We start from the raw sequence: 55,529 nt of genomic DNA on the forward strand, positions 1-55,529 counted from the left end.
GCAGCAGTTTTATATAGGTTAATGATATGAATACCATTACGTTCCATATAAATGTAAGGAGCCATGTTCGGGTCCCATTTACGAGTCATGTGTCCAAAATGAACGCCAGCCTCTAGTAAGTCTTTAACTTCAACTTTGTTTGCCATTTTTGTACTAGTTTACGTTCTGTTGATTAGCAATAATGTAGTAGCGATTACTCTGGTCTTCATTATTTAGATGCTAAACTAATTTTCCGATCGCATCGGAATAATAACAACAATAACTTTTTTAATAATAATTTTGTAAATCGATTAACGTTTAGAGAATTGGAATCTCTTACGAGCTTTCTTCTGTCCAAATTTCTTACGTTCTACCATTCTTGGATCTCTTGTTAACAATCCTTCTGGTTTCAAGATAGCTCTGTTTTCAGCTTCTACCTCACACATTGCTCTTGCAATAGCCATTCTCACAGCTTCTGCTTGCCCTGTTGAACCACCTCCATGTACGTTCACTTTTACATCAAAGTTGGTTGCATTTTCTGTCATAGACATTGGTTGCATAACTTTGTACTGTAAAGTAGCAGTAGGAAAGTAGTTTTCAAATTCTCTTTTGTTTACGGTGATTTTTCCTGTTCCTTCAGAAACATAAACACGTGCCACAGCACATTTTCTTCTACCGATTTTGTGAATAACTCCCATTACTTTAGATCGTTTAAGTTAACGGTTTTTGGTTGTTGAGCAGCATGTTTGTGCTCAGTACCAACATTTACATTTAAATTTCGGAATAATTCTGCACCTAATTTGTTTTTAGGTAACATTCCTTTTACAGCCTTTTCTACTAAAGTTGCAGGGTTTTTCTGTTGCAATACTTTAGCCGTTAGGCTTCTTTGTCCACCTGGGTAACCTGTGTGACGGATGTACGTTTTGTCATCCAACTTGTTACCAGTCAGGTTGATTTTTTCTGCGTTGATAACGATTACGTTATCTCCACAATCAACGTGCGGGGTATAATTAGGCTTGTATTTACCTCTCAATAGCATAGCTACTTTTGAAGCGAAACGACCTAAGTTATGACCCTCAGCATCTACAACAACCCACTGCTTGTCTGCGGTAGCTTTGTTGGCTGAAACTGTCTTGTAGCTTAATGTGTTCACAATATTTTATTTTAATTAAACATTCCATCCCCAATAAAGGGGTTGCAAAAGTACAATTAATTATTATAAAAGCAAATAGCAATTTGAGAATATTTTTTTAAGAAATAAATTGGCATTATTTTTAAGTAAAATTTGTGGCGTTTAGGAACTTAACAAATGATTTGTTGCTTGTATTTTTTGATAAAAATTAAAAGAATCTAAAATTTTCAATTGAATTTTACCTTATAAAAAGTTTCGACAATGACGTAGTAAAAAATAAAACTGTTAAAAGCGTATCATAATTTTACTATTTTTACATCTAAATTCATTTGTATGAAGCCAAAAATCACTTTAAAATTAATTGCTAAAGATTTAGGATTGTCAGTGTCAACTGTTTCAAAAGCTCTAAGCGATAGTCATGAAATTGGAGACGTTACCAAAATAAGAGTTCAGGAATATGCCAAGTTGCAAAATTACAAGCCTAATACCATGGCTAAAAACTTGAAAAATCAAAGAACCAATACTATTGGAGTGATTATTCCAAATATTTTAAATCCTTTTTTTGCTAAGGTTTTTAGTGGTATTGAAAAAGCCGCAAATGCCAAAGGTTATAATGTGATTACCTATATTTCAAACGAATCTCATAAAAAGGAAAAACAAGCGATGGATTTGTTAAGTAACGGAACGGTTGACGGATTTATACTTTCAGTAGCTCAAGAAACTCAAACCTTACATGATGTTTCACATTTTAAAGAAACACTTCGTGAAGGATTACCTATTGTCATGTTTGATAGAATCATGGAAGAAGTAAATTGTGATAAAGTTATTGTGGATGATTTTGAATCTTCCGTTGAAGCGGTAAATCATTTGATAAAATTAGGCTGTAAAAAAATTGCATTGCTATCATGTATTGACAATTTGAGTGTTGGAAAACATAGAGCTTTAGGTTATGAGAAAGCTCTAGAAAATAATAAAATTAAACCAAATGCTGATTTAGTTTTGAAAATAGAAAACCAAGAAGCTTTCGATATTCAATTAAAACAATTGTTGGACAAGCGAGAGGTAGATGGCATTTTGGCTATTGACGAACATTCATCAACCATGGCGATGAAAATTGCGATTCAGAAAGGCATAAAAATTCCGGAAGAATTATGCATCATTGGTTTTGCAGACGGCGTTTGGTCACGACGATTAACGCCAAGTTTATCCACCATTAGTCAACATGGACCTGAAATTGGTGAAGAAGCTGCCAAACTTTTAATTGAAAAATTAGAAAGCAAACAAGAATCACCAACATATAAGACTACGGTTGTGAAAACAGAGTTGAGACAACGGGATTCCACAAGGAGGGTTTAGGATTTTATTTCATTCAAACTCTGTCAAAGTTTTAAACTTTGACAGAGTTTTTTATTTACATCTGAACACTCCCAACTCCTTACTGAATACTAAAAACTTCCCTAATGAGCCTCCAACCAATTCCTTCCCATTCCCAATTCCACATCCAACGGAACATTCAATTTAAACGCATTTTCCATTTCGTGTTTAATCATCGGTTGAATTTTTTCTAATTCAGAATTGTGGACATCAAACACTAATTCGTCATGTACCTGCAATAACATTTTGGATTGCCATTTTTCTGAAGTCAATTTTTGATGAATGTTAATCATCGCAATTTTGATAATATCGGCCGCCGAACCTTGAATGGGAGCGTTGACAGCATTTCGTTCAGCACCGCTTCGTACCATCGCATTTGCGGAATTAATATCTTTTAAATAACGTCGTCTTCCTAAAACGGTTTGCACATAACCATGTTCTCTAGCAAAATCAACTTGGTTTGCCATATAGGCTTTCAGTTTTGGATAAGTAGCATAATAGGCATCAATCAATTCGGCACTTTCTTTTCGGGATAAATTCGTTTGGTTGGAAAGTCCGAATGCCGAAACCCCATAAATAATTCCGAAGTTCACCGTTTTGGCATTGCTTCGCTGTTCTTTGGTTACTTCTTCTAACGGAACATTAAACACTTTTGCAGCGGTACTTTTGTGAATATCTTCTTTGTTTTGAAAGGCTTTAATCATATTTTCTTCGCCTGATAAAGCGGCAATAATGCGAAGTTCTATTTGCGAATAATCGGCAGAAACTAACGTATAATTTTCATCTCTGGCAATAAATGCTTTTCGGATTAATCGACCTCTCTCGGTGCGAATCGGAATGTTTTGCAAATTCGGATTGTTGGAACTCAATCGACCGGTTGCGGCAACCGTTTGCATATAATCGGTGTGAACGCGTTGCGTTTTTGGATCTACTTGATTCGGCAACGCATCAATATAAGTGCTTTGCAACTTAACCATTTGTCGCCATTCCAAAATGTCTTTCACAATCTGGTGCTCATTCACTAAATAACTCAAAACCTCTTCGCCGGTGGCATATTGTCCGGTTTTAGTTTTCTTTTGTTTGGCTCCGCCGATTTTTAATTTATCAAATAAAATATCGCCCAATTGTTTTGGAGAGGCCAAATTGAATTTTTCTCCGGCTGTTTCATAGATTTTTTGTTCAAATTCGGTGATTTCTTTTTGCATATCCACCGACATTTTTTTCAGAAAATCCACATCCAATCGAATACCTTCAGATTCCATTGCAGCTAAAACCGGAATTAAAGGAATTTCGATTTCATCAAACAATTTCTTCGTTTCGGCTTTGTCTAAAATCGGACTGAAAATTTCTTTTAGTTGAAACGTAATATCAGCATCTTCGGCAGCATATTCTTTTATGTCTTCCAAATTGACATCACGCATTGATTTCTGGTTTTTACCTTTTTTTCCAATTAACGTTTCGATGGATTTTGGCGAATATTTCAAATACGTTTCCGATAAAACATCCATATTGTGACGCATGTCAGGATTAATCAAATAATGAGCAATCATCGTGTCAAATAATTTTCCTTTGACAGAAATGCCATAATTCGCTAAAATTTTCAAATCATATTTGATATTCTGACCAATCTTTTCAATGGTTTCACTTTCAAAAAAAGGTCTGAATTTCTCCATTAATTGTTGAGCTTCCTCTTGATTTTCCGGAAATGGAACGTAAAATGCTTTTCCTTTTTCCCACGAAAGTGCCAAACCAACCAATTCTGCATTCAACGCATCAATTCCGGTGGTTTCAGTATCAAAACAAACTGAAGTTTGATTCATTAAATTCTGTAAAAGCAGTTTTAAATGTAAATCACCTTGAACCAATTCATAATGATGAGAAGTCGTTTCTAATGTGGCATAAAACGAATTTGTTCTCACTTCATTTGAATCATCATCACTAAAACCAAACAAATCAAATTGATCTTCGTTGGATTTTTTAGTTATAGGCTTTTTTTGAATTTGATTTTGGTCATTGCTATTATCATTGACCTCTCCATTTCCATTGGTGTTAATTTCATCATATTCTTTCCCGGTGCCAAACCATTTGTCGAATTGGGCTTTCATTTGACGGAATTCCAATTCTTGAAAAATAGCATCTGTTTTTTCTACGTCGGGTTTTGACAATTCAAAATCGGCAGCATCAAAGGTTACCGGACAATCGAGTAGGATAGTGGCCAGTTTTTTGGACAGCAAACCTTGCTCGGCATTGTCTTCAATTTTTTGTTTTATGGCTCCTTTTAGTTTGTCGGTATTGGCTAACAGATTTTCAATAGAACCGAACTCTTTTAATAATTTTTTAGCCGTCACATCGCCAACTCCCGGAAACCCCGGAATATTATCAACGGCATCACCTTTCATTCCTAAAAAATCAATCACTTGTAGGGGATGTTCAATTTCAAATTTTTCCAGCACTTCGGGAATTCCCCAAATTTCAATATCGTTCCCCATTCGGGCGGGTTTGTACATAAAAATATTTTCGGAAACCAATTGAGCAAAATCCTTATCAGGCGTCACCATAAAAACTTGAAATCCTTCTTTTTCGGCTTGTTTGGCTAATGTTCCAATTAAATCATCGGCTTCAAACCCTGCTTTTTCCATAATTGGAATTTGCATCGCTTTTAATAATTCCTGAATATACGGAACGGCAATTTTGATAGCCTCCGGTGTTTCGTCACGATTGGCTTTATAGGTTGGAAATAATTCATTTCTAAAATCACTACCGCCTTTGTCGAAAGCTACTGCTAAATGATCGGGTTTTTCGCGTTTTATCACATCCATAAGGGCATTCATAAATCCCATAATGGCGGACGTGTCCATTCCTTTGGAATTAATGCGGGGATTTTTGATAAAAGCATAGTACCCACGAAAAATTAAAGCGTAAGCATCAAGAAGGAAAAGGCGTTTTTGCGTTGACATAAATCTTATTTATTGAAGATTTCAAAGATACATTTTTGATTCCTAAAAAAGAAAAATGCCGAAACCAATTTCTGATTTTGACATTTTGCAACCATTGAAAAATTATTTATTTATAATAAAATGAAATTCATTAAAAGTCTTAGATAGAGATGTTTTTTTTAAGATTTACAACCGTTAAATTTTTAATAAATACAAATCAAACAAGAGCAGATGTTGTTATTTTGTATGAAAATTAATTTTGATGATTCGTTTGTTGTTTTTTATTGCGTTTGTTTTATTGATAGAAGTCTATGCTTTTCAGGCATTCAAAACACTTTCCCGAATTAAATGGGTGCAGTATTCTTATATTATTACAAGTGTTTTAATTTTTGTCTTTATCATTTATTCGTTTACTCAATTTGATCGAAGTGTTGGTCAAACGTCCAAAACGCTTTTCACTCTGGGGTTAGTTTTGATTGTTTATATTCCAAAAATGATATTAACGTTAGTCATGTTTGGGGAAGATTTTTATAGAATTATTTCCGGCACGATTTCTCATTTTTTAGGCAGTACAGACCAGAGTTCTTTCCTTCCGGAAAGGAGAAAATTTGTCAGTCAAATTGCTCTTGGAGTGGCTGCCGTTCCATTTTTATCACTTTTGTATGGCATGACGAAAGGGAAATATAATTTTAAGGTCATCAAACAAACACTTTTCTTCAAAGATTTGCCTGATAGTTTTGACGGAACAACCATCACACATATTTCCGATATTCATTCCGGTAGTTTTGATGATCCGGAAAAAATTCAGTATGCCGTTGATTTGATTAATGAACAAAATTCTGATATGGTTTTGTTTACCGGAGATATCGTAAACACACATGCCACCGAAATGGATCCATGGATTGACACATTTAAAGGAATACGCAATCCAAAGTTTGGAAAATATTCTGTTTTAGGAAATCATGATTATGGTGAATATATCAATTGGCCATCGCAAAAAGCAAAAGAGGATAATTTTGAAGCCATAAAAAAATTACACCAACAAATTGATTTCAAATTATTATTAAATGAAAATGTAAAATTGATAAACGGAGCCGATGAAATTGCCATAGTTGGCGTTGAAAATTGGGGACATAGTTTTAAGAAGGCAGGTGATTTAATCAAAGCTTCAACAGGATTACAACAAAACGATTTTAAAATCTTAATGAGCCATGATCCAAGCCATTGGGAATATGAAGTTAAAAACCACGAAAATAATTTCCATTTAACCTTATCAGGCCACACACACGGCTTGCAATTTGGTATTGAAATTCCGGGATTTATTAAATGGAGTCCGGTGCAATATGTTTACAAACAATGGGCAGGATTGTATGAGAATTTAGGGAGATATGTTTATGTAAATAGAGGTTTTGGCTTTCATGCATACCCTGGAAGAGTAGGAATTTGGCCTGAAATTACGGTAATCGAACTAAAAAAAGGAGAAAAAGTAGTGTAATTCGTTAAAAATACTACATTTGTATATTATTTATTTAAAGAATAGGTTTAATTTCAATATAAAATTTGTCAACTTATGTCAAAATTTGGTGAACTTATTAACGCTCAAGTTCCAGTTTTAATCGATTTCTACACCGAATGGAACGAGTCTTCTGTGGCCATGCATCCTGTTATCAGAGATGTGGCAGCTGCTTTGGGTGACAAAGCAAAAGTGATTAAAATTGATGTAGATAAAAATCAAGAATTAGCAGACGCTCTTAGAATCAAAGGACTTCCAACTTTAATGATTTATAAAGAAGGTCAAATGGTTTGGAGACAATCCGGAGAGTTAGATGCTAATACTATTATTGGTTTGGTTCAAGAACAGGTTTAATCAATTCTTTCACATCGATAACCGTTTTCGGATAAAAATTGTAATGTTTTTGGAAGTGCATATTCCAAATTCGGAAATGCTTTTATACTATCGTGAAATACGATAATGCTTCCGGATGCTACATTTTTCAATACATTTTTCAAGCATTTTTCTTTTGTAATAGTGGTGTTGTAATCAACACTTAAAACATCCCACATGATGATTTTATATCCTTGCTTTCGTAATTTTTGTGATTGCAATGGCTTTATTTTTCCATAAGGCGGACGAAAGAGTTTTGATTGAATATTTTTTGGTGAACTTTTTTGAATTTCTTCCTCACATTGTTCAACCTCTTTTAAATAAACTCTGTTTGCCGTATTCCATCCTTTTACATGATTGAATGTGTGATTTCCAACGGCATGACCTTCAGTAATTAATTTATTGAAAATTCCAGGATATTTTTCAATATTGTTTCCAATACAAAAAAAGGTAGCTTTGTAATTGTAAGTTTTCAATTGTTCTAAAACCCATTCTGTAATTTTAGGAGTTGGTCCGTCATCAAAAGTGAGGTAAACTTTTTTTTCATTATTTGGAATGTCCCAAACATAATTTGAAAAAATGGTTTTAATAATTTGATTGGTTTTTATCCAGAGTATATTCATAAAAAATTATTAAAATAAGAGCCAAATTAATGGCTCTTATTTTTATTCGTTTTTGCGTTTGAAGCGTTCAAATCGTTTGTTATAGTTGTTAAAGTCTATCTTGGATTTTTCAAAAAACTCCTCATCGCCTCTGTCTTTCATTGTTGTTAAGAGAGATCGGTAACGTTCTATATTTGTTACAATTTCAACAATTAAATCACTTTGTTCTTTTGATTTTAAACTGCTGTAATAATTTAAATTGTCTTGGTATTTTCCAATTAGTTTGGTAAGTAATACCCTGGCTTTTTCTTTTTCGCCAACTTCATAATAACCTCCGGCAAAGGGTTCAACCATGGTATAATATCCATATAAATCAATTGGCATTTTTTCGATAGCCAAATTAATAACATCTTTGGCTTTGTCAATTTTTTCTTCTCTGATCAATTGCTCCATTAATCGAGCAATATTGGTACGATAGGAAATGCTGTTTCTTCTTGTTTCAATATCGTGATAAATATCTGTTCTTTCACCATTGCCCCAATCCCATTTCATAATGATGTCATACATTTTATCACTATCAATCTGTCCCATATCTAATGGGCTTCCTCCTTTTTCAACAGGGGTATAAACCGGGACTAATTTGTAAACCAAGCCTTGTAGTTGAAGATAGTCTTTCATCCAAATATAATCGTCATCACTAAAACTTCCTCCTGTAAAACAGATTGGTCTTTCCCAATTATTATTATTAATAATGTCTAACATCATCAGTCTGTTTTTTAGTAAAGATCTTGATTTAATTGTCAAATCGATATAAGGTACAATTGAATCATGATATTTTTCATTCAAGACCTTGTTTTTGATAACGGCTTGCTTGTCAACCGGAATTCTTATTTTATTAGTTGGGAAAAAGTTAAGTTTTTGACCGTTTTGCATTTCAACTTTTGTGCGGTCATCATCCATGGCAATAAAATTCAAGAAATCTTTTAGTTCTAAAGCGTTTTCTGTTTTTGGGGAATACACACAATAATCAAGGTTGTCTCCAACATATTGTTTTCTAACAAATGAAATAGGTAAAGGTTCCGATTCATAAGCTTTGGCTTTCATTTGATCAATGTACCAGTCTGTCATTAATAAACTGGTGTTTACAATTCGTACATCGGTTCTAATGCCTTCAATTTCTTGAGCATACCAAAGCGGGAAAGTATCATTATCTCCAATTGTAAATAAAATGGCATTTGGATCACACGATTCTAAATAAGCTTTCGCATTTGCCAAAGCAGTATATTTATTGGAACGATCATGATCATCCCAATTTTGAGAAGCCATTAAAATAGGTGCAGCAAGAAGTGTGGTTGTCAAAACTAAAGGCACTACAAGTTTAGGTTGCAACCATTTTTTTAAATAATCAATTATAGCAAAAGCACCAAAACCAATCCAGATTGCAAAAATATAGAAAGAGCCAACTAAGGCATAATCACGTTCTCTGGGTTCAAATGGTTTTTCATTGAGGTAAATTTTTAAAATTAATCCGGTAAATAAAAACAACACCAACAAAACATAAAATAGTTTTAAATCTTTTTTAGCTAAAAAAATCAACCCAATTATGCCCAAAATGAAAGGTAAAAAATAATAGATATTTCTCCCTTTGTTGTTTTTTACATCTGCCGGAAGATTATTTTGTGAACCTAACCTAGCTGAATCAATTGCTCCAATGCCACTAATCCAATTTCCGTCCAAAATATCATATTTGCCTTGAACATCATTTTGTCTTCCAACAAAATTCCACATTAAATAACGCCAATACATATAGCCAAATTGATATTCAAACATGAAACTCAAGTTGTCCCAAGTACTTGGTTTGTCAACAATTAAATAGTTTCCATAGGATTTTAAGAAAGTATTGTAATCTTCAATATCCAGCTTACCCATTGCAAAAGCTTGTTTGAATTCTAAAACAATGGAAACTAATTCTTCTTCGTGACTGTATTCAGGATTAATTTTAAAATCCGGGACACTTGTGAAATTTATATAATTTTCAACATGATCAGTGCTCCACATTCTTGGTAAAATTGCCTTATGTCTTGAGTCACTGTTTTGAACTGCATTTTTATAGTTGTTTGTAATGACATATTTTTTTGTAGTGTAATCTCGCTCATAGTTTGGAGCATTATCCAAAAAAGGAGTGTCAGAATCTAGACCAGCATAAGCATCTGTATATTGAGGTCCGTAAAATAAAGGATTATGTCCATATTGTTCTCTATTGTAATATGCCAAAACTTCTCTTGCGTCAGAAGGTCTATTTTCGTTAATTACAACGTTAGCGTTTGCTCTGATTGGCAGCATCATCCAAGTTGAAAACCCTATAAAAATGAACAAGATACACAACAATAAAGTGTTAAATTGAGGTTTGTTTTTGATTCTCGTATAGCGAAGACCAAAGAAAAAGAAGGCAATTAACAATAATGTTGTAAAAATAGTTCCTGAATCAAAAGGCATTCCTAGAGAGTTTACCATGAAAACTTCTGTTTTTCCAAACAAAGCCATAGTCCATGGAAGTAGTAATTTAAAAATAAACAACAAAACAGCAACAACTACAATGTTTGCGATAATAAAACCTTTAACGGTGATTGTTTTGAAGTTTTTGAAATAATACAGGAGTCCAATAGCGGGAATAGTTAATAGAGCCATAAAGTGAACCCCGAACGATAGACCAATAACTAAACATATAATGAGAAGCCATCTATTTCCGCGTGGTTTGTGCATGTCTTCTTCCCAGCGGAGTCCCAACCAAAAAAGTAAGGCAATAAATAAAGTAGCCATCGCATAAACTTCTGCCTCTACAGCATTGAACCAAAAGCTATCCGAGAAGGTGAAAGCTAATGCACCTATAAATGAACTTCCTAAAACAGCATAGTCATTCCAAACAGAAGTTTCGGTAAAGCGTGATGTAATTTTTTTTAAGATGATCGTTGAAGACCAAAACAAAAATAATATGGTAAAAGCACTGGAAAATACAGACATCATATTTACCATTAAGGCTACTTTTGATGCTTCAGTGGCAAACATAGCAAAGAATGCACCCATCATTTGAAATAAAGGAGCTCCGGGAGGGTGACCAATTTGAAGTTTAGCAGAGGTGGCAATATATTCCCCACAATCCCAAAAACTAACCGTTGGTTCAACGGTTAAACTAAAAACAGCTAAGGCAATTGCAAAAGTTACCCACCCAATGATGGTATTCCATTTAGAAAAGTTAAAAGTAGTCATGAATTTGATTTGAATTTTAAAATCATATCCACAAAGAAACTATTTTTTTGGCTATTGAGCCTCGCATTAACAAAATTTTCTAATGTAAAAGTGCATCTAAGTAACGGATTGGCTTGTTTTTAAGGTAATAAAAAAAATAAAAAAATAAATTTCGTTCAAAATACTTGCGAAAATTAAAATATGTTTTAAATTTGCACTCGCAATTAACAAATGCTGGTCCATGGTGTAATGGTAACACTACGGTTTTTGGTACCGTCATTCAAGGTTCGAGTCCTTGTGGACCAACAAAAAACTCCTTCTGAAAAGAGGGAGTTTTTTTATGCTGATTTTTTATTTTAACAAATAAAGATAATGATTGTAATAATCAATGATGGCTTTTCCTTTTAAAAGAATATCTGCTCCAATAATTCCGTGAACAGTTTTTGCTTTATATTGTTTTAATGCGGTATTTACATGACTCATATCAAAAACAATTAATGTAGTGTCTTTGGAGTTCCACCTGCCAAGTTTTAAAGAATTGTTCTCAGCAATCTGTGTTTCCATTCCTGTAGCACCGGCACCGGCAGCTGTAGTTTTGGAAGCTTTTGCAGTTAAATTAAAATAAATTGTGCTTTCAAATCCCACACAACTGTTTGAGGCTCCTGTGTCTAAAATAAAATTTCCTTTAACGCCATTAATGGTAGCTTTAATCAAAAGGTGTTGGGTTTTGGAAACCTTAAACGGAATTTTTTTATATCCTTTTTCTTTTAAAATATCATGTAGGTTTTTCATTGGCTTTTTTTCAATTTTCAAAAATAAGTTATTCAGTTCATTTAAGAGAAGAAGTTCTCAACTTTGTATATTTGTGGCTTTAAAATAAACTATGCAACTTACAGACACGCACGCTCATTTATATTCAGAAGAATTTGACTCTGACAGAGAGGGGATGATGCAGAGGGCTTTTCAAGCTGATGTTTCTCGTTTTTTTATTCCTGCTATAGATTCAAATGCAACGCAAGCTATGTATGATTTAGAAAAACAATATCCTGAACATGTTTTTTTAATGGCAGGTTTGCATCCTTGTTATGTCAAAGAAAATTACGAAGAAGAATTGGCTCACGTTGAACAGCAATTGGAAGCCCGAAAATTTGTAGCCGTTGGAGAGATTGGCATTGATTTGTTTTGGGATAAATCTACTTTAGCGATTCAAAAAATAGCATTTAAACATCAAATTCAATTGGCAAAAAAGTATAAACTGCCCATAGTAATTCATTGCAGAGAATCATTTGATGAAATTTTTGAGGTTCTTGAAGAAGAGAAAAGTGATGATTTATATGGCATTTTTCATTGTTTTACAGGAACTTTTGAACAAGCTCAAAAAGCTATTGGTTACAATATGAAGCTTGGAATTGGGGGTGTTGTTACATTTAAAAACGGAAAAATTGATACCTTTTTAAATCAAATAGACATAAGTCACCTCGTTTTGGAGACAGATTCCCCTTATTTAGCTCCGGTTCCTCACAGAGGTAAGCGAAACGAAAGTAGTTATACTGCAATAATTGCCTCAAAAATTGCTGATATATATCAGATTTCTGTTGAAGAAGTCGCTCAAATTACAACAGATAACTCAAAACAGGTTTTTGGGTTTTAAATAGAATTTAACCTAAAAGTCACAAAAATTTTGTTCATTTGTCATTGAAAAAAAACAGTTAATGTCAAAATTTGATTCAATTCGACCCTATTACGATAGTGAGGTTAATGAAGGAATTTGCTCCATACTAAATCATCCAATGATGAAGGCTATGATGAATTTCACCTATCCTGAAATTGATGAATCTGTTTGGATGGAACAATTAAAGAAAACTCACTCAATCAGAGATTTTCAAGTAAATTTCATTTATGAATCGGTACAGAAAGTACTGGAAAGAAGTTCAGATGGATTGACAACTTCCGGTTTTGATGCTTTAGAAAAAAACACTTCATATTTATTTATATCAAATCATAGAGATATTATTTTAGATACCTCTTTGTTAAATGTGTCTTTATATGATCATCAGTTGGTGATGACAGCATCTGCAATTGGAGATAATTTAGTAAAAAAAGATTTTTTATTAAAACTTTCCAAGTTAAACAGAAATTTTTTGGTATTAAGAAACCTACCACCAAGAGAATTATTGCAATCGTCTAAATTAATGTCGGAATATATTGGACATTTATTGCAACGAGAAAATCGTTCTGTTTGGATAGCTCAACGGGAAGGAAGAACCAAAGATGGAAATGATGCAACCCATCAAGGTGTATTAAAAATGCTTGCCATGGGGTCTGATGAAAATCAGGTGATGGATTATTTTAAGAAGATTAAAATAGTTCCGGTGTCAATTTCTTATGAATATGATCCAACGGATGCTTTAAAAATGCCGCAATTGATTGCTGAAGCTAACAATGAAATATATATTAAAGAGAAAAATGAGGATTTCATTACTCTTTTGAGTGGCATTATGGGGCAGAAAAAACGCATTCACATTCATGTGGCAGGTGTTCTTGACCAAGAAATAGACCAAATCAAATCGAATGTTGATAATTCCAACAAGCAAATTCAAGCTTTAGCACAAACAATTGATGATGCAATTCTTTCTACCTATAAACTTTGGCCAACCAATTATATAGCTTATGACTTGTTGTATAACACCAATCGTTTTGAAAATCATTATACTGAAAATGAAAAAATGTTGTTTGAGAGAAGGTTGGAAATGAAAATTGACAGCACAAATTTAAAAGCAATAGAAAGTTTTTTGGCTATGTATGCGAATCCGGTGGTTAACAAAATGAAGTACGAAAATGCCCAATAATGCAAAAATACTTTTGATATATACTGGTGGAACCATCGGTATGATAAAAGATTTTGAAACAGGTGCTTTAAAGGCATTCAATTTCAAAAAGCTTTTGCAACGCATTCCTGAATTAAAACAATTGGATTGTGAAATTGAAACGTATTCGTTTGAAAAACCTATAGATTCTTCCAATATGAATCCTGAACGATGGGTTGAAATTGTAGAAATTGTTGAAAGCAATTACGAAAAATTTGATGGATTTGTTGTTTTGCATGGTTCCGATACGATGTCTTATAGTGCTTCTGCGGTGAGTTTTATGTTAGAAAATCTCTCTAAACCTGTTGTGTTTACAGGTTCGCAATTACCAATTGGTGATTTGAGAACAGATGCGAAAGAAAATTTAATAACAGCAATTCAAATTGCTTCTTTACGTCAAAAGAATAAGGCGGTTTTTCAAGAGGTGTGTTTGTATTTTGAATATAAATTATATAGAGGAAACAGAACAACCAAAGTAAATGCAGAACATTTCAAAGCATTTTCATCTCCCAATTTTCCCCCATTAGCTGAGTCGGGGGTACACTTGAAGGTAAATAATGAACTGCTTCCAACGCAAAATAAAACACTAAAATTACATGTTCATAAAAATTTAGATTGTAATGTTGTAATTATAAAATTGTTTCCAGGAATTAATCATGCTGTTTTTTCAGCACTATTGGAGGTTCCAAATTTAAAAGGAATTATTTTAGAAACCTATGGGGCCGGAAATGCATCAACAGACGATTGGTTTGTGGCCGATTTGAAAAGTGCAATAAAAAAAGGAATTTACGTTATTAATGTAACACAATGTTCGGGTGGAAGTGTGAATATGGGACAATATGAAACTAGTAGTTCATTAAAAAAGATAGGAGTTATCTCGGGAAAAGACATAACAACTGAAGCAGCAATTTGTAAATTAATGTATCTGTTAGGACAAAATGTTTCACCTAAAGTGTTCAAAACCATTTTCGAAACACCTTTAAGAGGAGAATTGTCATAAAAATAACGAATTAAATTTTTCCAAGTGATAATTTTTTTGTTATTTGGCACCTTGTAAATGCATACTTTAAATGTATGGGGAGAGGTGTCCGAGTGGTCGAAGGAGCACGCCTGGAAAGTGTGTATACTCCAAAAGGGTATCAAGGGTTCGAATCCCTTTCTCTCCGCTGTTTAAAAAATATGTTTTTATATAAGAATTTTTATTAATACCTTTAACCTGTTAACTAATTAAAATTAAGAACAAAAAAAATGAAAAGACTATTTTCTATTTTAGCTATCTCTGGTTTGTTTTTGTTTGGAACCATTCAAGCTCAAGAATCAGATTCAATTCAAACTTCAGAACCTGCTGCTGTTGAAACGGTTGCAGAAGAAACACCACAAGTTGATGCTCTTGCAGACGATGCAGTTGAATCTTCAGAAAGATCATTTACTCAAGAATTAAAACTACGTTTTATTGAGGGTGGTCCTGGATTTATGGGGATTGTATTGTTGTGTTTGATTCTTGGATTAGCCATTGCAATCGAAAGAATCATTTATTTAAATTTGTCAACTACTAATTCAAAAAAATTAATTAAAGATGTAGAAGATGCTCTTAAATCAGGTGGTGTTAATGCTGCAAAAGAAGTTTGTAGAAACACAACCGGACCTGTTGCTTCTATTTTTTATCAAGGTTTAGATCGTATTGATCATGGAGTAGAATCTGCTGAAAAAGCTGTAGTGGCTTACGGAGGCGTGCAAATGGGTCAATTAGAGAAAAACGTATCTTGGATTTCTTTGTTTATCGCTCTTGCTCCGATGTTAGGATTCATGGGTACTGTAATCGGGATGATTCAGGCTTTTGATAAAATCCAAGCTGCCGGAAACATGGATGCTTCACTTGTTGCAGGTGGTATTAAAGTAGCCTTATTAACAACTGTATTTGGTCTTATTGTTGCCATTATTCTTCAAGTTTTCTACAACTATATCATTGCAAAAATTGATTCTATCGTTAATGACATGGAAGATGCATCAATCAGCTTGGTTGATATCTTGGTAGATTACAAAAACAAATAATAACAGATAATAAGTAACTTATGAATTTTAAAAAATTTACCCGATTAGCGGCTATTGTAATAAGTTTACTTGCAGTAGTTTTTTGGGCAACTATTGCGTTTTCGTCTGAAGATGAGGGCGGAATGATTTCACCTATGATATACGTAGCTTTTTTAGTGCTTAAAATTGCAATAGTATTGGTTTTAGTATATACATTCAAAAACTTAGCATCTAAAAAAGGAGATCTTAAGAAAACATTTATTAGTGTTGGGGCTTTTGTTGGTGTGCTTTTAGTCTCTTTTATATTGGCAGATTCCACACCGGTAAAAGTAGAGGCAGGAGAGGTTTCTTCAACCACCTCCAAATTAGTAAGTACTGGTTTAAATGCTTTTTATATTTTGGCTTTAGTCGCGATAGGTTTGATGTTTTTTACAGGGTATAACCGTCTTAAAAAATAATTATGGCAAAGAGAAGTGCACCGGAAGTAAATGCCGGGTCAATGGCGGATATCGCTTTCTTACTTTTGATCTTTTTCTTGGTTACTACAACCATTGAAACAGATCAAGGGATTAATAGAAAGTTACCCCCGATAGAAGACCAGCAAGATCCACCGGAAATTAAAATGAAAAATATCTTCACGGTATTGGTTAATAAAAACGACCAATTGTTAGTTGAAGAAAAGCTTATGGAGTTAAGTGAATTGAGGGAAGCTGCTATTGCCTTTTTGGATAACGGTGGCGATGGAAGTTGCACGTATTGTAAAGGTGCAAAAGACCCTAGTTCATCTGATAATCCGGATAAAGCAATTATATCGTTGCAAAATGATGCTGAAACTTCTTATAAGGCTTACATTTCTGTTCAAAATGAATTGGTTGCAGCTTATTATTTCTTAAGAGACCGAGAGTGTAAAGCCAAGTATGGAAAAACTTTTAGAGAATTAGAAGCCATGTTTGAAGATCCAAAAACCAGAGAATCTACAAGATTGAAAATTGAGCCTTTGATTAAAGATATTCAAACGATGTTTCCTCAGAAACTATCTGAAGCAGAACCTAAAAAGTAATTAATAGCAAATTTTAGAATTATGTCTAAATTTAAAAAGAAAAAAGGATCAGGAACACCCGGAATATCAACCGCATCATTACCGGATATCGTATTCATGTTGTTGTTCTTTTTTATGGTAGCTACAGTAATGCGTGATAATGATTTATTATTGCAAAATGTTTTGCCAAAAGCAGATCAGGTTACTAAATTGGAAAAGAAAGACCGCGTAATGTTTATTTATGCCGGAAAGCCACATGAGCGTTATCAATCTCGATTTGGTTCCGGGGACAAGATACAGTTGAATGATAGACTTTCTGAAGTAAGTGATATTCGTAACTTCGTTTTGGCCGAAAGAGCATCAAGAAATCCTGAATTAGAAAAAGTTTTAACGACAGCTTTAAAAGTAGATAAGGATACTAAGATGGGAATTATTGGAGATGTTAAGCAAGAATTGCGTAAAATTGAACAATATAAAGTAAACTACACAACTCAAAAAGGAAGTGTATTAGAATAGTCTAAACTTTAATAAATAGAATGAAGGTAATCCGTTTTGGGTTACCTTTTTTTGTATTTTTATCCTTTCAAAAGTCTATAATGCGTTTTTTATTTTTTTTCTTATTCTTTCTTCAATGTCAAAGTATCTTGGCTCAACAAGACACTATTCCTGTTGTAAAAATTGATTCCTTATATAGAGAAGACCATTTTTATTTAGGGGTTACTTATAATTCGTTGCAGAATAAACCGGATGGTGTTTCTCAAAAATCATTTTCTCCCGGATTCAGTTTTGGCTATTTGAGGGATATTCCTTTGAATAAGAGCAGAACTTTTGCAATTGCACCCGGAATTGGTTTTGCTTATTTGGGTTATAAGAAAAATTTAGTAGCAGAAGAAATCAATGATGTGATTGTTTATGATGTAGAAGGCTCTTTTAAAACAAATTTGTTTTCGCAATATTTTATTGAAGCTCCAATTGAAATTAGATGGCGAACTTCAACTCCGGAAAGTCATCGATTTTTTAGAATTTATACCGGATTTAAAGTGGGATATTTATTGTATGACACCGCAAAGTTTGAAATTGATGGACAATCTAAAAGAATTACAAATAATAAAGATTTGACACAATTCAGTTATGGAACCTATATGGCGATTGGGTATAATACGATTAATTTTTATATCTATTATGGCCTAAATCCAATTTTTAAGTCTAATGCCAAGCTCAATGATAAAACTATCGAATTGAAAACAATAAATATTGGATTGCAATTTTATATTTTATAGCCAAAAATAAAACAGTACAATTTGTGGAATACTTCCTGCTAGAAATCCTAAAACAATTTCATTAGAATTGTGTGCATTCATCACTAAACGCGAACTGGCAACCATGCCAATCATGACAATAAAAAAACTGATTGTATAAAGTAAATCAACTTCAAAGGCTAAACTAAGGCCAATGATAAAACAAGTTAAAGCACTTATTCCGATTAAATGAATGCTGATTTTTTTATCAAAATACAAAAAGAATAACGCAAGCAATGAGCTAATTATTCCTCCTAAAAAAAAGAAAAATAATTCAGGAACCTTATCATAAGTGATGCTTTTAAGAATTAAAATTAAAAGCAAAGTAGCGTTTAAAAGTAAAGGTGTTTTTCGTTGCGATTTATTTTCAACCATAATCGAATCAATCTTTCCGATTGAAAGCAACAAGAAGAATATGGAAAGCGGCAGCAATAACGTTAATAGAATAACTTGAATGGAATAGAGGAAAATCTCTTGCCATACATAGAATTGTGAGGTGATACTAAAATAAAAAGCAGTAGCAAAAAAGGCCGTAAATAACGGGTGAAAAATATATGAAAACAGGGGTAGTATTTTTTTAAAAACAACCACTTATATTTTTTTACGCATTCGGGCTACCGGAATGTCAAGTTGTTCACGGTATTTTGCAATAGTTCTTCTTGCAATCGGATAGCCTTTTTCTTTTAAAATCTCTGCTAACTGATCATCAGGTAATGGTTTTCTTTTATCTTCTTCCTCAATTACATTTTGAAGAATTTTTTTAATCTCTAACGTTGAAACATCTTCACCTTGATCATTTTTCATGGCTTCTGAGAAAAATTCTTTAATCAGTTTTGTGCCATAAGGCGTATCAACATATTTGCTGTTTGCAACCCGGGAAACCGTAGAAATATCTAAACCAATCAAATCGGCAATATCCTTAAGAATCATTGGCTTTAGCTTTGTTTCATCACCTTCAAGGAAGTATTCTTCCTGATAATGCATGATGGCATTCATGGTGACATAAAGCGTTTCCTGACGTTGTCGGATAGCATCAATAAACCATTTTGCGGAATCAAGCTTTTGTTTAATAAACTGAACGGCTTCTTTTTGTGCATTTGATTTCTCACGAGAATCTTTATAACCTTGAAGCATTTCCTGATAATCTTTAGACACATGAAGTTCGGGAGCATTTCTTCCATTTAATGAAAGTTCAAGCTCACCTTCATTGATTCGAATGGTAAAATCAGGCACAACATGTTCTATAATTTTATTATTTCCCGTAAAAGCACTACCCGGTTTTGGATTGAGCTTTTCAATTTCTTCAATGGTTTTCTTTAATAATTCTTTTGATATACTATATTTTTGAAGCAATTTGTCATAGTGTTTTTTGGTAAATGCTTCAAATTGATTCTCAATAATATCTATAGCTAACGTGATTGATTCTGTTGGAGTTTTGTGTTTCAATTGCAAGAGCAGGCATTCTTGTAAATCTCTTGCTCCAACTCCTGCAGGTTCCAACTCGTGAATGATGTGTAGCACACGTTCAACGTTGGCTTCGTCGGTATAAATACCTTGTGTAAAAGCCAAGTCATCAACAATGTCTTGATAGGATCTTCGAATGTAACCCATGTCATCAATACTTCCTACTAAGAATTCAGCAATATCTTTATCATCATCCGATAAGATAAATGTGTTGAGTTGGTTTATTAAATCCTGATGAAAGGTAACCGGAGCAGCAAACGGCATTTCTCTATCGTCATCATCATCACTATAGTTGTTAGATTGTAATTTGTATTCGGGTGTTTCGTCGTTGCTTAAGTATTCATCAATATTAATGTCTTCGGCATCAATACGGTCAAATTCATCTTCTTCATAATCGTCAAATTCATCTTTTTCGTAATCGTCTTCCAAATCACCTTCTTCTTTTCCGCCTTCTAAAGCCGGATTTTCATTCATTTCTTCCTTGAGACGCTGTTCAAATGCCTGCGTTGGCAATTGAATTAACTTCATCAACTGGATTTGTTGAGGAGATAATTTTTGAGATAATTTGAATTGTAGATTTTGTTTTAACATTGTTTAATTTTTTGTTTAAAAGTTTAAGGTTTCAAGTTTCAAGTTGTTGAACTTACAACAACTTGAAACTTTAAACTTGAAACAAATTTAGAACTCAGCATTTTGCGGTGTTCTTGGAAACGGAATTACATCTCTAATGTTTGTCATTCCGGTCACAAACAATACCAAACGTTCAAAGCCTAATCCGAAACCGGAATGCACTGCGGTTCCGAATTTTCGTGTATCTAAATACCACCATAATTCTTCTTCATCAATGCCAAGAGCTTTCATTTTTTCAACTAAAACATCATAACGTTCTTCTCTTTGCGATCCTCCAACAATTTCACCAATTCCGGGGAATAAAATATCCATGGCTCGAACTGTTTTTCCATCTTCATTTAAACGCATGTAAAATGCTTTTATTTTTGCCGGGTAATCAAATAATATTACGGGACATTTGAAGTGCTTTTCAACTAAAAAGCGTTCGTGTTCACTTTGTAAATCAGCCCCCCATTCGTCAATTAAATATTGGAATTTTTTGTTTTTATTGGGTTTAGAATTACGTAAAATATCTATAGCTTCTGTGTAAGTTACTCTTTTAAAATTGTTTTCCATAACGAAATTCAATTTTTCCATTAAACTCATTTCACTTCGTTCATTTTGAGGCTTTGATTTTTCTTCTTCTAACAATCGTGTTTCTAAGAATTTTAAATCGTCAGCACATTTGTCAACCGTATATTTTATAACATATTTTATAAAATCTTCTGCCAAATCCATGTTGGCATCCAAATCATTGAAGGCAACTTCCGGTTCAATCATCCAAAATTCGGCCAAATGACGCGATGTATTTGAATTTTCTGCTCTAAATGTTGGGCCAAAAGTATAGACTTGACCTAATGCCATGGCATAGGTTTCTGCTTCTAATTGTCCGGAAACAGTGAGGTTTGTTTCTTTTCCAAAAAAATCTTCTTTATAATTTACTTTTCCTTCTTCAGTTCGCGGTGTTTTGTCAAATGACAAAGCGGTTACTTTAAACATTTCACCGGCACCTTCGGCATCAGAACCTGTAATTATCGGCGTATTTACATAGAAAAAGCCTCTTTCTTGAAAATACTGATGTACTGCAAATGATAAAGTAGAACGCACTCTCATGATAGCTCCAAATGCATTGGTCCTAACCCGAAGATGGGCATTTTCTCTTAGAAATTCTAAAGAATGTTTCTTGGGCTGCATCGGATACTTTTCAGCATCAGAATCGCCTAGAATTTCCAATTGAAGCACTTGTACTTCATATTTCTGACCGGCACCTTTGCTTTCTACTAAATTTCCGCTGATAGATAATGCGGCTCCGGTTGTTATTCTTTTTAATACAGTTTCCGATGTGTTTTCAAAATCAACAACACATTGAATATTGTGAATGGAAGAACCATCATTTAAAGCAATAAATTGATTGTTTCTAAATGTTCTTACCCAACCTTTAACAGTAATATCGTTAAGAGTAGTGGTGGCGTTTAAAAGGTCTTTTACTTTTTTGTTGTTTTTCATTTTCATTACTTTTTCAGTATACAAATATAATTGAATGTATTTTTTTATTTATCATTTAATTCGTTTTCAATAGTATCTTCAGCAAGAATATCAATTTTTGGTTCAATAAATGCTTGTTCGTTTGCAATAGTTTTTTCTAACGAAAGTAATAAAGCGGGTAATAATAATAAATTAGATAGCATGGCAAATAATAATGTTGCAGAAACCAATCCACCTAATGCTACCGTGCCACCAAAACTGGAAATCATAAACACAGAAAATCCAAAAAATAACACGATAGAGGTGTAGAACATACTTACACCTGTTTCGCGAAGTGCATTAAAAACCGATTTGCGAATTTTCCAATTGTTAGCTTTCAGTTCCTGTCTGTATTTTGCCAAGAAATGAATGGTGTCATCAACAGAAATTCCAAAAGCAATACTAAATACCAAGATGGTTGATGGTTTTATGGGAACTCCCAAATAACCCATCATTCCGGCGGTTATTAGTAACGGTAAAATATTTGGCAACAAAGAAACCAAAATCATCTTAAATGATCGGAACAGATAGGCCATAAACAACGATATCAAAAAGATAGCAAACAAAAGCGACAAAATTAGGTTGTCAACCAAATAGGAGGTTCCTTTTTGAAAAACCAAAGCTTTACCGGTTAGGGTTACTTTATATTGATCTGGCGGAAATACTTTGTTGATTTTGTCCCACAATTTTTCTTCAATTTTCACCATTTTATCAGTGCCGATATCTTTCATGAAAGTAGTAATTCGGGCATATTGTCCGGTACTATCCACATAACTTTTCATTAGATTTTCTTTGCCGCCTTTGGTTGCATTTTTTGCATAAGTCATGATAAATCCTTGTTCTTGAGCCGTTGGAAGCTCATAATATTCCGGATTGTTATTATAGTACGTTTGCTTTGAATATTTAACCAAATTAACAATAGAAGAAGGAGCAGACAATTCAGGAATTTCACTAATCGTCTCTTGAAGTTCATCCATTTTTCTTAAGGTTGAAAGCTTCATTACACCTTTTTTTCTTTTTGTGTCAATCATGATTTCCAGAGGCATAACCCCATCAAATTCATTTTCAAAAAATACAATGTCTCTAAAGAAATCGGTTTTCTTGGGCATGTCTTCAATTAAACTCCCGGAAATTCTGATTTGATAAATACCAATAATACTTGCCACTAAAAGCACTACTACTGAGATGTAAATTGAAATGCTTTTTTCTTTTACCGTTTTTTCAATCCAATTTACAAAAGTTTTTGTGTAAGTTTTATTTAAATGTTTCAAGTGCTTTTCTTTTGGCAACGGCATGAAACTGTAAATGATCGGAATCACCAGCAAACACAAAATGAAAAGCAATACAATGTTTAACGAAGCTACAATACCAAATTCTGTTAGAAGTTCACTGTCGGTAATGATGAATGTTGCAAATCCTGCTGCCGTTGTAAGGTTGGTCATCAAAGTTGCATTTCCTACTTTTGAAATGACCCGCTGCAATGATTTTGCCTGATTACCATGGTTTTTGATTTCCTGTTGGTATTTGTTGATTAAAAAAATACAGTTCGGAATTCCAATTACAATAATTAACGGAGGAATAATTGCGGTAAGAACAGTAATTTCAAAACCGAGTAATCCTAAGGTTCCAAAAGCCCACATTACGCCGATAATTACCACACACATTGAAATAAAAGTGGCTCTGTAACTTCTAAAAAAGAAGAAGAAAATTATAGAAGTAATCAATAATGCAGCAAGAACAAAAAGACCAATTTCATCAATAATGTTTTGAGAATTTAAAGTTCTGATGTACGGCATGCCCGAAACTCTTAGGTCAATTCCGGTTTTTTCTTCGAATAATTTTATTTCGGGAATTAATACATCGTCAATAAATTTTTTGCGTGCGTGTGTATTTACAATCTCTTTATCTATATATATTGCCGAACGAATAGTTCCTGTTTTTTTATTGTAAAGTAAGTTTTCATAAAAAACCAAATTTTCAAATAGTTCTTTCTCAATTTGAGCTAGATAAGAGTTGTTTTTCTCTTTTTTTGGATCAAAAAGAGGCACCATTTCAAAGGTTTCGTCTTCTTGGTTTTTTTGAAGTTTTTGCAATGATTCAACGGAAACTACAAATTCAACAGCTTTGTCTGTTTTGAGTGTTTCCATCATTTTGGTCCAAGCATCAAATGATTTAGATGTAAAAAAAGTGGTATCTTGAATGCCAATTATAATCAAATTTCCTTCTTCGCCAAATTTATCTAAAAAGTGGTTGTATTCTTCATTAACCTCATGATGGTCAGGAAGTAAATTAGCTTCAGTATAAGTAAAACGCATGTTCTTCCACTGTATCGCCATGAATACTGTGAAAAGTGCAATCAGTGAAAGAATAAAGATTCTGTTTCTTAAAATAATTCTGGCAATTGCTTCCCAAAACCCTACGCTAAACCATTTAGCCATACTACTTTTTTAATGGTTGCAAAGGTAAGCATTTATGCTAAAAAACTTAAGTTGACAAAGTAATATTATGGTAATTTAGTTACCTATGAAATCATGTTTTATCTTTGCTTCATCTATAAATTAAAAAATCATGAATTGGATAGTTTTGATAATCGCCGGACTTTTTGAAGTAGGCTTTGCATTTTGTTTGGGAAAAGCAAAAGAGTCTACTGGTTCCACTTCACTTTTTTGGATGATTGGTTTTTTTATTAGCTTAACAATCAGCATGTTTTTGTTGTATAAAGCTGTGCAGACGTTACCTATCGGGACGGCCTATGCTGTTTGGACTGGCATTGGAGCAGTGGGAACAGTATTAGTTGGGATTTTTATTTTTAAAGAACCGGCTGAATTTTGGCGAGTGTTTTTTATCACCACTTTAATCGCCTCTATTGTTGGGTTAAAATTAGTTTCAAACTAAAATTAGATTCCTAAATCAAGTGAAAATGTGATTTTTAATGCGATGTTATCTTCAAATCTACTCAATTGATTTGGGCCATATCGATAAAATCCGGCTAAACCAAGACCTTTGTAAATTTGGTTTAATTCAATACCCGACTCAAAAAAACCATCGTTCAAGGTTTTGTAGTTCAAACCAATATGTTGCTCGGGTTTTTCCATTTCGCCCCAAGCCATTCGGGTAACCATAACCAAAGCAGGTTTTACTTTCTTAAAAAGTTCAATTCGTTTAAAACCATGTTTAAAATGCAACATTACATAACGATTCGAAAAAAATTCATTGAAATACATGGTTTCAAAACTGTTTTTACCGGCAACAGTTACACGTTGTAACAATCGGTCTCTGTCAAGATTGTTGGGTTGATTGTTGTATAAATGCGTTAGTGGGACATCGCCATAAGCATAACCCGCTTGTGCTAAAAGTGACGTTTTTTGACCGTTCAGATATTTTTTTTCATAATCAGCCCTAATGTCAATTTTACCAAATGAAAAATCATTTTCAAATACATCAGGCATCGATTGTGTCCATTGAAAAGTGAACTTAGGGAATCGTTTTTCAACTTCAAAATTACCTTTTGGCGTATGCATAAAATCACTAAACGGATTCCATTGCATGGATACCGAAGCAGTGGTCATGGTGTAATTGGTATAAAGATTTCCATTCAAATTGAAAACATAATCAAACAAAGGTGTCACATGACTTCTGTTCAATTGCCAAATGCTTTCGGTTTTAGGTAAAATTTTAGTTTCTACAAAACCTTTCCAAGTTTGATGGTTGTAAAAAGTACTAACGTTGATGGGTCTTGGGTCATAAATTTTAAAAACCCGTTTGTCAATATTAAATTTTGTACTACCAATTTCACTCACATCATCAGTATAGGAAGCACCAATCCATGAGTTGGAATAGTTGCCAATTCGGGTTGCGGCACCAAGTTGGTATTTTATGGTTTCATCTTTCAAACCATAGGCAGTGTAACCCTCTAATCTGAATTTCTTTGAAAAGCGATCGTTGGTTTTTCCGCCAATTCCAAGTCGGAAACCTTCATAATTGTTATAACTCAAAAGGTATTTTAAATCAAAATCTATCGGGCCAACCGGTAAATACCCATTGATGATTTTTCTGCCAAATAGTATTTTTGATTCAATGCCACGTTGCATTGAGATGCTATCGAGCGAGGCATAGGTGTTTTTATCTCTAAAACTTAAATTTTCTTTTCTATAATTATCCCAAAAGGATTCGTCTTTTTTAATGGCTGATTCTAAAACTTCTATCGTAAACGTTTTGTTGTTTAAAGAAGAAGTGGGTTCAAAGTTTATATCAAAATAGGAAGTTTTTGAATCTAAATAGGTGAAATCGGAAGCATATTTAGGTCGGGTGAGTTCCGTGTTTTTATATTCACCTTCAAAAATAATTGTTCCGCCAAGCACTTTTATGGGATCGTCATTTTTTCCTTTTACGATTTTAATTTCGGTTGTTGATGGGAACCATAATTTTTTCACATCATTGAATTCATAATCATGAATGGAAGTTAAATCCAAAATTCCTCGAATTCGAAATATTGCTTTTGAAACAGCATAATTTTCTTGGTCAATAAATAAAATCCCTTCTAAACCTTTCCGATTTATTTTTTTTTTATTTTTAAAAAACACCACATACGAGGGTCTGTTATTTACAGAAGTTGAGTCAATAAGTTGGAAAGTATAATCGGATAAACCAATTTTAGAAATGGGACTAACGTATTTTGATTCAAGCAAATCATATTTGTCATCATATAAATTGTAGGTTTCCAGTTTTAATCCGATAACTTCATAAATAGGTTCTTTGAAACCTGACATTTTTGAACCCACTACCGTTTCTTTAAAAAAATTCTTTTCCCACTGGAACTGCGAAATTTTTTCAGTTTGAAAGAGATGTTGCTTTTCAATTATTTTTTTGAATTTATAATCGGAAGAATCGATTTTAAATTTGTTTTTTTTGGGATTATAAACACTGTCAATTCTTCCAACAATTGAATCCGGATTAGCAGTGATTGTTACTTTATTATAACTTTTAAATTCAAATCTTGAAATGGCTTTTTGAGGGTTGTTTTTGTTTTTATTTTGAAAAACTTTTGTAATGATTTTTTCTGCATTTTCAATAGAAAATAATTCAGCAGCTTGTCTTTTTTCTTTAGATAAAGGATCTAAGTAAATAGTCTTTTCAAATTGTACACTGTGTGTTATTGTTTTCTTGGTATAACCTGAACGAATAAAATGTATGGGTAAATTGTTATCAGAATACGAAAAATTAAATTTTCCATTTACGTCAGTAAACAATTGTTCTCCTGAAGAAAATGCAATAGTTACATAAGGAATAGGTTTGTTAGAATCAACATCCTTAACAATTCCATTCAAAGTGTTTTGAGCGGAAATTGAAATTGTAAAAAATAAAAACAAAAAGAGTAGTTGTTTCATGCAGTGTATTCTTATCACAAAAGTAAATCATAAAATGAAAAATCCACTCAAAGGAGTGGATTAGATTATTAAACTTTCATGATTTCTGCTTCTTTGACAGCTAGAATATCATCGATTTTTTTTATAAAAGCATCCGTTAGTTTTTGAATGCTATCTTCGGCTGTTTTACAAATATCTTCTGAAGTTCCGTTTTTTTCTTCTTTTTTGATGTCGGTATTGGCATCTTTTCTGGCGTTTCTAATTCCGATTTTGGCATCTTCAGCTTCCGATTTAGCTTGTTTTACCAAATCTCTTCTGCGTTCTTCGGTTAAAGGTGGAACAGAAATGATGATGTTGTCACCATTATTCATTGGGTTAAAACCTAAATTGGCAATTTGAATCGCTTTTTCAATTGGATGTAACATGTTTTTTTCCCAAGGCGTAACTGTGATGGTTCTTGCATCGGGAACATTTACGTTTGCCACTTGCGAAAGCGGTGTTTGCGAGCCATAATAATCTACAAAAACACCACCTAACATTTGAGGTGTTGCTTTTCCGGCTCTGATGTTTAAAAATTCTTTTTCTAAATGAGCAATCGAACCATTCATGTGTTCTTTTGCCGTATCGATAATAAATTCTATTTCTTCAGTCATGACTATATTTTTTAATCGTGATTTTTTTTACAATAATTGAGCCATTATAAGGTAACTGTGGTTCCTATGGTTTCGCCGTTACAAACTTTTAATAAATTACCTTCTTTGTTCATGTCAAAAACAATTATTGGCAATTTGTTTTCCTGACTTAATGTGAAAGCAGTAGTGTCCATTACGTTCAATCCTTTGCTTAGTACTTCTTCAAATGAAATATAATCAAATTTAACAGCGTCTTTATTTTTTTCAGGATCGGAATTATAAACACCATCAACACGAGTGCCTTTCAAAATAACATCTGCACCAATTTCTACACCTCTTAAAACAGCAGCGGTGTCGGTTGTGAAATACGGATTTCCTGTTCCTGCACCAAAAATAACAATTCTTCCTTTTTCTAAATGGCGAACGGCTCTTCTTTTGATATAGGGTTCGGCTATTGCTTCAATTTTTAAAGCAGTTTGTAAGCGAGTTAACATTCCGGCTTCTTCCAATGCACCTTGCAATGCCATCCCGTTAATTACAGTTGCAAGCATTCCCATATAATCACCTTGCACTCTATCCATTCCGTTACTGGCTCCGGCAACACCTCTAAAAATATTTCCGCCTCCAATTACAATGGCAATTTCAACCCCTTTTTCATGAATCTGTTTGATTTCTTTTGCATATTCTGCCAGTCTTTTGGGGTCAATACCATAGTTTCTATCTCCCATTAAGGCTTCTCCACTAAGTTTTAAAAGTATTCTTTTATATTTCATGAGTCAAGTTTTGTGGTGCAAATATAAAGAATAATTGATTTTATTGCAGTAAAAAATAGTGTAGTTTCTATTTAGTTGTTAGCTGTTTTTAAAATCTTCATATGATTTTTTTGCCGCCTCATATCCAATGTTATAAATAATTTCCATTTTAACTTTGCTGGTTTCAAAAGTCCCAAAGGATGATAATTCATCAGGTTCAATTACCCAATCACATAATGTGAATTTCTGCATTACATTATTGGCGGTGAGTAAATCAAAGGCTCTTGAAGTAATTGCTTTTATAGAATTTAAATTTTTGTTTTCAATTTTTTGAATGGGACTTACATAGATTCCAATTAATAAATCACATCTTCCTTGTAAAATATCTGTTGGAAAATGATTCAAAATTCCTCCATCACTATAAAGAATCCCGTCAATTTCATAAGGAGACATTATTCCCGGAATAGCACTCGATGCTAAAACAGCATCAACTATTTTTGTTTGCTTGTCAAATATTTTAAGTTTTCCTTTAACCATATCTGTAGCAGTGATATGAATAGGAATTTTTAAATCTGATAAAGTAGTCTCTCCAAAAACATCACTGAAATATTTTTTGAAAGATTCACTATCAATCAATCCGGCTTTACTAAAAGTAAAATGACGCCAATTAAAAAAATATATAGATTGGAAAAAAGCTAAAATTTCTTTTGGTGTTTTCCCAAAACTATAGAGAGCACCAACAATTGAGCCGGCACTGGTTCCTGCAATTTGATTTGGAATTAAACCATTTTCTTCCAAAAACTGCAAAGCACCAGCCTGAGCAATTCCTTTAGAACCACCACCTGATAAAATAACGCCAATTTTTTTTGATTGCATGTAAAAGAGTTTATATAAAAATACATTTTTCTGATGAATGTAATTAATGTTACATGCGAAAAATAAATTTAATACTACTTTTGCATTGTCAAATAAAAGGTCATGAAAAATTTACTTAAAAATAGTATTGAAAATAGCTTGTCTTATGCAGATTACCGCAAGCATGTGTCCGAATTGTTGAAAGAGGGCAAATCAACTGGTAACGAACAATCGGAAGACTTAACAAAATATAGTGAACTAAATGAAGTTCGCATGAATCGTTTAGATAAAACCGTTCAAATTACTGAGGAGGTTAGGGCAGGTTTAACTAATTTACAATCAAAATATATCTGGCTGGTTCTCTCTGAAGGTTGGTGTGGTGATGCGGCTCAATTGTTGCCAATCATTAATAAAATGACTGAACTATCTGAAAATATCGATTTGCGAATTGTGCTTCGTGACGAGAATGAAGAATTGATGAATCGGTTTTTGACTAATGGTGGAAAAGCCATTCCTAAATTATTGATTTTGGATGCGGAAACATTAACTGTTTTAAGCGATTGGGGACCAAGACCGGAAGGTGCAAAAAACCTAATTTTAGACTATAAAGCTAAACATGGAATTGTGGATGAAACCGCCAAAACTAACTTGCAAAAATGGTATTTGCAGGATAAAGGGGTGAGTACGCAAAATGAAATTATGGCTTTGGTTGACAAATGTGAAAAGCAACTAGTTTAACTTTCCAACAATTTTAATTTTTTTAGAAGTAGAAATTCCACCGGGATTACAACCAAGTTGGCCTTCCGGAATTTCTATTTTTAGGTTTTTATAATAATCGACCCAAGCAGGGAAAAATTCATTTGTATTAGGTTGCTTGAATGTCATCGGTTGTAATTCGAAAAAAGGTTCGCCGTAAGCATTTAAAAAAGCATCATAAATTAATTCCGAACAATAATACTTTCCGTTATCATATAAATAATCATCGTCATACGGAATTCCGATTTGTAGTTTGGAAAACGAAATAACTTGCGGAATTAGTTTTTTGTATTTTGATTTTACTCTTCCAATAAACATAATGGTTTGTGTGTTTTCTGAAAATTGTTCCAGCGTCACTTTTCGAACGGCATTTCCGGCGGCTTCGATGATAAAAACGGAATCCTTTTCAATTAAAACCAATCCTAAATGACTGAAATCATTACCATCAAAACCTTCGGTTACTGCATGAATGGCTTCGCATAATTCACCACAATTCATTTTCTGAAATAATAAATCGCCGGTTTTAAGATTGCTTTTCTGTGAAAACAGGGCAAATGGAACTAAAAGTAAAAACCAAATGTATTTATTCATAAGAAGAAATTTGTTTTTCAAATTCATCCGGTGAAACAGCATTTTCAACCAAATAATCGCCAATTTTTGTGCGTCGTAAAACCGTCAAATGAGCACCGGATTCAAGAGCTTTTCCAAAGTCATGAGCCAACGAACGAATATAGGTTCCTTTGCTGCAAACGACTCTAAAATCAATTTCAGGTAAATCTATTCGGGTAATTTCGAATTCGTGAATGGTTGTTTTTCTGCTTTCCATTTCCATTTCTACACCGGCACGAGCGTGTTCATACATGCGAATTCCGTCTTTTTTGATGGCTGAAAAAACAGGTGGTTTTTGATCGATTTCGCCTAAAAAATGCGGTAAGATTTGATTAATTAATGCTTCGTTAATATGATTTATTGAAAAATTTTCATCAATTTCAGTTTCCAAATCATACGATGGAGTAGTGGCTCCCAATTTGAAAGTTCCGGTATATTCTTTGGGTTGACCTTGAATTTCTGTAATTCGTTTGGTGAATTTTCCCGTGCAAATAATCAATAATCCGGTGGCTAAAGGATCTAATGTCCCTGCATGACCAATTTTAAATTTTTTAGGTAGACTTAATTCGCGTTTCAAAGCGTATTTCAACTTATTAACCGCTTGAAAAGACGACCATTTTAAGGGTTTGTCAATTAATAAAATTTGACCATCCAGTATCTCTGTTGCTGTTTTCAAGTTTAATTTTGTAACGAAAAATAAATCAATAAAATTGTTCCGGCCACAATTCGATAATAACCCCAAGGTTTGAAACCATATTTTTTGATGACTTCAATAAACAGTTTTATGGCCAAAACAGCTACCACAAAAGCTATCACGTTACCAATCAGGAAATAGTTTATATTGTTACCTTCCAATAAAAGTTCATATCCTTTTAGTTGTGTAACTTCAAAGGTTTTTAAAAACAAAGAATAAATTGTTACAGCAAGCATAGTTGGTACTGCCAAGAAGAATGAAAATTCAGCGGCTGTTGCTCGGGTTAATCCTTGTTGCATGCCACCAATGATAGAGGCGGCACTTCTGCTGGTTCCCGGCATCATGGCTAAACATTGCCAAAACCCGATGATGACTGCCTTTTTGATGGTAATTTCTTCTTCAGTTACAACGGTTGGATTTTGAAAACGTTTGTCAACAAATAATAAAACAACTCCTCCTAAAATCAATACAATTGCAATTGGAATTGGGTTTCCTAAAACAGCATCAATTTTATCATCAAATAATTTCCCTAAAACTAAAGCCGGAACTACTGCTGCTGCTAATTTGATATAAAAAGTCAATTTTGAAAAGTCGAAAAATTTTCGCCAGTATAAAAAAACAACAGCCAAAATGGCTCCGAACTGAATAGAGACCTGAAACAATTTCACAAAATCATCTTCTTGAATTCCAAAAAAAGAACTTGTAAAAATCATGTGGGCTGTTGAAGAAATAGGAAGGTATTCTGTCAGTCCTTCAACGATAGCAATTAGGATGGCTTGTAATAAATCCATTGATTTTTTATTGTTTGATTTATAGATTATTGGATTATTAGATTGTTGGATTTTTAGAAGTAAAGATTTAAACTAATACCGTCTAATAATCTGAAAATCCAATAATCATAAATCCCATTTATCCCTTTTTAGGGTTTTTAAAAATAGAATAAATTACAACACCAAATCCAGCTAATACTACTGTTGGTGCTAAACGTATTCTTCTGAAATTAAAAATATCTTCACTAAAAACGTTTGGATCATCGCTACCACCTCCACTCATTAAAATAAATCCAAGAGCAATAACACCAATGCCTATTAATAGTATTTTGTAATTTATTTTTTCAAAAAGAAATTCTTGTTTTTGTTCGTTTTTAGTGCTCATAAATACAGTATATTTTTATGTTTTTAGTATAAATCATCAGTTCTTAAGTTCAGGAAACGCTGTGTGGCGAAAAATGTACTGAACCAAGAGATTAAAATTCCAAGCAGTAATACGCTTGCTAATACAGCTCCAATCATTAATTTATCTTCCAAAATGCCCAAATTCGGGAAATTTGTATCAATGTAAATCAAAACGCCAATAATAGCAATAATGGCTAAAATGGCTCCAATAATTCCCAGTTTGATACTTCTCCAAATGAATGGTTTTCTGATAAATGATTTTGTGGCTCCAACCATTTGCATGGTTTTAATGATAAATCGGTTGGAATAAATAGACAATCGCATCGAACTGTTAATCAACAAAACAGCAATTAATGCTAAAAATCCCGTTATCACCAAAATCCAAAACGTAATTTTTTTGATGTTGTCATTCACTAAATCCACCAAATGTTTATCATAAACAATATCAGAAATCATTTTATTTTGTTTGAATTCCTGCTCAATTTTTTTGATACTGTCAACCACAACATAATCGGCTTTCAAATGAATGTCATAGGAATTTTGCAAGGGATTAAATCCTAAAAATTGCATAAAATCTTCGCCAATAATGTCTTTGTGTTTTGAAGCGGCGGTTTCTTTGGATACAAAAGTGTCCGTTTTTACAAAAGTGGATTCTTTTAATTTTTTGCCAAAGTTTTTTAGTACACTATCGTTAGCCGCATCTTTAAAATAGACTGACATTGGGATTTGTTCTTTGAAGTCGTCTGATAGTTTTTTAGAATTAATAACAAACAATCCTAAAATTCCCAACAAAAAAAGAACTAAAAACACACTTAATACAACAGAAAAATAAGAAGATATGAGTCGTCTTTTTTGGTATTTTTCAAATGATGATGCCATAGTATTGTATTTAAGGCGTAAAAATAAAAAAGAAATTCGGTAAACAGAGATTATAACGCTCAAAGTTTTGAGTTTAGTACAATAAACGTAAATTTGCCCTTTAAAAAGAAAAAAAACCTAGTAACTCAGAAATTCAGTTTCTCAGCATCTCAATAAAATGAAATACTTCCACGAACAAATCGAAGCCAAATGGCAAAAATATTGGGCAGAAAACCAAACTTTTGCAGCTACAAATAATTCAGAAAAGCCTAAATATTATGTGTTGGATATGTTTCCATATCCATCCGGTGCCGGTTTACACGTAGGTCACCCTTTGGGATATATTGCTTCAGATATTGTGGCTCGATACAAACGTCACAAAGGTTTTAATGTATTGCATCCGCAAGGCTATGATTCGTTCGGACTTCCGGCGGAGCAATATGCCATTCAAACCGGACAACATCCTGAAAAAACGACCAAAGAAAATATAGCTCGTTATCGAGAACAATTGGATAAAATCGGGTTTTCATTTGATTGGAGCAGAGAAGTGCGAACTTCCAATCCGGATTATTACAAATGGACACAATGGATATTTATACAATTGTTTGAATCCTATTATTGCAAACAAGCCGATAAAGCGTTTCCCATCTCTGAATTAGTAAAAGTATTTGAAGCCGAAGGAAATGCAAATGTTGATTTAATCTGTAATGATGGTGTTGAATTGTTTTCAGCCGCTGAATGGAATGCTTTTTCATCTGAAAAACAGCAAGAGATTTTATTACAATATCGCTTAACCTATTTAGCCGAAACTGAAGTAAACTGGTGTCCCGCTTTGGGAACTGTTTTAGCTAACGACGAAATTGTAAACGGCGTTTCCGAACGTGGCGGTCATCCCGTAATTCGAAAAAAAATGACGCAATGGAGCATGCGAATTTCTGCTTATGCGGAACGATTGCTTCAAGGTTTAGAGACGATTGATTGGAGTGAAAGTATTAAAGAAAGTCAACGAAATTGGATTGGGAAGAGTGTTGGAGCTTCTGTTACGTTTCAAGTTTCAGGTTTAGCTTCGCTCTGTTCGACTTCGTCTCGAGTCAATTTTAAAGTTGATGTGTTTACAACAAGACCCGACACCATCTTCGGAGTCACTTTCATGACCCTCGCACCTGAACATGAATTGGTTTCGCAAATCACAACTCCTGAACAAAAAGCAGCTGTTGAAGCCTATGTTGAAGCCACTGCCAAACGTTCCGAAAGAGAAAGAATGGCCGATGTGAAAACCATTTCAGGTGTTTTCACAGGAGCTTATGCTGAACATCCATTTACTAATGAACCAATTCCAATTTGGATTGGCGATTATGTATTGGCCGGTTATGGAACAGGAGCCGTAATGGCCGTTCCTTGTGGGGATGAACGTGATTATGCATTCGCCAATTTCTTTAAAGGAAAAGAAGGAATGCCCGAAATTAAAAACATTTTCAACAAAGATATTTCCGAAGCTGCATTTGCCGAGAAAAGTGGTTTTGAATTAGTGAATTCCGATTTCTTAAATGGGTTGGATTATAAATCCGGAACCAAAAAAGCAATTGAAGAATTAGAAAAAATAAAAGCAGGAAAAGCAAAAGTAAACTACCGTTTGCGTGATGCGGTTTTTTCCCGTCAACGTTATTGGGGCGAACCGTTTCCTGTTTACTACGTAAATGGAATGCCGCAAATGATCGATGTGAAACATCTACCGATTATTTTACCGGAAGTAGGCAACTATTTACCAACCGAAGACGGACAACCGCCGTTAGGAAATGCTACGCATTGGGCTTGGGACAGTGTTCAGTGTTCAGTGGTTAGTAATCAGTTAATTGATAACGTGAAAGTTTTCACATTAGAATTGAACACCATGCCGGGTTGGGCAGGTTCTTCGTGGTATTGGATGCGGTATATGGATGCTAACAACGAAAACGAATTTGCCAGCCAAGATGCCTTAAACTATTGGGAAAATGTAGATTTATATATTGGAGGAAGCGAACACGCCACCGGACATTTGTTGTACTCCCGTTTTTGGAATAAATTTCTAAAAGACCGCGGCTTCATCACACCCGAAGAACCCTTTAAAAAGTTGATTAATCAGGGGATGATTTTGGGGATGAGTGCAATTGTTTATAGAATTTCAGGTACAAATAAATATGTTTCTAAAAATCTTAAGTCAGAATATGTAACGGAGGAATTAAGAGTTGATGTTAACATTGTGAATTCTTCTGATGAAATTGATTTGGATAAACTGAAAAACTGGTTGCCAGAATTTAAAACTGCAGAATTCATAACAGAAAATGGCAAATATGTTGTAGGTCGTGAAATTGAGAAAATGTCTAAAAGATGGTATAATGTGGTCAATCCCGACGATATTTGCAACCAATACGGAGCCGACACCTTACGTTTGTACGAAATGTTTCTTGGTCCGTTAGAACAAGCAAAACCATGGAATACTGCAGGAATTACAGGAGTTTCCGGTTTCCTGAAGAAATTATGGCGATTGTATTTTGATGAAAACGGTTTGATTGTAATCAACGACGAACCAACTGCTGAAATGTACAAATCATTACACAAAACCATCAAAAAAGTAACAGAAGACATCGAGAATTTCTCGTTCAATACTTCCGTTTCTCAGTTTATGATTTGTGTAAATGAATTGGCTCAATTGAAATGCAACCACAGAAAAATTCTCGAACCGTTAACCATTTTAGTTTCACCGTATGCTCCGCACATTGCCGAAGAATTATGGAGTCAATTGGGTCACAAAGGTTCGGTTTCAACGGTTGCTTTTCCTGTTTTTGAGGAGAAATATTTAGTAGAATCCGAAAAAGAATATCCGGTTTCCTTCAACGGAAAAATGCGATTTACCATCAAATTACCGTTAGATTTAACCGCTGCTCAAATTGAAGAAATCGTGATGGCAGACGAACGCACCCAAACTCAATTGCAAGGAAGAACACCGAACAAAGTGATTATCGTTCCGGGAAAAATCATCAACTTAGTAGGGTAATTTCATAAAAAAGTTTTAGTCACGATTTGCAAATTTATTTGTGAATTCGTGATTTTTTTAAACGATAATAAAATCTTAAAATTTAAACCTTAATCTATTATTGTTTCAGGTTTTTTTATGTTTTGTTTTTTTGTAACTTGTGGTTATTAAATGGATAAGTATGCAATGGTCGGATTTTGACATATGGAAGTTTCTAGCCGGATTGGGTATTTTTATGTACGGGATGTTTTTGCTGGAAGAAGCTGTAAAACAATTATCAGGTAAAGCCTTTAAAATCTTAATTCGAAAATCTACAACCGGAAGACTTCGATCGATTTTTACAGGATTATTTTCTACAGCGGTTTTGCAAAGCAGTTCTGCCGTAACATTAATGACGCTAACATTTGTTGGAGCCGGTTTGATTTCCATGCAAAATGCCATTGGTGTTGTGATGGGAACAAACCTGGGAACCACAGCAACCAGTTGGCTTGTGGCAACAATCGGTTTCAAAATAAATATTGAAGGATTGTTTTTACCGTTAATAGGCTTGGGAGGTTTGGGACTGATTTTTTTAAGTAAATCACCTCGCTATAATGGAATTAGTCGTTTATTGGTAGGACTTGGATTTTTATTCATGGGTCTAGAATACATGAAACTAAGTGTAGAAGGTTTTACAAGTTCTTTTGATTTGGCATCAATACCACATTATGGCACTCTTTTTTATGTATTGATTGCTGTTGTGATGACTTCCGTTATGCAATCTAGTTCGGCAACAATCGCAATTATATTAACGGCTTTGCATACCGGATTAATTACATTTTCTGAAGGAGCAGCTATGGTGATTGGTGCGAATATTGGCACGACCACTACAGTAATGTTAGGTGCTTTGGGTGGAATCCCCATAAAAAAACAAGTGGCTTTAAGTCATTTGATTTTCAATATTTTTACAGGAATTGTGGCTTTTTTGTCGTTACCACTATTGACAAAGCTGATAGGGTTAGCAATAAATGGAGATAATAATGCCGTTTTAGGAGTTACATTATTTCATACCTTATTTAATTTGTTAGGCGTTCTTTTGTTTTTGCCATTCATCGGACTACTGGTGAAGTTACTTCAAAAAGCATATCCTGAAAAGAAATATATAACAACAGAATTTATAGCAAACGCATCTCCTGATTTACCCGAAGCGGCTGTAGTGGCCGTCAGAAACGAAACCCTTCAGGTGTATCGTTCAACATTACAACTAATTTCTGTATTATTTCATTTGGAAAGGCCTGAAAAAAAGGGACAATTTTTCTCCTCGTTTTTGTATAGTTCAAAGAAGCAAGCAAATCCCATTGAGGTATTTGAAGACATTCAAAGCAGGGTTAATGCAATTTTGATTTTTTCTTCAAAAATACACGTTTCGGATTTAGAAGAAATTGAGCAAAAAGATTTAACAAACTCCAATCATATGATTTTGACTCTTTCACAGGTTTCAAAAACCATTGTGAGTATACGTGCTGAATTGGAAGAAATTGATGCATCCGAAAACCAAAAGGTTCAGGATTTGATGCAATTAATTTCTAATGCAACACTCGAACATTTAGTGTTGTTGCATAATAGTTCAGCCACGTTCATAGAAAAACATTCCATGGAAATATATCAAAATCAGATAAAACAAGAGTATAAAGTCATTGTTCAAAATATAACGGAGGCAATTGAACAAAAATTAATTCAGGAAAAATATATTTCATCACTGCTGATGGTAAATGGTTTTGCCACGCAAACAATCCGACAATTATTCCGGATTTTAGAAAAACAAGAATAGATTTTTTTTGACAGATTTACTGACAAAATTGCATATTTGTTAAGGCTGTATTAATTGGTTTAAAATTTGATATATTTATTGTAATTTTAAACTCTTAAAAAAGTAAAAATGATAGGATATTATATTTTAATCGGAGCAATCGCTTTAGTGAGTTGGTTAGTAAGTAATCAACTAAAAAAGAAATTTGAATTTTATTCAAAAGTTCAATTACGTAATGGAATGAGTGGAGCAGAAATTGCTCAACGTATGCTGGAAGATCATGGAATTTATGACGTAAAAGTGATTTCAACTCCCGGTCGTTTAACGGATCATTATAATCCAACAGACAAAACTGTTAATTTAAGTGAAGCCGTTTATAACCAACGTAATGCTGCTGCAGCTGCCGTTGCCGCACATGAAGTTGGTCATGCTGTGCAACATGCGACAGCCTACGAATGGTTGACAATGCGTTCTAAATTGGTTCCCGTAGTAAGTGTTTCTTCCGGTATGTCACAATGGTTAGTGATTGGTGGTTTGATTTTAGGAGCCGCTTCCGGTAGTGCAATCGGATTTTATGTAGCAGTAGCCGGTCTAGTGATGATGGCGTTAGCAACGACCTTCAGTTTCATTACTTTACCTGTAGAATATGATGCCAGCAATAGAGCTTTAGCTTGGTTGAAAAAAGCAAACATGGTAGGTCAACAAGAATATGAAGGAGCACAAGATGCTCTAAAATGGGCGGCTAGAACCTATTTAGTTGCTGCAATCGGTGCGTTAGCATCCTTGTTATATTGGGCTCTTCAAGTATTTGGTTCTAGAGACTAATTCAAAAACATTATAAAATAGAATCCGTTATGAAAGTAACGGATTTTTTTCATTCTGAATCTTCGAGACTTATTCCCGTTTTCCACTTAGTGCCTTCTTTACTTCGTGGCAAAAAACCCGCAACCCGTAACTTTTAAAGTTGTATCTGTCTCTCAATCTGCTGTTCCAGCGAAATAAACGTTTCCGTTCTCGAAACACCATCTATCGGTTGAATTCTTTTGTTCAACAATTGCATCAAATGTTCGTTGTCTCTACAAATAATTTTGATTAAAATACTCCAGTTTCCTGTGGTGTAATGACATTCTAAGACTTCAGGAATTTTTTTTAATTCTCTCACAGCATCTGAATTACTGGAAGCTTTATCCAAATAAACGCCAATAAATGCCATGGTTTTATAACCTAAAACTTTATTATTGATGATGAATTTTGAACCGGAAATGACACCGGCTTCTTCCAGTTTTTTTAACCGTTGATGAATAGCCGCACCGGAAATTCCGATTTTGTTGGCAATTTGTAAAATGGGTTTTCGGGCATCCTCCATCAAATCACGAAGAATTTCTTTGTCTATTCCGTCTATTTCAATTTGAAGTGAATTGAGTTTCATGGTTGTAAATTTTAATCAAAAGTATTTAAAAAGTTTTAAAGATTAATTTTTTAGATTCTTTTAGTTGAAATTCAATTTTCTTATTTTTTACAATTTTCAACTTTATAATACGTTATTAGGTTTCTATGGTATAAAAAATTAAATTTGTTTTTATAATTTTTTAGAACCAAACCAACTCTAATGAAACGCAACCTATATCTCCTACTGTTTATTTTCCTTTTCACAACCGTTTATTCACAAGAACAAACCGATTCTGGTTCACCTGCAACTATGAATGGTTCTTTAGATCAACAATTTGAATATGTTTTACAGAAGTCTAATAATTTTCAGGAATATAAAGTAGTAAAAAAGGATTTTTTGTTGTTGCTAAAGAAAAACAGTATTGATTCTTCCAACCGATTCAAAAAGGAATTGATTGCTATAAAAGAACAAGTAGCTTCACATGATAACGAAGTGAAAATTTTAAAAGACACACTTGCTACAACAAAAGTGGCGTTAGAAAAACTACAATCGGCTCAAAACAGTATTTTATTTTTAGGTGCTCCTGTCAGCAAAACCAACTACAATCTTATCATGTGGGGAATTGTAGTCGCATTATTTTTGTTTTTGTTTCTACTGTTTTTTCAAATGAGAAATGCAAAAGCAACAGCCAAAGAAGCCAAAGAAGCTAGTGACAAAATAGAATCCGATTTTGAAGATTACAAACAAAAAGCTTTGGAAAAAGAACAAAAATTGGGGCGTCAACTTCAAGATGAAATCAACAAACACAAAGCTTCCAAATAAGGTTTAACTTCCAACGTTGTTGGGGTTGTAGCCCAAATAAGGTACCTCTTTATCATTGAAAACAACACCAAAAGTTTCCAATTCTTTCAAAATGGGTTCATAAACTTCTTTTTGAATTGGGAGTTGGACGCCTGTAGTTTTAATGTTTCCTTTCAGAATTTGAAGTGTGGCAATGGCAACTGGGAGTCCAACGGTTTTTGCCATAGCGGTATAGGTTTGGTCTTCGCCAATACAAACCATGGTGCTGTCAATTTGTTTCTTTTCGCCGTTTAATTCATAACCAAATTTGTGATACATCACAATCATGTCTTTATCGTTAGGTTGCAAAGCCCATTTTTCAGCTAAGATGTATTCTAGATATTGTGCCGGAGAAGCATTTTTTAAACCTGATTTTTTAGTAGCATTAAACAAATCCAATTCCACCAATTTGTCCCATATGACATCATCTTGATCAATTTTCAGATAATGACGTAATTTTAATTCTACCGAATCCGTGGGATGGTAGGCCAAAAAAGAATTAGTAAAATCGCGATAACTCATGTTCTCAGAATTTTCCATGGTATAGGTATCGTCGGTCATGCCTAGTTGAACTAACATGTCCCAAGCTTTTGAATAGCCCACTCTTCGCAATGTTCCGCGATACATGGTTTGAATGGCATCCAAACCATAAATGCTTCTGTATTTTAAGGAGTCACGGTTAGCATAACCTTCAAAACGGCCGTAACCTTCCACTTCCATAAATTCGGTTCTGCGAAATAATTTATTATAAGGTATGTATTTGTATTTTCCTTCCTGAATAAATTTTGAAACACCACCTTGACCTGCCAAAACTACATTTCTTGGGTTCCATGAAAATTTATAATTCCACAGGTTTGTATCACTTTCGGGAGCTACTAGTCCGCCACAAAACGATTCAAATTGAATCATTTTTCCGCCTTTGGCTCTAATTTCATCAATTACTTTCATGGCACTCATGTGGTCAATTCCGGGGTCAAGACCAATTTCATTCATAAAAAGTAAACCATTTTCTTTTGCTAAAGTATCCAGTTCCTGCATTTCTTTACTAATATAGGATGCAGTTACCATGTTTTTTTTGAAGGTAATGCAATCTTTGGCGATATCAACATGAAGATGAGCCGGAAGCATTGAAATAACAATGTCGGCCTTTTCAATTTCTTTTTGACGGTCGGATACAGCAAATATATCTAAAGCTATTGCTCTTGCATTTTTATGATTTTGAACTTTCTTTTCTGCTAATTCAAGAGATAAATCTGCAATAGTAATTTGAATAGCTTCTTCTTCAGATTTGTTTAATAAGTACTTTATAAGAGAGGATGCCGATCGTCCAGCACCAATAATTAGAATTTTTTTCATGCCATAATTAATATCACACGAAAGTAGGCATTTGTTATAATTCAAACAAAATTTAAGATGTTAATTATAACGTTTGCGTAAAAAGGTTTTTTAAATTTGACTATAAATTCAAAACATGAATAAAAAACTTGTACTAGCCGCATCCGTCTTAGGATTGTTCGCAATAATTTTAGGAGCATTTGGAGCTCATGGTTTAAAGAAAATACTAACAGCCGACGAATTAATTACTTTTGAAACGGGAGTGAAATATCAAATGTATCATGCCTTGTTTTTACTGTTCTTAGCATCAAACACTTTGATTTCTGAATCGGCAAAAAAGATGATTTATTATTTGGTTCTACTGGGTGTTTTGTTCTTTTCAGGTTCCATTTATTTATTGGCCACAAATAATGCTACGGCTATTGATTTTTCATTTTTAGGACCCATAACTCCAATAGGAGGGTTGCTTTTAATTCTAGCTTGGGGGAAGTTATTTGCAGCTGTTTTAAGCAAGAAATAATAATTTTAAATTAAAAAAAGCATCAGAAGGATTTAATTTTTTACTTTTGCAAACAATTAATTACACAACACAAATTAAATTTATGGATAATTACGCTCAATTTACGAAAACGATTTCGTTAGAGAAGTATGGAATCAAAAATGTTCAAGAAATTATATACAATCCTTCGTATGAATTTCTGTATGAGGAAGAGTTAAAATCGTCATTAGTTGGATTTGAAAGAGGACAACTAACAGAGCTTGGAGCAGTAAATGTAATGACAGGTGATTTTACAGGTCGTTCTCCCAAAGATAAATATATTGTTGAAGATGAGGTTACTCGTGATACAATTTGGTGGACATCTGATAAAGCAGTAAATGACAACAAGCCAATTTCAACAACTACTTGGAATGCTTTAAAAGAAACAACGGTTAATCAATTGTCATCAAAAAAACTATATGTAATCGATGCTTTTTGTGGAGCAAATGAAGATACCCGATTAAAAGTTAGATTTATCATGGAAGTGGCTTGGCAAGCACATTTTGTAAAAAATATGTTCATCCGACCAACAGAAGAAGAATTAGACAACTTTGGCGAGCCTGATTTTATTGTAATGAATGCTTCAAAAACATCATTCAAAGCTTACGAAGAGCACAATTTAAATTCTGAAGTTTATATTGCTTTTAACCTTACTGAGAAAATTCAGTTAATAGGCGGAACTTGGTATGGTGGAGAAATGAAAAAAGGTTTATTCTCTATGATGAATTATTATTTACCACTTCAAGGAATTGCTTCCATGCATTGTTCTGCAAATAAAGGAAAAGATGGTGATGTTGCGGTGTTTTTCGGATTATCCGGAACCGGTAAAACAACGTTGTCAACTGATCCCAAAAGAGAATTAATTGGAGATGACGAACACGGTTGGGATAATGATGGGGTCTTTAATTTTGAAGGCGGATGTTATGCCAAAACCATTGATTTAAGTGCAGTTAATGAACCGGATATTTTTGGAGCAATCAAAAAAGATGCTTTATTAGAGAATGTAACGGTGGATTCAAATGGTAAAATAGATTTCACAGACGGTTCAGTGACACAAAACACTCGTGTTTCTTATCCGATTTATCATATTGATAATATTGTAAAACCGGTTTCAAAAGCGGGTCATGCTACTAAAGTTATTTTCCTAACGGCCGATGCTTTTGGAGTGATGCCTCCGGTTTCTAAATTGACACCGGAACAAACAAAATATTATTTCCTTTCCGGATTTACAGCAAAGTTAGCCGGAACTGAAAGAGGTGTAACCGAGCCACAACCTACTTTTTCAGCTTGTTTTGGAAAAGCGTTTTTATCATTGCATCCAACCAAATACGGCCAAGAGTTGGTTAAAAAAATGGAAGAGCATAAGGCAACTGCCTACATGGTAAACACCGGTTGGAACGGAACAGGAAAACGTATTTCAATTAAAGACACTAGAGCTATTATCGACGCTATTTTGGATGGTTCCATCGAAAAAGCGGAAACGAAACTAATTCCGGTATTTAATTTTGAAGTGCCAACTGCTTTGCATGATGTGAATTCGGATATTTTAGACCCAAGAGATACGTATGAGAATGCATCCGATTGGAATGAAAAAGCTACAAATTTAGCCGGATTATTTATCAAAAACTTTGTGCAATATACAGATAATGAAGAAGGACAAAACTTAGTGAAGTCCGGACCTCAATTATAGTTTTACACTAACTAACCAAAACGAAAAGAGTCCCGCAATTTTGTGGGACTCTTTTTAATTGTATCTGTGTCAGGATTATTTGTCCTTGTTTGTCTTTGCAATATATTTTTCCAATGCCATTGTCATTGAAGGAGCTTCAGGAGAAGGAGCCATGATGTCGACACGCAAACCGTGTTCTAAGGCTTCTTTCTGCGTGGTACTTCCAAAAACTGCAATTCTCGTTTCGTTTTGTTTGAAATCCGGGAAGTTTTTAAATAAGGATTTAATTCCTGTGGGACTGAAAAAAGCCAAAACGTCATAATAAACATCAGCTAAATCAGTTAAATCACTCATTACGGTTCTATAAAAAATACCTTGTATCCAATTTACTTTCAAACCGTCTAAAGTTTGAGGGACATCAAAGTTTAATTGATCAGAAGCCGGCAACAAAAACTTTTCTTCCTTATATTTTTTTATTAATGGGGATAAATCAACGAAGTCTTTTTGACCGACATAAATTTTTCTTTTTCTGTAGATAACATATTTCTGTAGATAAAAAGCTACTGCTTCCGACTGGCAAAAATATTTTAAATCTTCGGGAACCTTGTATCTCATTTCTTCAGCTACTCTAAAAAAATGATCTACAGCATTTTTGCTCGTTAAGATAATGGCCGTAAAATTAGTAAGGTCAATTTTTTGAGCACGAATCTCCTTTACAGGAACCCCCTCAACGTGTATAAATGGTCTAAAATCAATTTTCACTTTATGCTTTTGAATAAGCTCAAAGTAAGGTGAATTTTCTACTTTTGGTTCTGGTTGTGACACCAAAATTGTTTTCACTTTCATAGTTGACATTTTGTAATACTCTAGGTTTTGGTAAACCAGTAATATATGAAATAATAAGGGGCTATTTCAAGGGCACAAAGATATAAAATAAAATAAAATATCTTACTAATTAATAAGGATTGATAAGCTTTAAGTGTTTTGATGTATGTTATGATATTGATTGTCAATATTATAAACATTAAAATGTATATAAAAATACCCGAAGAAACCTCATTATAAAACAATATTGCTGCTATTGGAAGTGCCAATAGCCCGATTAGTCCTCTGTAATTCAATTTATAGAGGTTAAAATTTTCTGAAAATTCTTCAATAGAGAAAGACGTTGCAATGATTTTTTCTATTAAGTATTTTGATAAGATGAAAACACTAAACAACGTAAATAGTTGTATGAATTTAATACCATCTGTTTTTTCAACGATACCAAAATAGCTCAAAACAATTTGAGTAATAAAAGTTAAGGAAATCAATTGAATTATAAATAAAGAAACAGTAAACCAGTTCAATAGATTGGTGCTGTCTTTATAAATTTTCAAATATTTATCATTGAAAAATAGTCGTAAAAATTCATAAAATCGAGTTTCAAAAAAAGTTTTTATGATTGTGATTAGCACCAGACAAAGGACAAATAAAATAGTTGCCCAGTCATTAGAAGCGGTTTCTCTAAAATTATATAAAAGTTCCATCATAAAGTGCAAAGGTATATAATTTTTGTGGCTATAAACAGCTCTTTTAATTATAAAAAAATTATGAAAATACTGCCATAAAAAAGCTATTTTTGTTCCGTATTATTGGTGCTTATGAATCATGGGTTAGTTATTATTCCAACGTATAACGAAATAGAAAACGTTGAAAACATTATTCGTGCTGTTTTTTCTTTGAAGAAACAGTTTCATGTTTTAATTGTTGACGATAATTCTCCTGATAAAACACATGAAAAAGTAAAGCAACTTCAAAGTGAATTTCCTGAAAAATTATTTTTGGAAGTTCGAATGAAAAAAGCAGGTTTAGGCACTGCATATGTTCATGGTTTTAAATGGGCACTAAAGCACAATTATGACTATATTTTTGAGATGGACGCCGATTTTTCTCATAATCCAATCGATTTAGAACGTCTTCATGAAACGTGTTCATCAGGTGAAGCTGACATGGTAATCGGTTCTCGATATGTGAAAGGTGTAAATGTGGTGAATTGGCCGTTAAGCAGAGTTTTACTTTCCTATTTTGCCTCAATTTATGTAAAAATTATAACCGGAATGAAAATTCATGATGCAACTGCCGGTTTTATATGTTACAATAGAAAAGTATTAGAAACTTTAAAACTCAATAAAATTAAGTTTGTTGGTTATGCATTTCAAATAGAAATGAAATACAGAGCTTTTTCCAGAGGATTTAAAATTGTTGAGATTCCAATTATTTTTACAGATAGAACAAAAGGGGTTTCAAAAATGAGTAATGCAATTATAAAGGAAGCTGTTTTTGGTGTAATATCTTTGCGAATTCGAAAACTGTTTAATTGTTTATAAAAAATATAAAATGGCAACTACACTTATAAAAAATGCTAAGATAGTATCAGAGGATAAAATTTTTGAGGGAGATGTCTTGATAGAAGGTGAAATCATTTCACAAATTGCCAAAAATATAAGTGGATCTCATGATGCAAAGATTATTGATGCGGAAGGACATTATTTAATTCCCGGAGCCATCGATGATCAAGTTCATTTTAGAGAACCCGGTTTGACGCACAAAGGAACAATTTTTACTGAAAGTAAAGCTGCTATTGCCGGGGGTATTACTTCTTTCATCGAACAGCCTAACACTGTTCCCAATGCTGTAACTCAAGAATTATTAGAAGAGAAATATGTGATTGCATCACAAACTTCTCATGCTAATTATTCGTTTATGATGGGCGGTACTAACAATAATTTAGAAGAAGTCTTGAAAACCAATCCCAAAACTGTTGCCGGCATAAAATTGTTTTTAGGTTCGTCAACCGGGAATATGTTGGTGGACAACCCCAAAATTATCGAATCTATTTTCTCAAGTACCGAATTGCTCATTGCGGTTCACTGTGAAGATGAAACAACTATACAAAATAACTTAGCAAACTACAAAGAGCGTTATGGGGATGCAATTCCAGTAACGGATCATCATTTGATACGAAGTGCTGAAGCATGTTATTTATCATCATCAAAAGCAATTGAGTTGGCCAAAAAAACGGGAGCTCGACTCCATGTTTTTCATTTGTCAACAGCAAAAGAAATGGAACTTTTTACCAATAAAATTCCGTTAGAAGAAAAACGTATTACAGCCGAAGTTTGCATTCACCATTTGTGGTTTACCAATGCAGATTATGAAACCAAAGGAAATTTTATCAAATGGAATCCAGCCGTAAAAACAGAGGAAGACAGAACCGCTTTATGGGAGGCCTTAATGGATGATAGAATTGATGTCATTGCAACCGATCATGCACCTCATACTCTTGAAGAAAAAAGCAAAAGTTATCTGGAAGCACCTTCTGGCGGGCCTTTAGTGCAACATGCCGTTGTTGCTATGTTTGAGTTTTATCATCAAGGAAAAATTCCAATTGAAAAAATTGTAGAAAAAATGTGTCACAACCCAGCAAGAATTTTCAACATAGACAGACGAGGTTTTATAAAAGAAGGTTATTTTGCTGATTTGGTTTTGGTCAATCCATCAAATCCTTGGCACGTGACTAAAGAATCACTTTTATATAAATGTGGTTGGTCTCCTTTTGAAGGAACTACTTTTAAATCACAAATTAGCCATACTTTTGTGAATGGTAAGTTGGTTTATGAATATGGACAGGTAAATGATAAATTGCTAGCCGGAAAAAGATTGTTATTTAATAGATAAGAGTTTCAAATACTACATGCGTATTTTATGAAAAAAATCATGTCACTCATAGTTTGTGTTTTGTTTTTATCAAGTTGTAAAGACGAAATAGAAAGACCTGAGAAACTCTTTTCTAAAGAGCAAATGGTTGATATGATTTATGATTTAACCATTTTGGAAGCTATTAAAAATAACAATCCGTCTTTCTTGGAAGATAAAAACATAGATCCATATACTTATATATATGTAAAATACGATATTGATAGTTTGGAGTTTGTTCAAAATAACAAATATTATGCTTCAGATGTTAAAGAATATGGAAAAATCTATGAGAAAGTATTAAGTAGAATAGAACAGAATAAATCAGAAGTAGACACATTATTAAAAAAAGAAAGTAAAAAATCTGCTTTACAACCTATCTCTAGAGATTCAATTCTGAATATTAAGAAGAAAGTACTCAAGAAACTCGATGGTGAATAGCATATTTTGAAGCTAATGATTTGCAATACGCTTTTATTGGAATAAAATCATGTGATAGAGCTTCATTAATTTTCTTGTTAGAGTAGATGGATTTATTATGCAGCGAAATGGCCAAATCTTTTGTTATCACGAATTTTTTTATTCCCAATAAGCCCAATAAAAAAGAAAATCGCCAAGCAATTTGTGTTACCATAGAGCCAACTTTTATAGTAGGTTTGTTTTTATTCATCCCTTCTGCAATCCAATCCAGTAGCATTTTATAGGTTATATTCTCGGATACCAAAGCAAATCTTTCGTTTTGAATTTCACTTTTCATGAGCAAAAATAATAGTGCAACAACATCTTCTACAGCAATAAAACCGGAAGTACCATCGGTATAAAATCGATTTCCTTTTGCAACAGATTTGAATATTTTGCCACTACCGACCTCCCAAAAACCACTTCCTAAAATTACCCCCGGATTTACAATTATGGTTTTTAATCCCTCTTGTTGTGCTCTGAAAACTTCCATTTCTGCACCATATTTTGAAATGGAATAATCGCTATGGTGTTTTTCCGGATTCCATTCGCAGTTTTCATCAATTTCATAACTGCCATTTATTGGGTCACCTAAAGCCGCAATAGAACTCACATGGCAAAACTTTTCAACGCCAAAATGTAAAGCACAATTAACCATATTTGAAGTACCTTCAATGTTTGTTTTTCTAAGTAATTCTTCATCTTTACTATTGAAGGAAATTAGAGCTGCACAATGATATACATATTTTATGTCTTTGAAAGCAACCTCTAACGAAGGAATGTTAGTTATGTCACCTTGAATCCAATCTATTTCATCAAACCTTTCTAAACTGTCTGATTCTTTAAAAAAAGCGATTGTTTTTTGAATACTCTTTTCGTTGCGATACAAAGCCCGAACTTTTTCACCCTTTTGAAGTAAATGAAGTAATAAATGAGCACCCACTAAGCCGGTTCCGCCTGTAACTAAATTCATAAAAACAAAGATAAATGTTTCTGTACTACATTTTCAAATTATCGAATTAAAACTATCTTTGCCAAAATTATTTTTTTGATGAAATCGCCAATATAATAACTGATTACATCGGATCTTTAAAAATCAATAAAATCCACACATGAAAAATTTAGTAGAAGAATTACGTTGGAGAGGATTGTTTCACGACATGATGCCGGGAACTGAAGAGCAATTGCTAAAAGAAGCTACGACAGCCTATATCGGATTTGACCCAACTGCCGACTCGTTGCACATTGGAAGCATGGTGCAAATCATCTTGTTGGTTCATCTTAAAAACTTTGGGCACAAACCAATTGCATTAGTTGGCGGAGCTACAGGAATGATTGGTGATCCTTCCGGCAAATCAGATGAGAGAAACTTGTTGGACGAAGCAACTTTAAATAAAAATGTAGAAGGAATAAAAGCAGTTTTATCTCGCTTTTTAGATTTTAATGCAACGGATCCCAATGCTCCAATTATGGTGAATAATTATGATTGGATGAAAGATTTCTCATTTATCGATTTTGCTCGCGATGTGGGGAAACGAATCACGGTGAATTACATGATGTCGAAAGATTCGGTCAAGAAAAGATTTTCAGGGGATGGTGAAGGAATGTCATTCACGGAATTCACGTATCAATTAATTCAAGGTTACGATTTTTATCATTTACACAAACATTACAACTGTTTACTACAAATGGGCGGTTCCGATCAATGGGGAAATATCACTACGGGAACAGAATTAGTTCGTAGATTAAACGTAAACACCGAAGACGAAGGAGCAAAAGCTTTTGCGTTAACCACACCATTAATCACCAAAGCGGATGGTTCTAAATTCGGAAAATCGGAAGGTGGAAATGTTTGGTTAACAGCCGATAAAACATCGCCGTATAAATTCTACCAATTTTGGTTTAATTCATCGGATGAAGATGCTGAAAAATATATTAAAATATTTACCTTTTTAGATAAAGCAACGATAGAGGATTTGATTGAAAAGCACAGACAAGAACCGCATTTGCGTTTGTTACAAAAGAAATTAGCCGAAGAAATTACAGTTTTTGTACATTCAAAAGAAGAGTATGAAAAAGCAGTAAAAGCATCAAATATTTTGTTTGGAAATTCAACTTCGGATGATTTAAAACAATTGGATTCGCAAACTTTTTTAGATGTTTTTGACGGAATTACACAAGCTGAAATTTCAAAAACAGATTTAGAAAACGGAATTACCATTGTGGATGCGTTAGCCGGAAAATCAGGGTTTTTATCCTCTAATAGTGAAGCAAGAAGAGCCTTAAAAGAAAATTCGATTTCGGTGAATCGTGAAAAAGTAACAGAAGAATTCTCGCTTTCAACCAACGATTTAATCAACAATGAATTCGTTTTATTGCAACGCGGAAAGAAAACCTATTTTATTTTGAGAGCAGTTTAAACCCGTAACTCGTAACTTTCATACTCGTAACGGTTAAACCACCATCAAATTACACCCCCGAATATCACTACTATCAAAACGTCCCAACACTTCAAATGAATGGTTGGGATATTTTTTTCCCAAATCTTGTGTAGCAATAAAGGAACAGGAATTAATATTGGCCAAATCGATGACATTGATGCCGCCTGTTTTTTCATAATCAACATACGTCAACGCATCTTCGGTGTCACGAATGAGAATGGACATCCAAGGCGGACATTCAAAAACACCATTTCCTAACGAATACGCTTGTGATAATAGTTCGGTCATACCGTATTCGGAATGAATTGTTGGAACGCCAAAACCACTGCACAAAATAGCATGCAACTCTTCACGAATCATTTCTTTTCGTTTGCCTTTCATGCCGCCGGTTTCCATGACAATAGTGTTTTTTAATTGAAAGGACTGCTTTTCAACCAAATCCAACAAAGCATACGTCACTCCAATTAAAAGAACGTTCTGACCGGATGAATCCAATTCAATTAGTTTGTGAATTAATGCATCATAATTATTCAAATAAAATCCGCTTTCAGGATGATTAGAACCTTCTATCAAATCATTGACCATATAAATTAACGACGAGCCATCACGTTCTAAATAGGAAGGAAGCAAGGCTAAAACGACATAATCTTCAATGTTTCCGTAAAATTGTGAAAACGCTTTTCTAAAACTTTGTTCGTATAAATTTACATCAGTTACCAAGTGTTTACTTGTGGTTGCTCCTGTTGTTCCACTACTGGTGAATGTTTCTTGGGTAGGATTTTGCGAACTCAGAATTTCATAACTTTTAAAAAACTGAATGGGCAAAAACGGAATTTCTTCTATTGATTTAACGTTGGATTTATCTTTTTTCAATAACGAACAAAAATCTTGATACACTTGATTATGATCATACTGATGCCGAAAAACTTTGAGTGTAATTTTCTCAAATTCTTTTTGGCTACTGATTGAAAATAGGTCGGGATAGGGATTCATAGCTGCAAAAATAGCAATAAAAAAAGCACCAACTTTCGTTGATGCTTTTAAAATATAAAGCGTTGGATTATTGAACTACTAACTTACGAGTAGCTGTTTTTCCTTCTTGAGTAACTTTTACAATGTAAACACCTTTGTTTAAAGTACCAATGTTTACAGCATCGTTTGCTACTTTAGAGGAAAGGATTCTTTTTCCTAAAACATCATAAACCGCAACCGTTTTTTCGCCAAACAAATCAGAGCTTACATAAAGTGTATTTCCTGCAATTGGATTTGGATAAATTTTCAAACCTGCAATGGCGTTATCGTTTACGTTTGCCGTAGCTTCTGGTGTAACTTCAGCCCAAGTAGTTCCAATTCTGAATTCATCTAATTCAACATTAGGAGTATCAGTAGCAGATCCTTGTCTAACTAAAAGGCGACTTACAGAAGTTAAGTCGGTTCCGGTGTTAGTAGCTGTCGCATTTGCTGTTGGTTCAGTGCTTCCTAGTGAACTAGGGTTAATCCATATTTTAACAACATCATTGCCAGTGCCATCAACAAAAGTATAACTTATTACAACCAAATACGTAGTATTTGTATTGTATGTAGCTGAAGAATAAACTGTATTTGCAGCAGTGGTTCTAGGGTTAACCCCAATGTTATACGTTGATTCAGATACTTTATTAAGCCATAGAGTACCGCCAAAAGTTGTGCCTGTACCTTGAACAAAACCTGCTATGTAACCTCCTGTAGTACTGGTAGTCGCGGTTAGGTCTGTGACATTCAATAATATAGAAAAGTACACGGTATTAGCTGTTTGTGAAGTAAAATCTTTTCCAGCATCAATTCCCGCTCCGCCAAAAGCTAGTTTGTTTCCTGTTGAAGCTTGAAGTCCAGAATAATTTAAACTACCTGTAACTATTTCTAAATCGTCTCCAGTGTTTAATGCTGTCCATCCTGTTTGATTTTGAAGTGCTGTTCCAGAAGGGTAATCCATTCCATCATAATGAGGAAGTGTAACTTGAGAATAACCTAAGCTACCAATTGATAATAAAGTTAAAAAGTAAAGTTTTTTCATATTAAATGAATTTATAAATTTTGTAACAAAGATACTTAGTATTTTGATAAATGTAAAATTTTCAATGTAAAACTAACATTAATTAATAAGAAAGAGTTACTTAACAATTAATTTCCGTGTTGCTGTTGCCTCTCCTTCTTTGATTTTTATCATATAAACACCGGGAGATAAACTTGATACGTTCATCTCTTTTGAAGAAATATTAGCTTGCAGCACTATTTTACCTAAAACATCATACACTGTAACTTCTTTGGTTAACGATAATTTTGAGGTAATATAAATTTTTCCGTTACTAACCGGGTTAGGGTAAAAGTTAAGCCCCTCAATAGTAGTCTCTTGAGGTCTAGGTTGTTGTTTGCTGTCTTGAGCATTACTATGGAAAGCAAACAAGAACAACAACAGAACAAGTATAGTAGCGTAATTTTTTACCATTTCATTGATTTGGATGTGTAAAGATATAAAATATTTCAAATACTATACCAACTTTTGTGCTTTTGCAACAAAATTTGCGGGAAACCGTACTTATTGTTGTGGGCTTAAACTAATGTTTGAAATCCAAATTCTTTTTTTAGAATCAAAGTATGTATTTTCATCCGGAAATTCAATATAAAATTCAGGTTGCGAATTTTTGGTATAATAGGGTGAAAGGTCTTCTCCATTTATATATTTCAAAAACAACAATTTTGTTTTTTGCATTAATTCTTCTTCCTCCATTTTCCATGTTCTGAATGCTTCTTCATACATTTCAATGGTTCCGGAAGCATCTTTTTTCATTTTTCCAACAGTGGCCACTTTCTTGATTTTTAAACTTGGAGCAATTTTAGTTATTGCAAAATAAATTTCTCCGGTTTTTGAGTCCGGATAATAAAAAACTAAATCTGAAGCTTCTGCAAGAGCCAAGTATTCTTGGTCAAATTTGTTTTCAAATTTTGTTTTGTGTGTAGCTTTTTTAGCTAATCTTCCGGTGTAGCGAATTATGGAATAATTAAAATTTTTTTGTTCCAATTCACTTAAATAAGAGTTTGGGTTTGTATTGATTGCTTCTTTTTTACAGCCAATTAAAAAAAGTAATGTAAGTAATAAATAGAAATGTTTCATGGTATTTAATTATAAAAAGAGCCTAATCTAAAGATTAAGCTCTTTTTTATGTAAAGCTATAAAAAAATATTAATAGGTTTTCATGATAGGGTTAAATTCAGCCCATCCATCAGTCCAATCTGTAGCTCCAAACGCACCTCTGTAAGTTGTTGGTGTAAAGAATGGATCAGCTAATTTAGGGTCAGCAAAAGAAGCTCCTGTTGTTAAAGTACCTGAAGTTACAGTAAACGTTGGGTTTTGAGTATAACCTGTACTTGTGTTAGTTCCAAAGAAAATATTTTGATTTAAACCTAATTGAGCATAAACAACAGCTAAGTCAGTATCAGTAATAGTTTCGTTTGTTGCATTCCAAAGTGTTTGAACTGTTGCAGCTGTAGCTGTCATACCTGTTCCAACTGAGAAGGTTGTAGTTGGAGCTACCATTACGTTGTTTAAAAGTGAACCTGTACCGTTGTTATAGTTATCATAAACTGATTGTTGGTTCATTCTCAAACCTCTTGGCATACCCACAAAAACTGAGTTAGCAATGGTTAAAGCCGTTCTTCTTCTTAAATCAAGTGCATGTTGGTAGTTACCATTGATTGATTGAGAATTTGTTAATCTCGGTCCGATACCTGTAATGTTAGAGAATACTCCTGTAGTTAACAAAGTTGTTAAGTTATCATTTGGACCATTATCAGTTTCAAAAATATTTGATCCGGATTGATCAGCATAACTTCCGTAACGAATTGACATTCCGAATTGTACTTTACCTGTAAACCCATAATCAACATCAAAACAGTCATCCCACATACCAAAAGCAATTAAGTATTTTGAGTTTACAGAACCACCAAACCACTCAAATCCGTCATCACCACCCCAAGAAACTTGACAGTAATCCATAACGGTACCGCTTCCAACACCACCTAATGTGATTGAGTTAGTTTCGTTATTTGGAGTTAATTCAATACCTGCAAATTCTACACGTACATATTTCAAAATTCCGGAATTGTCATTGTTGTCATTTCCACCAAAAACTACGGTTGGCGTAACACCTTCAATAACTGGATCTGCTTGGTTTACAGGTGCTCTTCCTAAAATTACTAAACCACCCCAGTCACCACGATCTCTTGAACCGGGTGCAAGTGCTGATGTCATTACGATTGGTTCGTTAGCAGTACCTTCTGCAATAATTTTACCACCTCTGTCAATAATTAAAGTTCCTTTGGTTCCTTTATCACCAAAAATAACAGTTCCAGGTTCGATAGTTAATACATTGTTTTCTCTAACAAAAACTTGTCCTTTAATTAAATATTTATTGTCTTTTGTTAACGTTTGAGTAGGAAGATTTCCAATTAGTTCAACATATTCTTCATCTGGATTAGGAGTAGTTCCCGGGTTCTCTACAATAATTGTAATTGGCGGTACATCATCGTAACTACAAGCTGTAATAACTAGCAAAGAGAATATAAAGCTAGCAAAATAAATTAGATTTTTTTTCATG

The 55,529-nt window shown here is 33.6% G+C and carries 53 protein-coding genes and 2 tRNA genes; 25 read left to right on the forward strand and 30 right to left on the reverse strand.

From position 1 onward, the window contains the following. The 3 genes from B3L86_RS00945 to rplM all read right to left on the reverse strand — a co-directional run. A partial coding sequence (locus B3L86_RS00945; protein ID WP_291114123.1) for a 30S ribosomal protein S2 occupies nucleotides 1-146 on the reverse strand: 146 nt, incomplete at its 3' end. Nucleotides 147-290: 144 nt separating this feature from the next. Next, nucleotides 291-677 carry a 30S ribosomal protein S9 gene (gene rpsI / locus B3L86_RS00950; RefSeq protein ID WP_188361125.1) on the reverse strand — a complete coding sequence of 129 codons (387 nt, stop codon included), beginning with the start codon at nucleotides 675-677 and terminating at the stop codon, nucleotides 291-293. After that, nucleotides 677-1,132, reverse strand: coding sequence for a 50S ribosomal protein L13 (gene rplM / locus B3L86_RS00955; RefSeq protein ID WP_188361126.1), 456 nt, complete (start codon nucleotides 1,130-1,132; stop codon nucleotides 677-679). Before rplM ends, rpsI begins: the two co-directional genes overlap by 1 nt. A 312-nt stretch (nucleotides 1,133-1,444) precedes the next feature. Here rplM and B3L86_RS00960 point away from each other — a divergent pair, with 312 nt between their 5' ends. Beyond that, the gene (locus tag B3L86_RS00960) at nucleotides 1,445-2,467 is read left to right on the forward strand and encodes a LacI family DNA-binding transcriptional regulator (RefSeq protein WP_291113983.1); all 1,023 of its coding nucleotides are present in this window, start codon (nucleotides 1,445-1,447) and stop codon (nucleotides 2,465-2,467) included. Nucleotides 2,468-2,568: 101 nt separating this feature from the next. Here B3L86_RS00960 and polA read toward each other — a convergent pair whose 3' ends face one another. After that, nucleotides 2,569-5,442, reverse strand: coding sequence for a DNA polymerase I (polA, locus tag B3L86_RS00965; protein WP_291113987.1), 2,874 nt, complete (start codon nucleotides 5,440-5,442; stop codon nucleotides 2,569-2,571). Nucleotides 5,443-5,683: 241 nt separating this feature from the next. Between polA and B3L86_RS00970 the strand changes: the two genes are divergently transcribed. Both B3L86_RS00970 and B3L86_RS00975 read left to right on the forward strand, forming a co-directional pair. Next, nucleotides 5,684-6,916 carry a metallophosphoesterase gene (locus B3L86_RS00970; RefSeq protein WP_291113990.1) on the forward strand — a complete coding sequence of 411 codons (1,233 nt, stop codon included), beginning with the start codon at nucleotides 5,684-5,686 and terminating at the stop codon, nucleotides 6,914-6,916. Nucleotides 6,917-6,991: 75 nt separating this feature from the next. Beyond that, complete coding sequence (locus B3L86_RS00975; protein ID WP_248435864.1) at nucleotides 6,992-7,288, forward strand: thioredoxin family protein; 297 nt, start codon at nucleotides 6,992-6,994, stop codon at nucleotides 7,286-7,288. Here B3L86_RS00975 and B3L86_RS00980 read toward each other — a convergent pair. Together B3L86_RS00980 and B3L86_RS00985 are read right to left on the reverse strand one after the other, a co-directional pair. Further along, nucleotides 7,285-7,929, reverse strand: a complete 645-nt coding sequence (locus tag B3L86_RS00980) for a polysaccharide deacetylase family protein (protein ID WP_291113993.1) — start codon at nucleotides 7,927-7,929, stop codon at nucleotides 7,285-7,287. The two genes, B3L86_RS00975 and B3L86_RS00980, sit on opposite strands and share 4 nt — an antisense overlap. A 42-nt stretch (nucleotides 7,930-7,971) precedes the next feature. After that, a complete protein-coding gene (locus B3L86_RS00985) occupies nucleotides 7,972-11,175 on the reverse strand; it encodes a DUF2723 domain-containing protein (protein ID WP_291113996.1) in 3,204 nt (1,067 codons plus the stop codon). Nucleotides 11,176-11,389: 214 nt separating this feature from the next. Here B3L86_RS00985 and B3L86_RS00990 point away from each other — a divergent pair. After that, nucleotides 11,390-11,460 (forward strand) — tRNA-Gln (locus B3L86_RS00990). A gap of 45 nt (nucleotides 11,461-11,505) precedes the next feature. Here the strand turns inward: B3L86_RS00990 and B3L86_RS00995 are convergent. Continuing rightward, entirely contained in the window at nucleotides 11,506-11,946 is a 441-nt protein-coding gene (locus tag B3L86_RS00995) for a retropepsin-like aspartic protease (RefSeq protein ID WP_291113999.1), read from the reverse strand. Between the two features lie 91 nt (nucleotides 11,947-12,037). Here B3L86_RS00995 and B3L86_RS01000 point away from each other — a divergent pair, with 91 nt between their 5' ends. The 9 genes from B3L86_RS01000 to B3L86_RS01040 all read left to right on the forward strand — a co-directional run bounded on the left by B3L86_RS01000 (nucleotide 12,038) and on the right by B3L86_RS01040 (nucleotide 18,371). Next, entirely contained in the window at nucleotides 12,038-12,805 is a 768-nt protein-coding gene (locus B3L86_RS01000; protein WP_291114002.1) for a TatD family hydrolase, read from the forward strand. A gap of 61 nt (nucleotides 12,806-12,866) precedes the next feature. Beyond that, the gene (locus tag B3L86_RS01005) at nucleotides 12,867-14,003 is read left to right on the forward strand and encodes a 1-acyl-sn-glycerol-3-phosphate acyltransferase (RefSeq protein WP_291114005.1); all 1,137 of its coding nucleotides are present in this window, start codon (nucleotides 12,867-12,869) and stop codon (nucleotides 14,001-14,003) included. Beyond that, the gene (locus B3L86_RS01010; RefSeq protein WP_291114007.1) at nucleotides 13,993-15,021 is read left to right on the forward strand and encodes an asparaginase; all 1,029 of its coding nucleotides are present in this window, start codon (nucleotides 13,993-13,995) and stop codon (nucleotides 15,019-15,021) included. The genes B3L86_RS01005 and B3L86_RS01010 overlap by 11 nt, the downstream gene beginning before the upstream one ends. Before the next feature lie 78 nt (nucleotides 15,022-15,099). After that, nucleotides 15,100-15,187 (forward strand) — tRNA-Ser (locus tag B3L86_RS01015). A gap of 82 nt (nucleotides 15,188-15,269) precedes the next feature. Then, nucleotides 15,270-16,073, forward strand: a complete 804-nt coding sequence (locus B3L86_RS01020; protein ID WP_291114008.1) for a MotA/TolQ/ExbB proton channel family protein — start codon at nucleotides 15,270-15,272, stop codon at nucleotides 16,071-16,073. 20 nt (nucleotides 16,074-16,093) lie between these two features. Then, the gene (locus B3L86_RS01025; RefSeq protein WP_291114011.1) at nucleotides 16,094-16,510 is read left to right on the forward strand and encodes a hypothetical protein; all 417 of its coding nucleotides are present in this window, start codon (nucleotides 16,094-16,096) and stop codon (nucleotides 16,508-16,510) included. 2 nt (nucleotides 16,511-16,512) lie between these two features. Beyond that, a complete protein-coding gene (locus B3L86_RS01030) occupies nucleotides 16,513-17,112 on the forward strand; it encodes an ExbD/TolR family protein (RefSeq protein WP_291114014.1) in 600 nt (199 codons plus the stop codon). Between the two features lie 21 nt (nucleotides 17,113-17,133). Beyond that, nucleotides 17,134-17,607 (forward strand): ExbD/TolR family protein, encoded by a 474-nt coding sequence (locus B3L86_RS01035; protein WP_291114017.1) that lies wholly within the window; start codon nucleotides 17,134-17,136, stop codon nucleotides 17,605-17,607. Between the two features lie 80 nt (nucleotides 17,608-17,687). Beyond that, nucleotides 17,688-18,371: a porin family protein gene (locus tag B3L86_RS01040; protein WP_291114020.1), complete on the forward strand. Its 684-nt coding sequence runs from the start codon at nucleotides 17,688-17,690 to the stop codon at nucleotides 18,369-18,371. On the opposite strand, the gene B3L86_RS01045 is transcribed toward B3L86_RS01040, so the two are convergent. The 4 genes from B3L86_RS01045 to B3L86_RS01060 form a co-directional block, all read right to left on the reverse strand. Next, on the reverse strand, nucleotides 18,366-18,980 hold the full coding sequence (locus B3L86_RS01045; RefSeq protein ID WP_291114023.1) for a hypothetical protein: 615 nt from the start codon (nucleotides 18,978-18,980) through the stop codon (nucleotides 18,366-18,368). The two genes, B3L86_RS01040 and B3L86_RS01045, sit on opposite strands and share 6 nt — an antisense overlap. Further along, entirely contained in the window at nucleotides 18,981-20,444 is a 1,464-nt protein-coding gene (gene rpoN / locus B3L86_RS01050) for an RNA polymerase factor sigma-54 (RefSeq protein ID WP_291114026.1), read from the reverse strand. 87 nt (nucleotides 20,445-20,531) lie between these two features. Continuing rightward, on the reverse strand, nucleotides 20,532-21,968 hold the full coding sequence (gene asnS / locus B3L86_RS01055) for an asparagine--tRNA ligase (protein ID WP_291114029.1): 1,437 nt from the start codon (nucleotides 21,966-21,968) through the stop codon (nucleotides 20,532-20,534). Nucleotides 21,969-22,012: 44 nt separating this feature from the next. Next, nucleotides 22,013-24,424: an efflux RND transporter permease subunit gene (locus tag B3L86_RS01060; RefSeq protein WP_291114032.1), complete on the reverse strand. Its 2,412-nt coding sequence runs from the start codon at nucleotides 24,422-24,424 to the stop codon at nucleotides 22,013-22,015. Nucleotides 24,425-24,554: 130 nt separating this feature from the next. Between B3L86_RS01060 and B3L86_RS01065 the strand changes: the two genes are divergently transcribed. After that, nucleotides 24,555-24,881: a DMT family transporter gene (locus tag B3L86_RS01065; RefSeq protein ID WP_188361146.1), complete on the forward strand. Its 327-nt coding sequence runs from the start codon at nucleotides 24,555-24,557 to the stop codon at nucleotides 24,879-24,881. Between the two features lie 2 nt (nucleotides 24,882-24,883). Here B3L86_RS01065 and B3L86_RS01070 read toward each other — a convergent pair whose 3' ends face one another. The 4 genes from B3L86_RS01070 to B3L86_RS01085 form a co-directional block, all read right to left on the reverse strand. Further along, entirely contained in the window at nucleotides 24,884-27,373 is a 2,490-nt protein-coding gene (locus B3L86_RS01070) for a DUF5686 family protein (RefSeq protein WP_291114036.1), read from the reverse strand. A 68-nt stretch (nucleotides 27,374-27,441) separates the two neighbouring features. Continuing rightward, nucleotides 27,442-28,005, reverse strand: a complete 564-nt coding sequence (gene frr / locus B3L86_RS01075; RefSeq protein ID WP_188361148.1) for a ribosome recycling factor — start codon at nucleotides 28,003-28,005, stop codon at nucleotides 27,442-27,444. A gap of 44 nt (nucleotides 28,006-28,049) precedes the next feature. After that, nucleotides 28,050-28,757 carry a UMP kinase gene (pyrH, locus tag B3L86_RS01080; RefSeq protein ID WP_188361149.1) on the reverse strand — a complete coding sequence of 236 codons (708 nt, stop codon included), beginning with the start codon at nucleotides 28,755-28,757 and terminating at the stop codon, nucleotides 28,050-28,052. Between the two features lie 78 nt (nucleotides 28,758-28,835). Continuing rightward, on the reverse strand, nucleotides 28,836-29,612 hold the full coding sequence (locus tag B3L86_RS01085) for a patatin-like phospholipase family protein (protein WP_291114042.1): 777 nt from the start codon (nucleotides 29,610-29,612) through the stop codon (nucleotides 28,836-28,838). 102 nt (nucleotides 29,613-29,714) lie between these two features. Between B3L86_RS01085 and B3L86_RS01090 the strand changes: the two genes are divergently transcribed. Beyond that, nucleotides 29,715-30,329 (forward strand): thioredoxin family protein, encoded by a 615-nt coding sequence (locus tag B3L86_RS01090; protein WP_291114045.1) that lies wholly within the window; start codon nucleotides 29,715-29,717, stop codon nucleotides 30,327-30,329. On the opposite strand, the gene B3L86_RS01095 is transcribed toward B3L86_RS01090, so the two are convergent. From B3L86_RS01095 to B3L86_RS01115, 5 genes are all read right to left on the reverse strand, one after another. Then, on the reverse strand, nucleotides 30,321-30,938 hold the full coding sequence (locus tag B3L86_RS01095) for a YiiX/YebB-like N1pC/P60 family cysteine hydrolase (protein ID WP_291114050.1): 618 nt from the start codon (nucleotides 30,936-30,938) through the stop codon (nucleotides 30,321-30,323). The two genes, B3L86_RS01090 and B3L86_RS01095, sit on opposite strands and share 9 nt — an antisense overlap. After that, complete coding sequence (gene truB, locus B3L86_RS01100; protein WP_291114052.1) at nucleotides 30,931-31,632, reverse strand: tRNA pseudouridine(55) synthase TruB; 702 nt, start codon at nucleotides 31,630-31,632, stop codon at nucleotides 30,931-30,933. The genes B3L86_RS01095 and truB overlap by 8 nt, the downstream gene beginning before the upstream one ends. A gap of 2 nt (nucleotides 31,633-31,634) precedes the next feature. Then, a complete protein-coding gene (locus tag B3L86_RS01105) occupies nucleotides 31,635-32,441 on the reverse strand; it encodes an undecaprenyl-diphosphate phosphatase (RefSeq protein ID WP_291114055.1) in 807 nt (268 codons plus the stop codon). A 118-nt stretch (nucleotides 32,442-32,559) separates the two neighbouring features. Next, nucleotides 32,560-32,805 carry a DUF3098 domain-containing protein gene (locus B3L86_RS01110; protein ID WP_291114058.1) on the reverse strand — a complete coding sequence of 82 codons (246 nt, stop codon included), beginning with the start codon at nucleotides 32,803-32,805 and terminating at the stop codon, nucleotides 32,560-32,562. Nucleotides 32,806-32,828: 23 nt separating this feature from the next. Next, a complete protein-coding gene (locus tag B3L86_RS01115; RefSeq protein ID WP_291114060.1) occupies nucleotides 32,829-33,704 on the reverse strand; it encodes a cell division protein FtsX in 876 nt (291 codons plus the stop codon). A 157-nt stretch (nucleotides 33,705-33,861) separates the two neighbouring features. Here B3L86_RS01115 and leuS point away from each other — a divergent pair, with 157 nt between their 5' ends. From leuS to B3L86_RS01130, 3 genes are all read left to right on the forward strand, one after another. Further along, nucleotides 33,862-36,717, forward strand: coding sequence for a leucine--tRNA ligase (gene leuS, locus B3L86_RS01120; RefSeq protein WP_291114064.1), 2,856 nt, complete (start codon nucleotides 33,862-33,864; stop codon nucleotides 36,715-36,717). A 160-nt stretch (nucleotides 36,718-36,877) separates the two neighbouring features. Continuing rightward, entirely contained in the window at nucleotides 36,878-38,506 is a 1,629-nt protein-coding gene (locus B3L86_RS01125) for a Na/Pi cotransporter family protein (protein ID WP_291114067.1), read from the forward strand. A gap of 108 nt (nucleotides 38,507-38,614) precedes the next feature. Beyond that, the gene (locus B3L86_RS01130) at nucleotides 38,615-39,310 is read left to right on the forward strand and encodes a zinc metallopeptidase (protein WP_291114070.1); all 696 of its coding nucleotides are present in this window, start codon (nucleotides 38,615-38,617) and stop codon (nucleotides 39,308-39,310) included. 133 nt (nucleotides 39,311-39,443) lie between these two features. Here B3L86_RS01130 and B3L86_RS01135 read toward each other — a convergent pair whose 3' ends face one another. Further along, nucleotides 39,444-39,914: an Lrp/AsnC family transcriptional regulator gene (locus tag B3L86_RS01135; protein ID WP_291114073.1), complete on the reverse strand. Its 471-nt coding sequence runs from the start codon at nucleotides 39,912-39,914 to the stop codon at nucleotides 39,444-39,446. Nucleotides 39,915-40,094: 180 nt separating this feature from the next. On the opposite strand from B3L86_RS01135, the gene B3L86_RS01140 reads away from it, so the two are divergent. After that, complete coding sequence (locus tag B3L86_RS01140) at nucleotides 40,095-40,697, forward strand: tRNA (guanine-N1)-methyltransferase (protein WP_291114076.1); 603 nt, start codon at nucleotides 40,095-40,097, stop codon at nucleotides 40,695-40,697. A 3-nt stretch (nucleotides 40,698-40,700) separates the two neighbouring features. Here B3L86_RS01140 and B3L86_RS01145 read toward each other — a convergent pair whose 3' ends face one another. Continuing rightward, entirely contained in the window at nucleotides 40,701-42,071 is a 1,371-nt protein-coding gene (locus tag B3L86_RS01145; RefSeq protein WP_291114079.1) for a saccharopine dehydrogenase family protein, read from the reverse strand. 115 nt (nucleotides 42,072-42,186) lie between these two features. On the opposite strand from B3L86_RS01145, the gene B3L86_RS01150 reads away from it, so the two are divergent. Both B3L86_RS01150 and pckA read left to right on the forward strand, forming a co-directional pair. Further along, complete coding sequence (locus B3L86_RS01150) at nucleotides 42,187-42,570, forward strand: DUF423 domain-containing protein (RefSeq protein WP_291114082.1); 384 nt, start codon at nucleotides 42,187-42,189, stop codon at nucleotides 42,568-42,570. An 82-nt stretch (nucleotides 42,571-42,652) separates the two neighbouring features. Continuing rightward, on the forward strand, nucleotides 42,653-44,278 hold the full coding sequence (gene pckA / locus B3L86_RS01155) for a phosphoenolpyruvate carboxykinase (ATP) (protein ID WP_291114085.1): 1,626 nt from the start codon (nucleotides 42,653-42,655) through the stop codon (nucleotides 44,276-44,278). 75 nt (nucleotides 44,279-44,353) lie between these two features. On the opposite strand, the gene B3L86_RS01160 is transcribed toward pckA, so the two are convergent. Both B3L86_RS01160 and B3L86_RS01165 read right to left on the reverse strand, forming a co-directional pair. Then, entirely contained in the window at nucleotides 44,354-45,103 is a 750-nt protein-coding gene (locus B3L86_RS01160; protein ID WP_291114088.1) for a uroporphyrinogen-III synthase, read from the reverse strand. 20 nt (nucleotides 45,104-45,123) lie between these two features. After that, nucleotides 45,124-45,789 (reverse strand): DUF4271 domain-containing protein, encoded by a 666-nt coding sequence (locus B3L86_RS01165; protein WP_291114090.1) that lies wholly within the window; start codon nucleotides 45,787-45,789, stop codon nucleotides 45,124-45,126. Between the two features lie 111 nt (nucleotides 45,790-45,900). On the opposite strand from B3L86_RS01165, the gene B3L86_RS01170 reads away from it, so the two are divergent. The 3 genes from B3L86_RS01170 to B3L86_RS01180 are packed head-to-tail and all read left to right on the forward strand — an operon-like array spanning nucleotide 45,901 to nucleotide 48,436. Further along, nucleotides 45,901-46,626, forward strand: a complete 726-nt coding sequence (locus B3L86_RS01170) for a polyprenol monophosphomannose synthase (RefSeq protein ID WP_291114093.1) — start codon at nucleotides 45,901-45,903, stop codon at nucleotides 46,624-46,626. Between the two features lie 10 nt (nucleotides 46,627-46,636). After that, nucleotides 46,637-47,977 carry a dihydroorotase gene (locus tag B3L86_RS01175; protein WP_291114096.1) on the forward strand — a complete coding sequence of 447 codons (1,341 nt, stop codon included), beginning with the start codon at nucleotides 46,637-46,639 and terminating at the stop codon, nucleotides 47,975-47,977. A 39-nt stretch (nucleotides 47,978-48,016) separates the two neighbouring features. Next, nucleotides 48,017-48,436 (forward strand): DUF4296 domain-containing protein, encoded by a 420-nt coding sequence (locus B3L86_RS01180; RefSeq protein WP_291114099.1) that lies wholly within the window; start codon nucleotides 48,017-48,019, stop codon nucleotides 48,434-48,436. On the opposite strand, the gene B3L86_RS01185 is transcribed toward B3L86_RS01180, so the two are convergent. Continuing rightward, nucleotides 48,414-49,427, reverse strand: coding sequence for an NAD-dependent epimerase/dehydratase family protein (locus tag B3L86_RS01185; RefSeq protein ID WP_291114102.1), 1,014 nt, complete (start codon nucleotides 49,425-49,427; stop codon nucleotides 48,414-48,416). The two genes, B3L86_RS01180 and B3L86_RS01185, sit on opposite strands and share 23 nt — an antisense overlap. A gap of 139 nt (nucleotides 49,428-49,566) precedes the next feature. On the opposite strand from B3L86_RS01185, the gene tyrS reads away from it, so the two are divergent. Then, on the forward strand, nucleotides 49,567-50,874 hold the full coding sequence (tyrS, locus tag B3L86_RS01190; RefSeq protein ID WP_291114105.1) for a tyrosine--tRNA ligase: 1,308 nt from the start codon (nucleotides 49,567-49,569) through the stop codon (nucleotides 50,872-50,874). A 33-nt stretch (nucleotides 50,875-50,907) separates the two neighbouring features. Here tyrS and B3L86_RS01195 read toward each other — a convergent pair whose 3' ends face one another. From B3L86_RS01195 to B3L86_RS01215, 5 genes are all read right to left on the reverse strand, one after another. Next, nucleotides 50,908-51,888, reverse strand: a complete 981-nt coding sequence (locus B3L86_RS01195) for an acyl transferase (protein ID WP_291114108.1) — start codon at nucleotides 51,886-51,888, stop codon at nucleotides 50,908-50,910. 67 nt (nucleotides 51,889-51,955) lie between these two features. Continuing rightward, entirely contained in the window at nucleotides 51,956-52,948 is a 993-nt protein-coding gene (locus B3L86_RS01200) for a T9SS type A sorting domain-containing protein (RefSeq protein WP_291114111.1), read from the reverse strand. A 96-nt stretch (nucleotides 52,949-53,044) separates the two neighbouring features. After that, nucleotides 53,045-53,380: a T9SS type A sorting domain-containing protein gene (locus B3L86_RS01205; RefSeq protein WP_291114114.1), complete on the reverse strand. Its 336-nt coding sequence runs from the start codon at nucleotides 53,378-53,380 to the stop codon at nucleotides 53,045-53,047. A gap of 90 nt (nucleotides 53,381-53,470) precedes the next feature. After that, entirely contained in the window at nucleotides 53,471-54,046 is a 576-nt protein-coding gene (locus tag B3L86_RS01210; protein WP_291114117.1) for a hypothetical protein, read from the reverse strand. Nucleotides 54,047-54,115: 69 nt separating this feature from the next. Continuing rightward, nucleotides 54,116-55,529, reverse strand: a 1,414-nt coding sequence (locus B3L86_RS01215) for a hypothetical protein (RefSeq protein ID WP_291114119.1), incomplete at its 5' end; no start/stop codon positions are given.

The sequence above is a fragment of the Flavobacterium sp. UBA6135 genome (genome assembly GCF_002428305.1).
Lineage (GTDB): Bacteria > Bacteroidota > Bacteroidia > Flavobacteriales > Flavobacteriaceae > Flavobacterium.

Coding starts and splice junctions, on each gene's coding strand:
- tyrS (WP_291114105.1), top strand. CDS start 49,567: ATGAAAAATTTAGTAGAAGAATTACGTTGGAGAGGATTGTTTCACGAC.
- B3L86_RS01145 (WP_291114079.1), bottom strand. CDS start 42,071: ATGAAAAAAATTCTAATTATTGGTGCTGGACGATCGGCATCCTCTCTT.
- B3L86_RS01060 (WP_291114032.1), bottom strand. CDS start 24,424: ATGGCTAAATGGTTTAGCGTAGGGTTTTGGGAAGCAATTGCCAGAATT.
- asnS (WP_291114029.1), bottom strand. CDS start 21,968: ATGAAAAACAACAAAAAAGTAAAAGACCTTTTAAACGCCACCACTACT.
- B3L86_RS01205 (WP_291114114.1), bottom strand. CDS start 53,380: ATGGTAAAAAATTACGCTACTATACTTGTTCTGTTGTTGTTCTTGTTT.
- rpoN (WP_291114026.1), bottom strand. CDS start 20,444: ATGTTAAAACAAAATCTACAATTCAAATTATCTCAAAAATTATCTCCT.
- B3L86_RS00995 (WP_291113999.1), bottom strand. CDS start 11,946: ATGAAAAACCTACATGATATTTTAAAAGAAAAAGGATATAAAAAAATT.
- B3L86_RS01125 (WP_291114067.1), top strand. CDS start 36,878: ATGCAATGGTCGGATTTTGACATATGGAAGTTTCTAGCCGGATTGGGT.
- frr (WP_188361148.1), bottom strand. CDS start 28,005: ATGACTGAAGAAATAGAATTTATTATCGATACGGCAAAAGAACACATG.
- B3L86_RS01160 (WP_291114088.1), bottom strand. CDS start 45,103: ATGAAAGTGAAAACAATTTTGGTGTCACAACCAGAACCAAAAGTAGAA.
- B3L86_RS01000 (WP_291114002.1), top strand. CDS start 12,038: ATGCAACTTACAGACACGCACGCTCATTTATATTCAGAAGAATTTGAC.
- B3L86_RS01150 (WP_291114082.1), top strand. CDS start 42,187: ATGAATAAAAAACTTGTACTAGCCGCATCCGTCTTAGGATTGTTCGCA.
- B3L86_RS01180 (WP_291114099.1), top strand. CDS start 48,017: ATGTCACTCATAGTTTGTGTTTTGTTTTTATCAAGTTGTAAAGACGAA.
- B3L86_RS01170 (WP_291114093.1), top strand. CDS start 45,901: ATGAATCATGGGTTAGTTATTATTCCAACGTATAACGAAATAGAAAAC.
- B3L86_RS01110 (WP_291114058.1), bottom strand. CDS start 32,805: ATGAGCACTAAAAACGAACAAAAACAAGAATTTCTTTTTGAAAAAATA.
- B3L86_RS01115 (WP_291114060.1), bottom strand. CDS start 33,704: ATGGCATCATCATTTGAAAAATACCAAAAAAGACGACTCATATCTTCT.
- B3L86_RS01065 (WP_188361146.1), top strand. CDS start 24,555: ATGAATTGGATAGTTTTGATAATCGCCGGACTTTTTGAAGTAGGCTTT.
- B3L86_RS01090 (WP_291114045.1), top strand. CDS start 29,715: ATGAAAAATTTACTTAAAAATAGTATTGAAAATAGCTTGTCTTATGCA.
- B3L86_RS01165 (WP_291114090.1), bottom strand. CDS start 45,789: ATGATGGAACTTTTATATAATTTTAGAGAAACCGCTTCTAATGACTGG.
- B3L86_RS01135 (WP_291114073.1), bottom strand. CDS start 39,914: ATGAAACTCAATTCACTTCAAATTGAAATAGACGGAATAGACAAAGAA.
- B3L86_RS01200 (WP_291114111.1), bottom strand. CDS start 52,948: ATGAAAAAACTTTACTTTTTAACTTTATTATCAATTGGTAGCTTAGGT.
- B3L86_RS01025 (WP_291114011.1), top strand. CDS start 16,094: ATGAATTTTAAAAAATTTACCCGATTAGCGGCTATTGTAATAAGTTTA.
- pyrH (WP_188361149.1), bottom strand. CDS start 28,757: ATGAAATATAAAAGAATACTTTTAAAACTTAGTGGAGAAGCCTTAATG.
- B3L86_RS01020 (WP_291114008.1), top strand. CDS start 15,270: ATGAAAAGACTATTTTCTATTTTAGCTATCTCTGGTTTGTTTTTGTTT.
- B3L86_RS00985 (WP_291113996.1), bottom strand. CDS start 11,175: ATGACTACTTTTAACTTTTCTAAATGGAATACCATCATTGGGTGGGTA.
- B3L86_RS00970 (WP_291113990.1), top strand. CDS start 5,684: ATGATTCGTTTGTTGTTTTTTATTGCGTTTGTTTTATTGATAGAAGTC.
- B3L86_RS01005 (WP_291114005.1), top strand. CDS start 12,867: ATGTCAAAATTTGATTCAATTCGACCCTATTACGATAGTGAGGTTAAT.
- pckA (WP_291114085.1), top strand. CDS start 42,653: ATGGATAATTACGCTCAATTTACGAAAACGATTTCGTTAGAGAAGTAT.
- leuS (WP_291114064.1), top strand. CDS start 33,862: ATGAAATACTTCCACGAACAAATCGAAGCCAAATGGCAAAAATATTGG.
- B3L86_RS01010 (WP_291114007.1), top strand. CDS start 13,993: ATGCCCAATAATGCAAAAATACTTTTGATATATACTGGTGGAACCATC.
- B3L86_RS00980 (WP_291113993.1), bottom strand. CDS start 7,929: ATGAATATACTCTGGATAAAAACCAATCAAATTATTAAAACCATTTTT.
- B3L86_RS01195 (WP_291114108.1), bottom strand. CDS start 51,888: ATGAATCCCTATCCCGACCTATTTTCAATCAGTAGCCAAAAAGAATTT.
- B3L86_RS01185 (WP_291114102.1), bottom strand. CDS start 49,427: ATGAATTTAGTTACAGGCGGAACCGGCTTAGTGGGTGCTCATTTATTA.
- B3L86_RS01035 (WP_291114017.1), top strand. CDS start 17,134: ATGTCTAAATTTAAAAAGAAAAAAGGATCAGGAACACCCGGAATATCA.
- B3L86_RS01130 (WP_291114070.1), top strand. CDS start 38,615: ATGATAGGATATTATATTTTAATCGGAGCAATCGCTTTAGTGAGTTGG.
- B3L86_RS01175 (WP_291114096.1), top strand. CDS start 46,637: ATGGCAACTACACTTATAAAAAATGCTAAGATAGTATCAGAGGATAAA.
- B3L86_RS01085 (WP_291114042.1), bottom strand. CDS start 29,612: ATGCAATCAAAAAAAATTGGCGTTATTTTATCAGGTGGTGGTTCTAAA.
- B3L86_RS01095 (WP_291114050.1), bottom strand. CDS start 30,938: ATGAATAAATACATTTGGTTTTTACTTTTAGTTCCATTTGCCCTGTTT.
- B3L86_RS01105 (WP_291114055.1), bottom strand. CDS start 32,441: ATGGATTTATTACAAGCCATCCTAATTGCTATCGTTGAAGGACTGACA.
- B3L86_RS00975 (WP_248435864.1), top strand. CDS start 6,992: ATGTCAAAATTTGGTGAACTTATTAACGCTCAAGTTCCAGTTTTAATC.
- B3L86_RS01070 (WP_291114036.1), bottom strand. CDS start 27,373: ATGAAACAACTACTCTTTTTGTTTTTATTTTTTACAATTTCAATTTCC.
- rpsI (WP_188361125.1), bottom strand. CDS start 677: ATGGGAGTTATTCACAAAATCGGTAGAAGAAAATGTGCTGTGGCACGT.
- B3L86_RS01040 (WP_291114020.1), top strand. CDS start 17,688: ATGCGTTTTTTATTTTTTTTCTTATTCTTTCTTCAATGTCAAAGTATC.
- B3L86_RS01140 (WP_291114076.1), top strand. CDS start 40,095: ATGAAACGCAACCTATATCTCCTACTGTTTATTTTCCTTTTCACAACC.
- polA (WP_291113987.1), bottom strand. CDS start 5,442: ATGTCAACGCAAAAACGCCTTTTCCTTCTTGATGCTTACGCTTTAATT.
- B3L86_RS01030 (WP_291114014.1), top strand. CDS start 16,513: ATGGCAAAGAGAAGTGCACCGGAAGTAAATGCCGGGTCAATGGCGGAT.
- B3L86_RS00960 (WP_291113983.1), top strand. CDS start 1,445: ATGAAGCCAAAAATCACTTTAAAATTAATTGCTAAAGATTTAGGATTG.
- B3L86_RS01210 (WP_291114117.1), bottom strand. CDS start 54,046: ATGAAACATTTCTATTTATTACTTACATTACTTTTTTTAATTGGCTGT.